The sequence below is a fragment of the Paenibacillus sp. 22594 genome (assembly GCF_052044425.1).
Classification (GTDB): domain Bacteria; phylum Bacillota; class Bacilli; order Paenibacillales; family Paenibacillaceae; genus Paenibacillus_AQ.
Genome location: NZ_JBQENA010000003.1, coordinates 57,672 through 115,342, shown reverse-complemented (window position 1 = coordinate 115,342; position 57,671 = coordinate 57,672). Strand labels below are relative to the sequence as shown.

Here is a 57,671-nt window from a genome sequence, read left to right as displayed (position 1 = left end):
CTGAAGGACGGCGCAGAGTATGAGCAATGGTATAAGCATCCGGCTCCGTCTGATTCCTATTTGCAGCAGGCTGTATACGGATTATGCGAAGTGTTCGGCGAACGTGCCGCCGGGGCAGACTTCATTTCCAATCCGGGCTGTTATTCCACCGCTTCGCTGCTGGGCTTGATTCCGGCGCTGCAGGCGGGCTGGATCAAGCATGACAGCATTATTATTGATGCGAAATCGGGTGTGTCCGGGGCAGGCCGGGGAACGAGTCTGATGGTTCATTACTCCGAAATCAACGAGAATTTCAAAGCTTATAAGGTGAACAAGCATCAGCACATTCCGGAGATTGAACAGACCCTGGCGGAGATATCCGGAGAGAAAGTGACGGTGACATTCACTACACATCTGGTGCCGATGACCCGCGGGATTATGAGCACGATGTACGCCGGGATGAACGGTGGGTACAACGAGCAGGATTTTGTGGACTTATATCGTAAATATTATGCAGGACGGCCGTTTGTGCGGGTTCGTGACGCTGGTGTGCTGCCGGCAACCAAAGAGGTCAGCGGTTCTAACTATTGTGATATCGGTTTTGCTACAGATGCCCGTACAGGTCGGGTGACCATTGTATCCGTCATTGACAATATCGTTAAGGGTGCGGCAGGGCAAGCGATTCAGAACCTGAATTTGATGATGGGATGGGAGGAAACCCGCGGCCTGGGCTACACACCTGTGTATCCTTAAGGTTCAGCGGTCAACAATATAATGATTGAGAAGCAAGTTTTTACCGTCTTGGAAGGCGGAAGTGTTACGACACCTAAGGGATTTAAGGCTGGAGGGCTGCACTGCGGCCTCAAAAAAACAGAGCGCAATGACCTGGCAGCCATCCTCTGCGAGGTTCCGGCGACAGCGGCTGCTGTGTATACAACGAATGTTTTCCAGGCTGCACCGCTTAAGGTAACGCGGGAGAGTCTGGTGAATGGTACGCTTCAGGCGGTTATCGTGAACAGCGGGAATGCGAATGCCTGTACAGGTGATCAAGGCGAAGCCGATGCCTATGAAATGCGTGCTGCCGCTGCCCGCCGCTTAGGCGTGAATGAACAGGATGTTGCGGTTGCTTCTACCGGCGTGATCGGAGAACTGCTGAAGATGGACTGTGTGCGAAGCGGGATTGCCGGGCTGCCTGAGAAGCTGGACGGAGGAGCCACCGGAGCAGAGGAGTTCTGCCAGGCGATCCTCACCACAGATCTGGTCAAAAAAGAATGCTGCGTGAAAGTAAGGGTCGGGGGTAAAGAAGTAACGATTGCCGGAGCGGCCAAAGGTTCGGGGATGATTCATCCCAATATGGCAACCATGCTGGGTTTCATGACTACGGATGTTGTAATTGACGGCGAGTCTCTACTCAGTCTGCTCCGCACTGCGACGAATACGACTTTTAATATGATTACGGTAGATGGGGATACAAGCACTAATGATATGCTGGTTACGATGGCGAGCGGGCTTGCGGGGAATGAAAAGCTGACACGTCTGCATGCGGACTGGGATGCTTTTGCCGCGGCATTTACGCATGTCTGCCAGAGTCTGGCCATGGCCATTGCCCGTGACGGTGAAGGGGCGACGAAGCTGATTGAGGTGCAGATCCGTGGTGCGGTGCACGATGAGGCTGCGGCTGCGATTGCCAAGACGGTGGTCGGCTCCAGTCTTGTGAAATCGGCGATTTTCGGCGCGGATGCCAACTGGGGGAGAGTGATTGCCGCAGTAGGACGCGCAGGGGTGCCGGTATCGCCGGAACAGGTGGATATTTCACTTGGCGGGATTGAGGTGCTCAAGCAGTCGCGGCCAGTGGCTTTTGATGAAGAGAAAGCCCTGCATTATTTGCAAAAAAGCGATACCGTGCTGATTACCGTAGCTTTGTCTGATGGAGACGGCAAGGCTACCGCCTGGGGCTGCGACCTGACGTATGATTATGTGCGCATTAATGCCGCATACCGTACCTGATTCATGGCTGGCACTCCACTTACGGGGGGGATAACGAAAAATGACTGTAGAACCTACTGAGGATCATAAAGCTGGCGGACTGTTCGTGATGAAATGTGGCGGCAGTACGCTGGCGGCGCTTCCGGATTCGTTTTTTGATGATTTGCGGGAGCTGCAGGAGAGTGGTGCCCAGCCCGTCATCGTGCACGGAGGTGGGCCGGCGATTTCCGGCAATCTGGAGAAGCTTGGCATTGAGAGCCGCTTCGTGAACGGCCTGCGGGTGACGACCGAGGAAGTGCTGGATGTGGTGGAGATGACGCTGGCCGGAAGCATTAACAAGGCAATTGTCCGAAGGATTCAGGGCAGCGGGGGGCAAGCGCTCGGCTTATCCGGTGTGGATGGACGGCTGATCACCGCCCGGCTGGTCGCGAACAGTGACGAAGTGGGGCTGGTTGGTGAAGTGACAGAGGTCAACGCGGAGATTGTGCGGGGTGTTCTGGCGATGGGCTATATCCCTGTAATCGCGCCGATTGGTGTAGATGCCGGAGGCCAGCGATACAACATTAATGCGGATACGGCGGCGGGGGCGGTAGCTTCTTTTATCGGGTCGCCCCAAATGATCGTCGTTACGGATGTTCCGGGCATAATGCGTACACTGGATGGCCTTAAAACCGTACTCCCGTCTGTGACGGTGGGACAGATTGAAGACTTGATCGAAAGCGGCGAAATTTATGGCGGGATGATTCCCAAAGTACGCGCGGCGATCGATTGTATTCAGGGCAGTGTGTTCGAAGTAGTGATTGTTGACGGCAAAGAGCCACGGGTGCTCAGCCGGGTGCTGCAGGGTGAAGAGCTGGGAACACGGATTATTCGTTCATAACTAATAACAAGCGCTGACGGGAATACCGGAAGCAGCATGGTGGGAGAGTGACTAAGAATGAGTGAGCTTACACAAGCGGAAAAAGATTCTTTGACAGGGGCACCGCAGGACCGTTCAGCAGAGACGGAGGTTCAGGAGGCTGCTCCTGCCAAGCTGAGTGCGGTATTCCCGTCCTACGCCAGATACGATATCAGTCTGGTCAAGGGCAAAGGCAGCTGGGTATGGGATGATCAGGGCAATAAGTATCTCGATTTCATGTGCGGCCTGGCTGTAACGAGTTTGGGCCATGCACCGGAGAAGGTTGGCGCGAAGCTGAAAGCGCAGATTGATACGCTGTGGCATGTCTCGAACCTGTTCCACATTCCGGGACAGGACCGGGTGGCGGCATTGCTGACGGCTAACAGCTGTGCGGATCAGGTGTTCTTTTGCAACAGCGGGGCCGAAGCGAATGAAGCAGCGATCAAGCTGGCGCGCCGTTATCACCAGAAGGTGAAGGGAACGGGCCGTTATGAAGTGATTACCTTCGAGCAATCCTTCCATGGACGTACCTTGGCGACGCTGACGGCTACCGGACAGCAGAAGGTAAAAGAAGGCTTCCTGCCGCTCCCGGCAGGCTTCAAGACCGTGCCTCTGCATGATCTTCCGGCGCTGAAGGCGGCTATTTCCGAGAATACGGCAGCCATTATGCTGGAAATGATTTTGGCTGAAGGCGGCGTGCTGGAGGTGCAGCAGGAGTTCCTGGATGCGGTGGTAGAACTGTGCAAGGAGCACGGATTGCTGCTGATCGTGGACGAGGTGCAGACCGGCATGGGACGCACAGGCAAGCTGTTTGCGCATCAGCACTACGGTATTGAGCCGGATATATTCACTCTGGCCAAAGGAGTCGCCAGCGGCTTCCCCGCAGGTGTGATGCTTGGCAAAGGCTATTTGCGTGAAGCTTTCAGCCCAGGCAGTCATGCGAGCACCTTCGGCGGAACGCCACTTGCGGCAGCAGTGATGGAAGCGACGATCGAAACGATGCTTGAAGACAATCTGGCGCAGCGAGCTGCCGAAATGGGCGAATATCTGAAAGGGCTGCTTAGAGAGAAGCTGGCAGATATACCTTTTGTGCAGGAGATCCGCGGCAAAGGCCTGCTCATCGGCATTGAATGTGCGGCACCTGTAGCGGATATCGTGTTGGCCGGACAGCAACGCGGGCTGCTGTTCGTACAGGCCGGACCGAATGTCATTCGGCTGCTGCCTAACCTGTATGTAAGCACTGAGGAGATCCACCAGGCGGTGGACATCCTTTCGGAACTCATTCATACTTATGCTAAATAAGATGAACTTAAGAATGAAGCAGGGAGTTGCCGTAAAGCCTTATACTTAAGGCTTTCTGGCAACTCCGTATATTACATTCTTAAGTTCACGTTCTATAACAATGGAAAATGGGAGGCAGGTTCATGAGCCAGGGAGTACACAGCGATACCGGAAAACTCGCGCAGCAGCTCAAAGGCCGTGATTTGCTGGAGCTGAACGACTACAGCCCGGAGGAAATCACGTATTTGATTGATTTGGCGATCGAGCTTAAGCGTAAGCAGAAGAGCGGTGAGGTCTACCAGCCGCTGAAGGGGAAGACGATTGGGCTTATTTTTGAGAAATCCTCGACCCGCACACGCGTATCATTCGAAGTGGGCATGTTCCAGCTTGGAGGTCATGCGCTGTTCTTGAGTAAAAATGATATCCAGCTCGGACGCGGAGAAACCGTGGGCGATACGGCACAGGTGATGTCGCGTTATCTGGACGGCATTATGATCCGTACCTTCGGCCATGATAAAGTGGAGGATCTGGCTCGATATGCTTCGGTTCCTGTCATCAACGGACTAAGCGATCTGGCGCATCCCTGCCAGGTGCTGGCCGATTACCAGACCGTCTATGAGCACAAGGGCAAGCTGAAGGGCTTGAAGCTGGCTTATATCGGCGATGGTAACAATATGGCGCATTCCCTGCTGATCGGCGGTGCTAAGCTGGGTGTGCATGTCTCCATTGCCGGACCCGAGGGCTATGAGCCGGATGCAGCTGTAGTGGCAGAGGCACGTGAGATTGCCAAGGAGACCGGCTCAGTGATTGTGGTTACCCGCAGCCCGCAGGAAGCCGTACAGGACGCGGATGTCATCTACACGGACGTATGGGCAAGCATGGGCTTCGAAGCCGAGCAGCTCGCGCGTGAGGCTGCCTTTAAGGACTATCAGGTCAACGAAGAACTGGTCAAAGGCGCGAAGAGCGACTATCTGTTCCTGCACTGCCTCCCGGCCCACCGTGAGGAAGAGGTCAGCACTGGCGTAATCGACGGCCCGAACTCGGTTATCTTCGACCAGGCGGAGAACCGTCTGCATGCTCAGAAAGCGCTGATGGCTGCATTGATGGGCTAAGTAGCGAATCTCCGGGCTAAACTAAAGCTCAGAGTTAGCAGCGATATGGATAAATGAAGGTTGATTATGCAAGTCAGGCAAGGGTTTTGCCTGGTCTTATGCTATATAAAACACGATATAGGATGAAATTAAGCTTTAAGGGTTGGAATTCGGGTGCATAGCAAACGGAGTGAAAGTTTGGAACTGTAGGAGCGTCAGCGTCCGCCTTTATAATCGGATTTCCCCCGCAGCCTGCGGGCTTGAAATCACAGAAATCCGATTATAACAGCGGCCGAAAGTCCAAACATTTCACGCAGTTGCGTCCAGGCACCGGAAGCTCCATACGCCAGGCTAAGTTCGGTCCTATACCCCCCACACGAAAGGAAGTTGCACCCCCATGGCTAAAGAAAAAATTGTGCTCGCCTATTCTGGCGGACTGGATACCTCGGTCATCCTGAAATGGCTGAAAGAAACGTATGACGCTGAGATTATTGCGTTTACAGCCGATATTGGCCAGAAGGAAGAGCTGGAAGGCTTGGAGGAAAAAGCCCTTGCTACCGGCGCATCGAAGGTCTATATCGATGACCTGCGCGACGAGTTCGCGAATGACTTCATCTACCCGATGTTCCAATCGGGCGCTTTGTATGAAGGCCAGTATCTGCTCGGTACCAGCATCGCCCGTCCGCTGATTGCGAAGCGTATGGTGGACATTGCCATTGCTGAAGGCGCGACGGCTATTGCCCATGGCGCAACCGGCAAAGGGAATGACCAGGTGCGCTTCGAGCTGAATGCGGCGGCTTTGTCGCCAAGCATCAAGGTGATTGCGCCTTGGCGGCTTGAAGAATTCCGCAACCAGTTCCCGGGCCGTGCGGAAATGATCGCTTATGCGGAAGCCAATGGAATTCCGGTTCAGGCCTCGGCGGCCAAGCCTTATTCCATGGACCGCAACCTGCTGCACATCAGCTATGAGAGCGGCGTGCTGGAAGATCCCTGGTTCGATCCAAGTGCACCGGAGAACAAAGGCATGTTCCTTCTCAGTAACGCACCGGAGGATGCTCCGGATGAAGCGGAATATCTGGAGCTGGACTTCCTCAAGGGCGACTGTATCGCGCTGAATGGCGAGCCGTTAACTCCGCTGCAAGTCATGGAGAAGCTGAACGAGCTGGGCGGCAAGCATGGGATTGGACGCGTCGACATGGTGGAGAACCGTTTTGTCGGCATGAAGAGCCGAGGTGTGTACGAAACGCCGGGTGGAACGATCCTGTTCACAGCCCACCGCAAAATGGAATCCATCACGATGGACCGTGAAGTGATGAACCTGCGCGACAGCCTGATTACCAAATACAGCACACTCGTGTACAACGGGTTCTGGTTCGCACCTGAACGCCTTGCACTGCAGGCGCTGGTGAAGGAAAGCCAGAAGAACGTTACGGGCACCGTGCGCGTCAAGCTGTACAAAGGCAATATCATCGGAGCCGGTGTGAAGTCTCCGGTCAGCCTGTACAATCCGGATATCGCCACCATGGAGGCTGATCCGACTCAGGCTTACGATCAAGGGGATGCAACAGGCTTTATCCGCCTGAATGCCCTGCGTTTGAAGGTTTCTGCGGGCGTGGCGGAATCGAATCAATAGATAAGCGTTAGGCATATAGATAAGGCAAACATAAGCAGACAGCCGAAGGCCGTTCCTCCCGTCAGGACAGGAGCGGCCCTTCTAACGTCAATAGAGGAGGATACAACAGGTGAGCAAGCTGTGGGGCGGACGTTTTACCAAAGGGACCAACAAGCTGGTGGAGGAATACACAGCCTCTATCGGATTCGATAAGCTACTTGCTGAAGAGGATGTGCAGGGCAGTCTGGCCCATGTCACGATGCTGGGCAAATGCGGCATCCTGCCGCTGGAGGATGTAGAAACCATCAAGAACGGATTGAACAAGGTGCTGCATAAGGTACGTGCGGGTGAGATTGTTTTTTCCGTAGCGGATGAAGACATTCACATGAATATCGAGAAGAATCTGATCGAGGAGATTGGCCCGGTCGGCGGCAAGCTGCACACCGGACGCAGCCGCAACGACCAGGTGGCTACGGATATGCACCTGTATCTGCGTAACCGCGTAGTGGAACTGGTAGCCCTGCTGCATGAGCTGCAGGAGTCGCTGATTGGGCAAGCCAAGGACAATGTGGAGACAATCGTTCCGGGCTACACGCATCTGCAGCGTGCCCAGCCGATCCTGTTCGCCCATCACCTGCTGGCATATGTGTCCATGTTCCGCCGCGATGCGGAGCGTCTGATGGACAGCTATAAACGGATCAACGTACTGCCGCTGGGAGCAGGGGCGCTTGCGGGAACCACCTTCCCGATTGACCGTCATTTTGTGGCGGAGCAGCTCGGATTTGACAGTGTCTATGAGAACAGCCTGGATGCCGTCAGTGACCGTGACTTCATTGTCGAGTTTCTGGCTAACGCCGCACTCGTGATGACTCACCTTTCCCGGCTCAGTGAGGAGCTGGTGCTGTGGAGCAGCACAGAGTTCAGCTTCGTAGAGTTGGATGATGCCTTCTGCACAGGCAGCAGCATTATGCCGCAGAAGAAAAATCCGGATGTACCAGAGCTGGTACGCGGCAAAACGGGCCGTGTCTACGGGAACCTGATCGGCCTGCTGACCGTGCTCAAGTCCCTGCCGCTCGCTTACAATAAGGATATGCAGGAAGACAAAGAGGGCATGTTCGACACCGTAGCTACCCTGACGGGTGCCTTGCAGCTGTTCGCGCCCATGATCTCCACCATGAAGGTGAACAAAGTCCGGATGCGTGAAGCCGTCAACACGGACTTCTCCAACGCGACCGATATCGCCGACTTCCTGGTGGGCAAAGGGCTGCCTTTCCGCCAGGCGCACGAGGTGATTGGCAAGACGGTGCTGTACTGCATTAACGAAGGCAAATTCCTGCTGGATCTGACATTGGAGGAGTTCAAGCAGTTCTCCCCGCTGTTCGATGAGCAGATCTACGCCGTGCTGCAGCCGGAGGCTGTTGTGAACGCACGCAACGTCTATGGCGGTACGGCAACTGTGCAAGTCATAGCAGCAACCCAGCGGGCAGAAGCAGCGCTGAACGACACCAGTGAGTGGATAGCGCAGCATGTGAATACTATAGGGTAAGAAGAGGCCAATTGACTGAAAATAGACTGCTGGAACCAAGGGACTGTCTTTCTGCCACATCACTGATGTGGGAAGACAGTCTCTTTTTGCTCTATAAAACTAGAGAATGAAGACAAGCAGACTGATGAATTCATTGTGAGCCCAGGGGCTTCACTTTACCATGACACCCATTTAGAATTTTAGCTTTATCGGAGTGATGTGGAATTAGTGAACTTAAATGGGCCTTTAATCATTTTTCTGAGAGGTTTGTGGGAAATAGTAGACTTAATCTGAGCAAATTCACCCGTGAGGGTGCAGGTCCAAGTGGAATAAGTTTACTTTTTCCACTTGGACCTGCAGAGGAGCCAAAGTGGTGAGAATTAAGTTTACTTTTTCCACTTGGCCCAGGTACAGGTCTTCATTCATTTACCTAGAGGCAGCCAGGCCAGCACGTCACGGATTTTGGTATCCCAATAACCCCACTCGTGTTCGCCGGGACCTTCCTCATAGGTTAAGGACAATGAAGTTTTGGAGCAAGCCTTGCGGAAGCTCTGGTTGTCCGTGTACAGGAAATCCTCCGTACCGCAGCATTGGTAGAGAAGCGGCTTCGGTCCCTTGGAGCGGTCGGCCTCTTTCAGCAGCCAGAGCAGATCGTCCGGGGTGTTTTCAATACTCTTTTTACCGAAAATCCGTTCATACTCCGGGGTCTTCTTAGTTGGATCCTCCCAGTTCAAGAAATTATGCGCCATATCGAGTGCTCCTGACAGGCTTGCCGCTGCCGCAAACGTTTCAGGCTTACGCAATCCCAGCTTCATCGCCCCATAGCCGCCCATCGAGAGCCCGGCCACAAAGGTATCCTCACGTTCCGGTGATAGCGGGAAAAAGGATCGGGCGAGTGCCGGCAGTTCCTCGCTGATAAAGGTCCAGTACCGGTCTCCCTCGGCCATATCCGTATAAAAGCTCCGGTGCACCTGCGGCATCACCACGGCGATCCCCATTTGGGCTACATAACGCTCAATGGAGGTGCGGCGGAGCCAGATGGAATCGTCATCCGACATGCCGTGCAGTAAATAGAGTGTGGGGTGAAGCTTGCCTTTAGTTACATTAGTCATGCCGATCTGTGTAGTGGTCTGCTGCGGCAGAATCACCGTCATAGAGGTGCTCAGTCCCAGTACATCCGAATAAAACCTGCATTCGATCAAAGCCATATTGTTGTCTCCTTTCCATTCAGCCCAAATGATAGCACAGCACAAATTAGATATAAATTGTAGAAATCTCTAGAATTATTACACACAAGGATTGCTGGTTCAGGAACAGAAAGAATATAATGGAAATAGGTATAAAGTTTCATGGATTTGAATCTGGATACAGGACTGAAGACACGGTATTCTTTTGAAATCACAAGTACATAGCTGGCCCACCGGCAGTGAAATTAAATGCAGGCTAGATCAAATCTGGCACAAGGAGCGGACTGAATGCAGCGGAAGGACAAGCATAGCCCTCTATGGAACAGACAGCAGGGCTTTACCTTGATTGAGGTTTTGGCAGCCATCGTTATTCTCTCGATTGTCTCATTGATGCTGACCTCCTATTTCACTAACGCCATGTCCTACTCCAAATCGAACCAGAACCGAACGATCATGGTCAACCTGGCGCGTAATGCGCTGTTTTATGCGGAGAAGCAGGATTTTGAGACGATGAGTTTATATTTTCAGGGGAAGCAGGCAGAGGGGGGGAATCCCGCTATACCGGGCCATTCCAGCATTAGGGCCTCAGACTGTGTACTCATTACAGAAGCCACGGCAAGCTGTGGGGCGTATCAAACCGTCGTTACGGACACCAATGCACTCGCCAGCGTACTGAATCCGGTAATCAATAATATCAGCTATCAGGTGAACATTGTCTACCAGGTGAATCTTCATCAGGACATGCTGGCTGGCAGAATCAGCGGCGGAGATGAGAGTCAAGTGGACGAACGCAAAAAGGAAATGGCACCCTATTTAATTCCGGTTAAAGTCACTGTCACGGGACCCGGCGGCCCTCAAGGCCGTTCTTCAAGTACGGTAGTGGAGGGTTATATCACGGATGAGAAAATACGCTGAGCGTTTGAAGTCCGAACGGGGTTTTACCTTGATCGAAGTGATTGCCGCTATGACGCTTTTCTCGTTGATTGTCGGCATGATTTCAGTGGTTACGATGTTTGGTATACGAAGTTATCACAAAATAACGATCGAAAATTCACTAAGAGATGAAGCAGACATCATTATGTCCTCTATTATGAATGAGCTATATACGTTTTCTCCCGAAACCGTGGAAAATACTGCTACTGGCATTCTACTGAAGAAAACAAGAGAAGGGGCCGCAGATGAGGTGGTCAAAGTTGCTTTTGCACAAGGGCAGCTTGTAATCGGTGCGCAAGCAGCGGCTCCTGACCCGGATAATCCGAGGACTGCAGTGCATTCGAGTCTCTCAGGTTCAAGCATTTCTTCTTCTGCGGCTGACGGGAGGGCTCCCCAGATCTCTTTTCCCTATGAGAGCGGACTGATCCATATCTCGCTGAAGCTGGCACAGGAATATGACGGCAGAACTTACAGTATGGAACTGAAAAGCAAATTCGGATTTTAGGAGGCCAAGGGCCGATGTCTGGACCATTAACGGGCAAAATGAATTTTAAGAGAAGGCTTGGAGATCCGCTCCGGCACCTTCATGGAGAACAGGGCTCCGCACTTGTGCTGGTCATGTTTATTGTTCTGCTGCTGACCATTCTGGGGATGGGGGTGCTTAGTGCAGCGGTTGGAGGAGCCCAGCGAACAGAGACGCGAAAGAACGATGTTCAGAGCCTTCACCTGGCGGAAAAGACATTGGACGAGGCGGTTGCCTACATTACGGCTGGTCTGAATGACGAAATTAATAAAGGTGTGGACGTAAGTCAAGCTGATCTGGATATCAAAATCAACAGCTTCCTGCAGAATCTGCCTGCCGGTCCGAACGGTTTTCTTACCAGTACCGATCTGCTGCAAGCCGATGGAGAAAAAGCAGTCGGTAAAATTACCAGCGTTCATTCCGAAAGAATGGGAACGGGTCAAGCCGGTCAAACTGTCAGCTACAGACTGACTCTGAACGCTGAGGCTGAGGTCAACGGGGTAAAGCACACGCTGTCCCAGACGGTGGTTATCGACACATCTCCTGATTTTCTCAAATACACATTAGGGTCAGAGAAGAATCTAACCATTAACGGCGCACCTTATATCCAAGGTAATATTTACGCCGGTGATACGCTGACTATTAGTGATACCGCTCAATACTCGTACAAAAATATTGACCATACTTTTACATCCCAACCCTTTGAACTGACGGGCGAAGCCCATGTTCAATCCTTGCGCAAACTGGTGTATAAGGAGCAGGGGATACCGGATATAACAGCAGATAAAATCACCCCTGCCACATCGATGATCGGCAAGATCCCACAGGAGAACGTCAAAATCAAAAATCACCGCAGCTTCGTTGAAGTGAATGTCGAATCCTCCTTCATTGATAAAGTCACCGAGGCCGTAGGCAGCGGAGCCAATACAACAGACATCTCAACCAACTTGAAGAACGGTACTTTGGCGGCCTACCTGAAAAGCATATCCTCCGGTCTGTTTGACCACCCGGTTCTTCCGCCGAAGCCTGATCCTAATGACGTCTCGGACCATGGGAAGCAGCTTCAACAAGAATATGCTGATGCGGTTCGGCGTCTGACTGTGCCTGAAGGATCAGTGATTTACAACGGGGACTTGACCTTGGATGGCACGGAGCTGAAGGGAATCACGTATTCGGAGAAGTCACCCCGCAACTGGTATATCATTGACGGCGATCTGAGGATCAATAATTACGGCAGCGCTACACCCATTCAGGTACGTGCCAATATTCTAGTGACAGGCAAAGTAGAGATCAGAGGGAAGGTGGAGTTTGATTCTACCCTCTTTGTGTATAAGAAGCCGCAAGTCATCAACGGGCAAGAAGAATATACGACCACCGTGGAGGATGCGTCGATTAAGGGCCTGAACGGCAAGGAGCTGGTGCTTATCTCGCAAGGCCCGATTCTGATCAACCGGCTGGCCGCTTTCACGAATGATGAACCGGCACCGCTCGATGCTTTTTTCTATACGGATTCCGCAGCGGAGCTGTATGGTGTAGGGTCGATCTTCTCACTGAGCGGGGGCTTCTTCGCCAAGGGCGATCTGACCATAAATGCGGTGCGCGGCAGTGCAGCCGGAGGCGCAAACGATATCGACGTTACCCCCGACAACCGCCTGATCCGGTTCAAAGCATCCTATAATGATCAGATTTTCAACGATCAACAGGCAGGTCTCCCCCGTGTCAAAGCGGTCAATATCCGTGTAGAAGGATTGAAGCTGAATTGAGCAGAATCCATAGTAGTTAATCATTGGCTTCAGCAGATACATGAACACCCCCCTGCTATCTATCAGCACAAGATGCTGTAGACAGCAGGGGGGTGTTTGGGTGTGGTTACTTAATACCGGTCTTCATTGGTGACTTTGACCAGAATGGTATCTTGAATGGAAGGATCGTCCTTATAGACAACAGTCACGGAGGCGGAGCCTTTGACGAGCCCGGTAATAAGGCCGTTCTTTACTGTCACTACAGCGGGGTTGCTGCTCGTCCATTCCAGTTTGCCCTGGATATCTGCCAGTGTCATGCTCTCAGGGAACAGGGTAAGATCATGGATATTGAATAAGTTGTGTGAGTTCTCACTCCCTACTCCAATGCTAATCGAATCCGGCAGGTTAAGGCCGGTTAATCTGGCACCTACGGTAATGGTTGCCGTGGCTGTTACCGGTTGTTCCGGCACCAGTCCCGGTGTAGTAACTTTAACGGTGATAGGGTGGTCCGTTGCGGTGACTCTTAATCCTTTTAGTTGAATGCTGCTGGTGTCCGTGCCGTTAATCATTTCTGCGTAGGTTCCACCTTCGCCTTCCAGACTCCAGGTGTAGACTGCAGGATCTGCATTGGCTGGTGTAATCACCCGTACCTGCAGCGGGATTTGCTGTCCGACGTTGACCAGTGACAATCCTTCAATCCTGATTTGGCGTACCGGATTCGTGAAGGTCACCGTAAGCTCTTTGGTGGCGGCCCCGGCAGGCGAGACGTTGGTATTGACCTGTGCCACGAGCGTAGCCTGACCGGAGTGATCAGCCACCAGAATAGCATGGTTCTTCAAAGGTGAATCGGGAGATACAACCAAATCTACCCCGGCGGTATCGCTTCCCGGTTTGATCTTCCATTCATACCCCGTAATCTCATCAGCGGTACTGTACAGAGCTTCAAAGTGGGCCTCTTCCCCCACATAAGCCGTGCTGTCACCGATAATGTTAAGGTCGGGAGAAATCACCTCCACAGAAGCGCTTGCCGTGATGCCGCTGCCGTCTCTGGCCCTAATTTGAATAGTAGCGGTACCCGCCTGAAGCCCTTTCACTACTCCCTCATCGGTTACTGTAGCAACTTCGGGATTGAGGGATAACCAGAAGACCTCCTTGTTGTCTGCATCGTCAGGGAGGACCGTGACCATGGGTTTCATCCCCAGTTCAGTGTCTACATTAATCCGTGCATTCTGCAGGGTGAGCCCTGTTACCTTAACAATCGCTTTGAAGCTTGCCGGATTAAAGTAGATCGTTTTCTGCGGATAGACAGGTTCCGGGTCCTTAACTACCTCTGGCAGAGTCCCGGTAAATGCCCCGAGTCGCAGATAACCTCCGTTATTGGTACGTAGCTCTTTGGCGATAAGGGTTCCGGTAAGCTGACCATTATCGAACTGCACACTTGCTACAGGAGCAAGCACGCTTGCTTGGACTCCAACACCGTTGATGGTTACGGATGTGGCTTCCGGAAAATTGAGAATAATATGACTGCTCTGTATATTCGTTAAATCAAACCCGCCCGAAATCGAGACGGATTCACCATGTACATTGATGATAACGGTCGAGCTTTGGGGAGCTTTGATTTTTATATTATTCAGTACATTCGTTTTGACCTCAAAAACATTCCGATTGTTATCTGTACCCGTGAAATTAAGATAGCTGTCCACACTGCCGTTTGCCGTTAAAGAGCCAAGGGCTTGGGACTGGCGCAGCAGGAGCTTCTGGCTGTCTGCGAAGTTGATGGGAGCCCCTTGGGTTACGGTACCCGTAACGGAATTGTTCGGCGTAATGGCCGAGGTGCCCCCATAGGTGACGTTCCCGCGGATGGCAGCGCCGTTTCCTCCGTTGAAGATAAAGTTCCCTCCGACGACCAATGCATTATTGCGGGTGCCCCCTTGTCCTTTCAGGCTATAGCTGGTGAACTCTGCATTGCCGGCCGCGGCGATACGCCCCTCCGTGCTGGTGCTCCTCAAATTCACATTTCCTAAGATGAACGCGTTATATTCATTGCTGAGTGTATTTATATTATCAAATACCTCGGAAGTATTTCCCCCCGTCTTCACGGAATGTACCTCATAGTACGTCAATTTTGAACTCCATTCAGCCAGATTATAAGAGCGCTTCTCACTTGGGATAGCGGTCAGATTGAACGTGACAGGCTGACTGGACTCGGGCTCAAAAGTTGTTCCATCCCTGGATAATCCATACCTGATATCAGCTAAGCTCCCCGTTAGCGTGTATCCCTCCGCAAGGCTGCCGCTCTTGGTGATTCCTGCCGGCAGAGGCTCCGTAAACTCCAGCATGGCTGGGAATTTCTCGGAATACCCGATATTTGAAATGACCAACTGGCTGCTGGCCTCGGCATTTGGCACAGTATAGGCCGGGATAGGGTTAGGAGTGATTGTATAGGCAAGGGTCACAGCTTTTCCCCGTTCCACCGTATCCGGCGAAACGGTCCGGCTGAGGGATAGTTTGGACTCCACGTATTCTACCGCCACATTCACTGTTTTGGTCGCCAGAGCTCCCTGGCTGTCCCTTGCCGTAATCTCAATTTGCAGAGCACCACCGGCGGGCAGCGGATTGTTGAAGGTCTGTGTTACCGTCTCCCCGGACTGCACAGTCTTATCGGCCATCGCATAATCAGTCAAGTATTCATTACCTGACTTGAACTTGATGCCGGTGATCAGATTCTTATCTTTGAGATCCCAGTCATTGACGGTATAGCTGACAACGAGCTTGTTCTGGTAGGACGGTTTGGTGCTGTGATCCTGCGGCATGGCCACTGTAATTTCGGGAGCGTGATTGGCTCCGGTGAAGGCACGGTACATTGTATTTACGAACAGCATCTGCTCCCATTGGGGAAAGTTCTTGTTGGTATGGCCCGTACCGGAAAAGGTGATGTTACCTACAGAATACGTATAGAAATGGTTGTAGCTGTCATCGGTATCCCGGTTCGATCCTGAAATGTTGTACCAGGGAATGACATCGGCCCGTTCCAGATTCAGCGGGAAAAACTGGTCATGAGTCGTAGCCACCGTGTATCGTCCCGTGCTTGAGCTTAAGGCAACCTTGCCGAGATCGAAAGGATACTGTGTCAAAAGCCCTTCGTTAACAGGCACTACCGAGGTGGAGGAATTGACCGCCTGGCCGCCCAGATAGGTCCGGGGTAAAGCTTGTCCCACCATGTCGTGGAAGTATGAGCTCCAGTAGTTGTAGTTCTTGACGCCATTGGTGGTACTCTCCACGTACGGGTCCAATACAGGCGTAGCTGGATTCGCATCAACCTCGCGGAAAATGGTATCATGCGTCAGCATCAGGCTTTGCCGGGTTTCTTCGGCAAAGGCCTTCACCGCATCGGCGGCGGCTTGGGATAGCATCGGTTTGGTTACGCGGTCGTACATATCCTGAAAGCCAAATACGATCATATCGTAGTTGCCGTTCAGACCAGAGGTCTGGTCCGTGGCGCTGATGTGCTGGGCGATGTAATTGTTGAACCCCTTCATGTCGAGCACAGTGATTTTCAGATCGTAATCGGTATTAGACAAGTAAGAGGCAGTCATGTTCTTGTTGGTCGTGCTCAGCAGGTTGCTGTCCGGCTTGTCAGCAGGCATAACCTGAAGAACTTTAATCTCCGGTTTAATCCCTCTGTACCGGATAACATCTGCGTCGAAATCCTTTAATCCGGTAAGGGTATCGCTGATTTCTATTTTCCAGTATAGCGGTCCTGAATAGGTTGACGGCAGTTTGTAGCGGATTGTGCCCGTCGAAGAGGTCATCATTTCGGTAGCGACGACATTGTTTTCGGTCATGGGCAGTGAAGAATCCACATTGATGAACAAGCGGACCCTTATGGGATGTAGCGTGAAGTCGGAAACATTGTCCAGCTTGACATCGAAGCTCAGAGTGTCCCCGGATACGTAGACATGATCAGGCTTATCGCGGTAGCTTACAATACTTGTCTTATTGGTCAGCGTGAGTCTTGGCCGTTGGGTCAGACCGGCCATATAGGGTGAGGAGGCGTCTATTATTTTATCAGTTAAGGTGTTCAGACCCGTCAGATTTGGAAGGAAAACGACATTGGATTTGGAGCCTGATGCTGTACGGTATGTATTGAAGGAGGAAAACAAATGGCCTTGTTTGGCAACGGATGATTCCTGCGCGTCGAAAGTCTCGTTTCTGAAAAACACATATAAGCCTTTGTTGATGTAATAATTGGTTATTTCCTTAGCCTTAAGGAGAGTGATGTCGTTCTCCACACTTGTGGTGTTATGGGCTTTGCTTCGAGCATCGTTGCTGCTGCTGTCTGTGCTGTTGACTTTTGCTGTGTTGAAATCGCCTTTGCCGATATAGAGAGCGTCATATTTGCCGTCCCAGTTCTCACGCAGCGAGACGAACTTCTTCATGGTCATGGTGTCGATCTGAACGTTGGGCTGATTGTGCAGAGCATCCAGCTCGCTAAGGGGGAATAGGTCAGTAGAACTCAGCTTCAGGCTTGGGCTGGTTGGATCGGTAATCTCCAGAATGCGGATTGAGTAATGATTGTCGGTAGCATTCACAGGCAATACATAACCTTGAATAAATGCGGCGATCAAAAGAATCGACAGTGCGATTCCAGGGATAAGGATCCATTTTCTCCGCCTTATGAATTCCATCTGACAATTCCCCCCGAATAATAGTTCGAAACATTTGCTATAAACTACGAATCTTGTATGAAATTAACCGGAAATGGAAATCGGAATTGTAAAAAAAACAGTTATATGCTATATATCATTCTAGGACAATTTACATGTATAGGCAATAATTATCTATGAAAAAATACCCTGAATTTTAAGTAATTGGAACTATTTTTCGGCAATTTATTCTTATTTTATGGACCGATTCCTACTGAATTACATATTTTCACCTGATATTTTAGAAGAGTAGTAGTTTAGAACTACCTTTCCATATGAAACTATGTTACCTTGCTTATCTGATTGGAAACTAAAACTAGATAATGTGGAGATGAGTGGACGTTGCCAATCATAAAAAAGAGACTTGGAGATCTGCTGGTAGAGAATGGGATCATCTCTCAGGAACAGCTGGTGGAGGCTCTCGGCGAACAGAGAAAGAGCAAACGCAAGCTCGGTGATCTGTTGATCTCACAAGGTTACATTACCGAACAACAGCTCATTGAAGTGTTGGAATTTCAGCTCGGCATTCCGCATGTCAGCTTGTTCAAATATCAGATTGATCCGGCGATTACGCAGATTATTCCGGAGAGCATGGCCAAACGATACCAGGTTCTTCCTTTTATGAAAGAGGGCGGCAAACTGATGGTTGCCATGGCTGATCCTCTGGATTACTTCGCTATTGAAGATCTGCGGATGAGTACCGGATTTCGGATAGAACCTGCTATTTCCACCCGGGATGAGCTGCAGCGGGCCATAGCCCGTCATTACGGCATGCGTGATTCGATGAGCCAGATGATGGTGGAGCTGCCGACCCAGGAAGAAATAGAAGAAACCGAAATCACGGACGAGGATTCACCGATTGTCAGGCTGGTCAACCAGATGATCCAGCAGGCTGTTGCACTGCGTGCTTCCGACATTCATGTTGATCCGGGGGAGAACCATCTTTCGATCCGTTACCGGATCGACGGATCGCTGCGGACAGAACGGGTGATTCCGAAGCAGATGCAGGGCTTTATTACAGCCAGGCTGAAGATCATGGCCAAGCTGAACATCGCAGAGCGGCGGCTGCCGCAGGACGGACGGATCAAGATGCAGTTCGACTACAAAATGGTCGATATCCGCGTATCCTCGCTGCCTACCATGCATGGGGAGAAAATCGTGCTCCGGCTGCTGGATTTAAGCTCAGGTATCAAAACGGTGGAAAATCTCGGCTTCAGCGAGCCGAATGCTGCAGCCTTCAGGGAAATGATCGCTAGGCCCTACGGCATTCTGCTGATTACCGGCCCCACCGGCAGCGGCAAAACGACGACCCTGTATTCTGCACTGAATCAGCTTAATGTGGAAAGCACCAATATTATTACCGTTGAAGATCCGGTGGAGTATCAGCTAGAAGGAGTCAATCAGGTTCATGTCAATCCTGCGGTCGGGTTGACCTTTGCGGCCGGGCTCAGGTCCATTCTGCGGCAGGATCCGAATATCGTCATGGTTGGGGAGATCCGTGACACGGAGACCGCCGAGATTGCGGTTCGAGCCTCGCTGACAGGTCACCTTGTGTTGTCGACGCTGCATACTAATGACGCCATCAGCACCATTTCCAGGCTTCGGGATATGGGGATCGAGCCGTATCTCATCGCATCCTCGCTGATCGGGGTAGTCGCCCAGCGGCTGGTCCGTAAGATCTGCAATGACTGCAAGGAAACGTATAAGCCGTCCGAACAGGAGGCAATAGTGCTCCGCAAGCATGGCCTGCCGGCAGAAAGTCTGCACCGCGGCCGGGGCTGCGGCAGCTGCAATACGACGGGCTACCGCGGACGTATCGCCATTCATGAAGTGCTTACGATTGATGACTCTATGCGGGAACTGATTACGAACATGGCCCCGGTCGAAGAATTGAAGGGGGCTGCCCGGAAGCTTGGGCTTGTGCAGTTAATGGATGACGGCTTCCTCAAGGTTGCGCAAGGCATGACTACGCTTCAAGAGGTTATGCGCGAAACGGTGTCCCACTAATTTGAACTTGAATGATTCATCGAGAGTGTTAAGGGAGGAGGAAGACCATGCCGACATCCACGAGAGACATAGTTCAACTGCTGCACACTGCATATTCTTCCAAAGCTTCTGATCTGCACATCTCCGTAGGCTCTCCGCCGGTGATACGGATCGACGGTACACTTCATCCTATTGAAGGCGAGCTTGTCACAACCGGGGAGTCAGCGGCTATGGCCGGAATACTGATGGGGGAGCGCCATGGCAAGGCCTTTGATGAGGCGGGTGAGATCGACTTCTCCTTTCCGTTGGAGAATGGGGTTAGGTACCGGGTGAATGTCTATAGGCAGCGCAGCGGCATCAGCATTGCTGCCCGGTCGATTCCGGCAGAGATTCCTTCTCTGGAACAATTGGGTATGCCTCCACTTTTGGCATCCCTGGCCACGAAACCCCAAGGCCTCATTCTGGTTACCGGCCCGACGGGCAGCGGGAAATCCTCGACGCTCGCCGCAATGATCCACTCTATTAATCAATCGGAGAGCAAACATATCGTTACCCTTGAAGATCCCATCGAGTTTCTTCACAGGCATGGCAAATGCCTGGTGGACCAGAGGGAAGTGGGCAGTGACACTGGAAGCTTCGCAAGCGGACTGCGTGCTGCGCTTCGGCAGGACCCTGATGTGATTCTTGTCGGGGAGATGCGTGATCTGGAGACGATGGCTGCGGCCATCACAGCCGCAGAAACAGGGCATCTGGTGCTTGCCACGCTGCACACAACAGATGCACCGCAGACGATTGACCGGATCATCGATGCTTTTCCGGGACAGCAGCAGGGGCAAATTCGCTCCCAGCTTGCATCCGTCATGCTCGCTGTCATCAGCCAGCGATTATTGCCAAGAGCCGGCGGCCGGGGGCGCTTGTGCGCAACGGAGATACTGGTGAATACTCCGGCTGTTGCCAATTTGATCCGCACCGACAAGACCCATCAGATCAAGAATGTCATGCAGACGAGCCGCACGCTGGGTATGCACACGCTGGAAATGAGCATACGTGACTATTTGGCACAGGGGCTTGTTCGCCCGGAAGTGGCCAAAGTATACATAAATGAGGTGAACGCCTGATGGCTCTGTTTGAATATCAGGTGAAAACAGCCGCAGGCAGGCCGATCAAAGGCAAGCTGACTGCTTCAGATAAGCCGGCCGCGATGGAGGAGCTGCGCAAGCGCGGCCTGACCGTATTTTCTCTGGTGGAGCGTAAGACCTCAATTCTGCAAATGGAGCTCTATATCGGAAAGCCGGTCAAGACGATCCATTTCATTATTTACTGCCGCCAGTTCGCCACGCTGATGCGTGCCGGGGTGTCCATCCTGGAGGGTACCCGGATTCTGGCGGAACAGACGGAGAGCAAACCGCTGCGTAAAGCGCTGCAGGATGTCGGCTCCAGCCTGATGCGGGGGATTTCATTCTCCCAGGCGGTGCAGGACCATAAAAAGATTTTCCCTCCGCTGTTCGTCAGCATGATTCGTGCAGGCGAGGAGTCCGGCAATATGGAAGGTACGCTTGAGCGGCTCGCGATGTTCTTTGAGAAGCAGCACACGACAACTGAAAAAATTAAATCCGCGCTAACCTACCCTATAACTGTCGGAGTGATGGCTATAGGGGCAGTTATATATCTCCTGTGGGCGATTGTGCCGCAGTTCGTCACCATGTTCGAGTCGATGAATGCGGAGCTGCCGGCGATCACCAAGCTTGTGCTGGCCCTCAGCAAAAGTATTCAGGGACAGTGGTATTTCTGGCTGCTTGGCGTGCTGCTGCTGGTAACTGCTTTCCAGGTGGCCAAACGGACGGAGCGGGGAGCTTATGCGATTGACTATGCCAAACTAAAGGTGCCGGTGTTCGGCAAGCTGAATCAGAAAGGCTCGATCGCCCAGTTCACCCGTACGTTCTCATCGCTCTATGCCAGCTCTGTCCCGATTCTGCAATCGCTGGCGATTGTGGAGGAGGTAGCGGGCAACAAAGTAATTGGACAATACATCCGCAGCGCGGGTGATTCCTTGCGTCAGGGCAATCCGCTCTCCGAGCCGCTGAAGAAGGCCTGGGTGTTTCCGCCGCTGGTTACACAGATGATTGCCATCGGAGAAGAGACCGGGGCACTCGACACGATGCTGTCCAAGGTGGCCGATTTCTACGAAATGGATGTAGAGAACACGGTCGACCGGCTGAAGTCACTGCTGGAGCCGCTGCTGATCGCTTTTCTGGCAGGTGTGGTAGGGGTTATTGTGGCAGCCATTATGCTGCCAATGTTCAGTCTATATAGCAATATGTGAACTTGCGCTTCGTTGTACATATGGAGAGGGGTGACGCCGGGGAGGGCGGCGCGTAGTCTCAAGAGCTTTCGCTGGTGCTCGAAGATGGGGGAATTGTTGCAACATACCACTACTAAATATCAAGGGGGAAATTAAATGTTGGCACAGGCAATAAAAAGAAGACTCAGCAAGGAAGAAAATCAAAAGGGGTTTACGCTGATTGAGCTTTTGGCGGTTATCGTTATTTTGGGGATTATTGCGGTGATTGCGATTCCTATGATTGGCGGAATTATAAATAATACTAGGGATGATGCCGATGCTGCAACAGCCCGTCAGATATATGATGCAGCACGATTATACATAACTAGTGAGAAGGATGGGATCTTTGATCCTAATCCAACCACCGCCAATGATACTGTAACGGTTTACATTAAGAACACTGCCACAGCTTCTCTTGGACTCATTGATAAGCATTACTTAGAAACCGATTTGGTACTTCCTAGTAATAAGGAAACAATTACAGGAGGATCTGTTGTCTTTATTGACGGTAAACTAAAAGACACTGGAGCAGTACTTATAGAAACAAAAACATATACAAATGCTAAACCCAAAACGTTCACCGCAAAAGAAGTTTTGAATGCCGAGAAGGAGTAAGTAAATCAATTCTCTAGTTTTTAAGGAATCGGACCCATTCCGGTTCCTTTTTCACAATCCCCGAAAGGGAACTACACTACTATGACTATAATAATCGCAAGCTATATTACGTTACTCGGGCTGGTACTCGGCTCGTTCTTTAATGTTGTGGGGCTGCGGGTACCGGTAGGTGACTCCTTGGTGCATCCGCCTTCGCGGTGTCCTAAGTGCAATACCAGGCTTGGCGCGCAGGATTTGATTCCGGTATTCAGCTATTTATTATCCGGCGGGAAATGCCGTCACTGCGGAGCGAAGGTATCTTCTGTATATCCGCTTGGAGAAGTGGCTACCGGGCTACTATTTCTGTGGATGTATCTGGAGCTGGGGCTTACGCTGAAAGGAATGGCAGGCCTGCTGCTGGCAAGCCTGTCGGTCATCATCACGGTAGCCGATCTGAAATACATGCTGATTCCCAACAAAGTGCTGCTCTTTTTTCTGCCTCTCTTTCTTGTGCTGGTGCCTTGGATGGGGGACGGGGGACTCTCGAATTATCTGCTTGGCGCTTTGTGCGGCGGTGGAATTCTTTTACTTTTGGCTCTGTTTGGCGGCATGGGAATGGGTGATGTCAAGCTGTTTGCGCTGCTGGGCTGGGTTGTCGGCTGGCAAGGTGTCATTGTAGCCTTTCTAATAGCCTGCGCACTCGGAGCTGCGGTGGGCGGATGCTTACAGCTAGTTGGCATTATCGGCAAAAAACAGCATGTGCCGTTTGGGCCTTTTCTGGTGACAGGCACCCTGCTTGCCTTTGTGTACGGTTCGGACATCATCGGCGCGTATCTCTCGTTTATCGGTTAGGAGGATCAATATCACATGCTTGTACCGGGTCATCGGGCGATCGGGATATCTATTGAGGAATCTGCGGTCCGCTATATCAGCTTAAAGCACAACAAGACATGGGAGGTCCGCAAAAAAGGGACTCTAACTCTGCCTCCAGGTATGATCGTTGAGAACCAGATCGCAGACAGCGAGGCGCTGCTGGGTGTCCTCAAACCTTGGGTAAAGCAGCAGGGGCTGCGGGGGGCCAAGGTGTCTTTGGCTATTCCTCCGGCGCAAATCATCATCCGCCAGATGGCCATTCCCAGCATCAATGAGAAGCAGCTGGATCAGCTTGTGAAGCTGGAGGTCGAGACAGGCCTTCATCTGCCTTTTGAGAATCCCGTCTATGATTATGTTACAACCGCAGTCGATGTCGACGAGGATCAGACGCATTTGCTTGTTTTTGCGGCGCCGCGGCTGCCGATTCAGCAGTATATTGATCTGCTGGAGAGCGCTGGCCTGCGGGTACGCACTATCGAAATATCGGCCACTGCCCTGGCCCGCAGTATTCATCTCGTTCACGGAGAGGCATTCACAGAAACGATGCTGATCCATCTGGAGCGGTCAATGCTGGACATATATATGTTCCGCGATGGTAACCCCGTGTTTATCCGAACGATTAATGTGGCTGATCTGCAACAGAGCAGAATAGAGACAGCCTTTATCCCGGATATGGCTGAGTATGAAGCTGAAGCGGCTGCGGCCATTGAAGAAATGGAAGAGAGTCTATCGCCGGAGCAAATGGTGGAGATTACGGCTGAAATCTCGCGGATGCTGAATTTCTATCAGTACAGTCTGCATGACGGCAGTACGCGAATTGGCAATATCGTGATTACAGGCACTTCAACAGTACGAAGACAGCTTCATGAAGAGCTGCGCCAATCTTTAAGTGAGCAGGAGATTGTTCCGGTCCATTTGGATCAACTGGAAGCGGGAGCGGCACAGGATGCTGAGCTGAACAGTTACCGGGTTGCTACTGGGGCCGCGCTCGGCAGCTCTATCCGGCATATTGATCTTTTCCCCAGAGAAGACCGCGAAGCGCAGCTTTTCCCTTATGTGGCTATGGCACTGGTGGGGATCTGGCTGCTGGGGGCCATTGGAACAGGGATCTATTTTGCCTCCAACAAGGGCCAAATCAGCGAACAGGCAGAGCAGCTTCAGGGGCTGCAAGACCGTAGTGCGATGATGCAATTGGAGCTTAGCAAGCTCAATAACAGCGGCTCCGTAAAGCTCGACCGTAAAGCAGCCATCGGTGAAATTTTGAAGTACAAGCTGAATATCGTTTCTGTGTTGAACGAGCTGGCCACAGGGCTGCCGCAGGGAAGTTCGCTCCGGACTATCAATTATATCTATCTGACATCCATTGATTTAACAGTGAACGTGCCTACAATGGAGGATGCCTCTCTCTATTTGGCGAACCTCCGGAAAATGTCTTTTAGCGTGGAGGCTTCTATACTGAAGTTAAGCGAAGGAGATTCGAAGGAGGGTTCACAAGCCTCTGCATCCCTGACCAAATCATACACAGCTGTGTATAAGGTGAACCTGGCGAAAGGGAATCCGAAGGAAGCCATTGAACAGAACAATCAAGGGGAGGCAGAGGATGATGGAACAGATCAATAAATATCGTTCGCCCATTGTGCTTGGCGTTCTTGTTCTCTTTCTGCTGCTGCTCGCGTTTTTTATCCTTGGAGTGCGTCCGACAAACCATACCATTGAGGAACAAAATTTGCAGATGTCCCAGCTTGTGCAGCAAAATGGACTTTTGCAAAATAAAATCAATGAGCTGAAGAGTTCCTCTGCGGATAATAAGGAGCAGGAATCACAGCTCGCACAGCTTCCACGCGGCGATAACAGTGAACAGCTTATTCTGGACCTGAGATCCATCGGTACGCTTACCAATACCAGGCTTAAGGATATCGGCTTTGCAGTGGGTGAGGGCAATCCGATACAGGAAATGACGGGCGCATCCGAGGCCGCCTTTCCTACCGTGAAGCAGTTGAAAATGACAGCGCTGGTGGAAGGAGATTACGCAAGTGTCCGCAACTGGATGACTGCGCTGCAGCTTCTGCCCCGCATTATAAATGTGGATTCCTTCAGCTTCCAGCAGTCATCTGGCAGTATCATATCCGCTAATATCGCCTTCACCGCCTATTACGAGGAAGCCCCCGAAGCCCCGGATACCGGGCAGCAAGTTGCGATAGGAGATCAAACTGAATAATTCACAATGTTCTTAGATGAACAGAAGCATATAGATTCTTATCTTTCCAAAAGACGGCCGGACCCTGAATGTCTGGACCGTCTTTTTACTGCAGGCAGGAGGGAGAGGCTTTCCTGCAGCAAGTCCTTCATGCACCATTCGCCCAATCACCCCCGAACCCCATCCTCTACCAGTGGCTGCTTGCGGGAATCAGGCTGGATGGACTTGCCCATGCCGCCCCGGTTGATGGCGATGATGCGTTTCTGCGCGTAGTAAGTGTCACGGGAGAGAAGCTTCCTCTCTACGGCTTTACCGTCCACGAGACGGGTGATGTGGGTTTCAACGATATAGCCGGTTTTTCCGTTCTGGAGAACCCGGGTGCCGCCGCGCGGGAGTGAAGGATCGCTCACGTATTTGTCAGTAGGCGCAAGCACCTCTATAGTCCGGGACTGGACAAGGAAGGTTACGTTCTTCGGGAACGTGCCGAACAGCTTCACGGTTAAGGTACGCCCTTGGACAGCGGCATGGATAATCAGGTATTTGCCGGTATTGTTGCGGAAGCGGAAGTTGATATTACCTTCGGAGAAGGTGGCATCCTGCCCTTTCGGCAGATAGCCCACCGGCAGGGAGTGATTGCGCCGCTCCACGATTTCGAGTCCTGAACGCAGTGCGGCGTTATACAGCGTGCTGGATACCTGGCAGATGCCCCCGCCTGTACCGGGCTGAAGCCTGCCGTTAACAATGACGGGCGCTTCGCGGAAGCCGGTATCTGCCTGGGCCTTCTGAATGGCTTTGCCGTAATCAAAGACAGCACCAGGAGGAAGCATGGTACCGTTGACCGCCTGAGCGGCAGCCTCGACATTGAAGCTGCGGCCGGGTCCGCTGGCGCCGAGGGAGGTACTGAACTGCGAAATTTTCCGCTCAATGCCCTGCTCCTTCAGTGCCCTGAGCGTGACCTCCGGCTGCTGTGTGCTAAGTGGAACTTCAAGCAGGATATGCTTGCCCGTAAGGCTGTCGGCACTACGGAATGACACTGGTGCTGCTGCTTGCAGGGTAAGCTCCAGCGCATGCCAATCCACCTCATAGGAGGTTTTTTCGGGCGTATACACCACGCGGTCATCTGCAGTGATGCGCCGTTCAGCGTTCACGGGAACGCCAAAGGTTTCTTTTTCCCAGGCCGGGCTCAGACTTTTCTGCAGCTCCGCAAGGTCCAAATGAACCCCGAGCTCCCAGCTGCGGGAAAAGCCCCAGCGGGCGCGTACCCGATCCAGCAGTCCTCCCCCGGTGAGCGTGTCCAGTCCATGGAGAAAATCCTCTGCCTCGTACGTTATACCAGCCTGCTGAAGCGTAACCGGCAGTTCGGTATTGGGCTCTGCTTTCAGCACGAGGGGGAGCGCCTCCAGCGCTTTCAGCCTGGCAGCAAGTCCGGTTCGCACCTCGCCAATCTCCATGCCTCCGACATCCCAGCCTGCCAAAATGGTCTTTTGGGGCAGTGTATGCGGATTACCATATAAATGAAGTCCTCCTGCTACAAGGGAGCCCGCCAGGAGCAGGCCAATTACCGCAATGAGGGCGGCGTGGATCGTTTTCATGAATGTTCTCCTTCTGCTGGGCGGATTTGCGCTAACGAAGGCGCAGGCCAGGGACAACAGGCTTAATGAATGGCTTGTATAGCCGATATATATGAATAGATAGAACCGGCGAAGGGACCTGTTTTATATTACAAAGAGATATATTTTTTCAGATGGGTATGGACTCTTTTTATGTATATGTGCGATATCCGAAAAACTTTCGGGTACTCAAGCAGTTACGGATTTGTTACAATAGATACGCCTGCGGTATTCATGCAGTTTATGGAAGCTTCTGCGGTTTGCAGCGGAATATGTCAGAATCGGGAAGTGATGAAGTGATCGAAATGCAGGATGTGTGGAAGACCTATCCGAACGGAACCCATGCGCTTCAAGGCGTATCCGTCAAGATCGACCGCAATGAGTTCGTATACGTCGTCGGGCCATCCGGGGCCGGTAAATCAACGTTTATGAAATTAATTTATAGAGAAGAAACGCCGACCAAAGGACAGATCTCGGTAGGCGGGTTCAATATAGGCAAGCTGAAGCCGCGCAAAATCCCTTATGTCCGCCGGAATATCGGGGTAGTCTTCCAGGATTTCCGTTTGCTGCCGAAGCTGACGGCCTATGAGAATGTTGCGTTTGCGATGGAGGTTATTGAAGCTCCGAAGAAGGTGATCCGCAAACGTGTCCCTGAAGTGCTCGAATTAGTCGGCCTGCGCAGCAAAGCGAACCGTGAGCCCTCGCAGCTGTCAGGCGGGGAACAGCAGCGGATTGCCATTGCCCGGGCGATTGTCAATAACCCTGCCGTCATTATTGCGGACGAGCCTACCGGCAACCTGGACCCCGAGACATCGTGGGGAATCATGCAGCTGCTGGACGAGATTAATTTTCGCGGGACAACCATTGTTATGGCGACACACAACAGAGATATCGTCAACAAAATGCGTAAGCGTGTACTGGCCATCGAGAACGGAACTATCGTTAGAGACCAAGTGAGAGGGGAATATGGTTATGAGTTTTAAAACCTTCTTGCGGCATGTGCGGGAAGGCTTCAAAAACGTATTCCGCAACGGCTGGATGTCGGTGGCTTCCATCACGTCCATTGTCGTCTCCCTATTCGTGCTTGGTGTCTTCATATTGCTGGTGCTTAATGTCAATGCTGTCGCCAACAAGGCGGACAGCCAGGTGCAGATCAACGTGCATCTCTCCCTGAATACCGACCAAAAAATGCGTGAAACGCTGGAAAATGAAATCGGCAGCATGCCGGAGGTCAGCAAGGTGGAGTTCGTCTCCAAGGAGCAGGGGCTGAAGGAATTCCGTGAGGATATGGGACCGGATGCCGCCGAGCTATTGGAAGGCTTTGATGAAGACAACAATCCGCTGCCGGATAAACTGCTCGTGGAGGTCATCCAGCCGACGACGGTTCCATTTGTGGCGGAGAAGATAGAAGCACTCAACAAAACTCATAAAGAACAGCCGATTTATAAGGTGAATTATGGTAAAGGCTCGGTAGAAACGCTTTTCAAAGTGACGAAGGCGGTGCGCAACATCGGGTTTATTTTTGTAGCAGGACTGGCGCTCATGTCGATGTTCCTGATCTCCAACACGATCCGGGTTACGATTCTCGCCCGCCGCAAGGAGATTGGGATTATGAAGCTGGTGGGTGCGACGAATTATTTTATCCGCTGGCCGTTCTTTATTGAAGGAGCACTGATTGGACTGATCGGTTCACTGGTCACCTCAGGAGCGCTTTATGTAGGCTACAGCAGTCTCGTGGCCTCCGTGGAGGGAGATCCAATGCTGGGGCTGCAGCTGATCCGGTTTGAAGATATTTGGGTTCTGCTCTGCGGGCTGCTCGTTGGCCTGGGCGTGCTGATCGGGGTGTGGGGAAGTACCGTATCGATCCGCAAGTTCCTGAAAGTATAGTGTCTGGCCCAACATATAGGTGAAAGCTGACTATCATACAAGACAAAGGACGGGGAGTGCGAGTTGAAGAAGATTGCCGCCGGATTGACTGCAGTGTTGCTGGCTGTCACACTATTCCAATCCTCTGACGGATATGCCAAAAAGACCACGGTCGCAGAAATCGACAAGCAGCTGAAGCAGCTGCAGCAAGAGGTGCAGGATGCCAAGGCCGCGCAGGATAAGGCGGCTTCACGCAACCAGGAAGCCAAGCATTATTTGAATAAGACGAATCTTAATCTCCAGTATGTGTTGGATCAAATTGCTCAGGTTAAAGGTGAGATGACGGATATTTCCGGCAAAATCACCAGCACGGAGAAATCGCTCACGGTGACAGCAAACGAACTGGACGAGGCGGAAGCACGTGTGGCATCTCGTGAGAAGCTGCTCGAATCACGGGTTCGTCTGATGTATACCGACGGTGCGGTCTCTTATTTGGATGTGCTGCTCTCTTCGACAAGCTTTTCCGATTTCGTGGACCGGGCGGATTCGCTCAAAATGATTGTGGATCAGGATCAGGATCTCCTGGTGCAGCACAAGCTGGACAAGCAGACGGTCATTGCCAAGAAACAGGAGCTCGAAGGGCAATACGCCCAGGCCAAGCAGCTGTACACGGATCTGGAGTCCCAGCGCAGTGTGTTGAAGGAGAAGGAGGCGGAGAAGCAGGAGCTTATCGCCTACTATGACAAGGAAATCCAGGAGTCAGACGGTCTTACGGAAGAGCAGGATGCGAAGCTGGTGCAGCTGGCCAGCGAGCGTTCACTGCTTGAGAGTAAGAAGGACCAGATCAAAGCCGAAGAAGCTGCACGCAAAGCAGCCGCTGCCAAAGCCGAAGCTGCTCGCAGAGCCGCAGCTGCAGCAGCCGCTGCCAAAGCCCGGGCTGCCAGCAGTAATTCAGGCTCAGGCTCAGGTTCAGATAGCAGCGGGGAGTCCTCCGAATATGCCGGTGGAGGCGGGCCGTTCCTGCTCCCTGTGGGATCTGCGCGGATTTCTTCACCATATGGGGTCCGCACACATCCGGTGACGGGTGAAGTAGGCAAAATGCATACTGGTACGGATTTTGCGGTTCCGCAAGGGACGGACATTCATGCTGCCGACTCCGGTACGGTCATTGTGGCTGAATGGTGGAGCGGCTATGGATATACCGTAGTGATCGACCATGGCGGCGGGGTATGGACACTTTACGGCCATATCCGCGAGGGTGGCATCAAGGTTAGTGTAGGCGACCGGGTGTCGCGCGGCCAGACTATCGCTGAGTCAGGCGCAACCGGCCGTGTCACCGGCCCGCATCTGCACTTTGAAGTGCGGATCGACGGCAAACCGGTGGATCCAATGCCTTACCTGTGATTTTAAGGACTAATAAATATTAATTAACTTTGCGGCATATACTGGAAGAGATACCGTTCTTTGCAGAACGGCTGTGTCTTGGGCTTCATAAGATGGACAAGAAGGGACGGTGGGAACATCATGTTGAAGAAAAGCACAGCGGCGTTTATGATCGTCGCCGCCCTGCTGTGCGGCAGCCTGCTGACCTTGGGCGTCACCGGCTATGCGGATATCTTCGGACAAGCCGCGGGTGAAAGTGCGGCAGCAGCAGTCGTGCCGTCTGGCGGCCTGCAGGAGAAAGAGTCGCAGAAGCTCGGAACCGCGATGAGCCTCATAGAGGGCTATTATTACCAGGACGTAGACCGGACGAAGCTGATCGACGGTGCCGTCAACGGAATGATGGAGGCACTGGGCGACCCGTATTCGAATTATATGGGCAAAGAAACGGCTGAGAAGTTCGAGGAGAGCATTGAAGGCTCGTTCTCTGGTATCGGAGCGGAGGTCTCCTCGGATAACGGTAAGGTCGTCATCGTATCCCCGATTAAGGGTTCTCCCGCCGAGAAAGCCGGACTCCAGGCCAAAGACGTGATTCTGTCGGTCAATGGGGAAACGCTCGAAGGCAAGGAGCTGAATGCTGCGGTAGCCAAAATCCGCGGGCCCAAGGGGAGCAAGGCTACCTTAAAGATTCAGCGTACCGGATCTGCGGAGCCGCTTGAATTCGTCCTTACCCGCGACGATGTGAAGCTGGAAACGGTATACGCCAAGCTAGGCAAAGATGGCGTAGGTATCATCGAGGTGACTCAGTTCTCCATGAATACGGCTGAACGTTTTGAGGAAGAGCTTGGCAAGCTGGAGAAACAGGGCATGAAGGGACTCGTTATTGATGTCCGTAATGATCCGGGCGGTGTACTCCCGGTGGTGATTGAGATGGCGGAGCAATTCGTTCCCAAGGGCAAAGCGATTGTTCAAGTGGAGCAGAAAGGCAAGTCCACTGAAGTTAGCAAGTCTGCGGGCTCAAGCAAAGATTATCCGGTTGTCGTGCTGATGAACAAGGGCAGCGCAAGTGCCTCGGAGATTCTGGCCGGAGCTCTGCAGCAATCTGCAGGAGCCAAGCTGATCGGAGAAAACTCCTTTGGCAAAGGCACAGTCCAGACCAGCTTCGACAAGCAGCTTGGTGACGGCAGCCTGCTGAAGATTACCATTGCCAAATGGCTGACGCCAAACGGCACATGGATTCACGGCAAGGGCATCAAGCCGGATATTGCGGTGGCTCAGCCGGATTACTTCTCGGTAGCGCCGATTAATAAAAGCTTAACCCTGCAATACAATATGAACAGCGCGGATGTTAAGAACGCGCAAACGATGCTGGACGGTCTGGGCTACAAGCCAGGACGGAAGGACGGATATTTCGATGCCGCAACGAAGGATGCGGTGAAGAAATTCCAGAGTGCATCCAAGCTGAAGGTGACCGGCAGCATTGATGCCAAGACCGCCGAAGCACTGGAGCTCGCGCTAATCAAAGTGATTCAAGACCCGGTGAATGACAATCAGCTGAACAAGGGAATTGCCGAGGTTCAGAAGGAAATTCAGGCTTCGTCGTCGAAAAAGTAAGAAGGCTGATTCCAGCCTTCTTTTTTTAAAACCTTATTAGGCTGAGCGCTAAACGCTGCAGATCATCACCACCCGGACGTAAAGGAGTGTGACGAACGGTTTGAATGAAATGCCGGAACTGCTTACAAGCTGGGGCACAGCAGTGATACATCTGCTGATACAGCCCTATTACTATATTGCGATCCTTTTTATTGCTGTTTATTACCGCAGACAGATAGCGCTTGAACGGAAGTTGATCCATGTGAAGCTGCATAGCTGGGGGCAGGAAACCTGGCGCACGGTATGGAGTGGCCTGGTCATGGGTCTTGTCGTTTCTCTTGCAGCTGTGGCCCTGGGGATTTCGCTCACGGGTACAGCAGTGGCCTGTATTTGGGTCGTCAGTCTGGTGCTTATGCTCTTTCGTGTCCGTTATTTGTGTTTTGCCTATTCCATAGGCTTGCTTGGAATCATTCAATTTATTCTGTCGTTCTTTCCAGGTATCCTGCAGAGCGGACCGGCAGGTACCATCGCCACCGCGTTGCGTGAGATGGATATCCCCGCACTGCTGGTGCTGGCCGCACTGCTGCATCTGGCCGAAGCGCTGCTGGCGCGGTGGCAAGGCGCAAGGCTGGCCACGCCGCTCTTTCTCAAAGGCAAGCGCGGCAAGGTGGTTGGCGGCTATCAGCTGCAGGCCTTCTGGCCGCTGCCGCTATTCCTGCTGATGCCTTCGGGCGCAGGAATCGGGGATCTGCCCTGGCACCCGCTGCTGGGCGGCGGGCTGGGCCTGGTGTCCCTGCCGGTCATCATCGGCTTCAGCGAGATGACCCAGGGCATGCTGCCCGGGCGTAAAAGCGCCCGCACAGCAGGACGTCTGCTGTTGTACAGCATCGTCCTGCTAGCCTTAAGCGGGCTTGCCGCCTGGTGGAGCCCGCTGACCGTGCTCGCGGCGCTCGCGGCGGTCCTGCTGCACGAAGCTCTGGGCTGGTACAGCGCTCTGGAGGAGCGCAGTCTAAGCCCCATCTTCGTGCACCCCGCAGCCGGCCGCAAGGTGCTGGCCGTGCTGCCGGACAGCCCGGCGCAGGAGCTGGGCATCCTGCCGGGCGAGATCCTGCTGAAGGTCAACGGGGTCCTGTTGACCGATGCTGCGCAGCTGCATGAGGCGCTGCGCATGAATCCCGCGTTCTGCAAGCTGGAGGTGCAGAACCGCGAAGGCGAGAGCAAATACCTCCAGCGCGCAATCTATGATGGCGATCATCATCAGCTTGGCATCATACTGGTGCCGGAGCCAGACGGTTCGGTCACCGCAGAGGCTAAGCCTTCTAGCATCTTCAGTATCATCGGGATGAAGACTGGAGAGAGCCGGAGCCGGCTGATGGACAAGCGGCTATAGACAGGAGCGTCTGCATGGGAAGCTTGCACAATTATTAGTGCTGAAGCAGCAGTGTCTGTATTAGGACGGTGAAGCTGCTTCCACTTGCTGCCTCCCGGTACGGAATGTCCTGAAACACTAAATGCCCTTTCGAATTCCCACTTGGGAATCGAAAGGGCATTTATGTTTGCTGCTGATGTTCTCGGCCATATTAAGCTTGACGTATCCCTTGATGTGGGCAGTAATGTACATGGTGGAAGAAGTCGGGGGCTTCCCGCCCCCTTCAACTAGCCCTTAACGAATGATTAATTGGTCAGCCATTCTTTGCCGTTATCTATGCGGTAGGTGTGATCTTTGCTTGCTTCTTCAATATCGGCAAATGCCCAGTGGCTGGCGGGAACATCCGCCCAATCAGGAGATGACACACCGTTAAGCGGCCCTCTGTCAAACAGACGGTTCATTACGGTGACCGCCTCCGCACGTGTCAATGCTTTGCCTGGTGCAAAAGCTCCATTTGCATACGGCTGCATGATACCTGCTGCACGATCTGCATCAATAGCTCCGGCAGCCCAGTGAGTGCCTACATCAGGGATGGAGGAGACCGCAGTGCCATCTTCGGTGAAGGTCAGCTGTTTGAAACGTGCGCTTAGCAGCGCCATCTCGGCACGGGTTACTGCTTGATCCGGATGGAATTGACCATCAGGGAAGCCCTTCATAATTCCTGCGGCAACTACTTGTGCGATGTAACCGGCAGCCCAGTGGCTGTTGCTGACATCTGCAAAGCTGCTTGCAGTGGCGTGAGCTGAAGCGTCCTGATTCAGATTGCGGGCAATCAAGGCTGCAAGCTCTGCTCTCGTAATGGCACGGTCCGGTTTGAATGTACCATCGGTATACCCCGTGATATACGCATTGTGAGAGCTGGTGCCCTTATTCCATACCTGGGACAGGTTGGTATTTGGCCACTGAAGTACAGTATATTTACCGCCGACATTGCCCTTAACTTCCAGGCCGTAATTTCCGCCGCCAAGATCAACAAGGCTTCCACGGACGAGGCTGATAGTTCCTTTGGCATCGACTGCATATACAGCGAGGGAATTGAGGAATGCCTCACGTTCCTGCGCGTTGGCCGGTACTGCTACTCCTTGGAGTGGAATAATGACTTTGATGGTTTGTCCTGTTATGGCTGCACTGCCGCTTACTTGCAGGGCAGGAGTGAGTCGTACAGGCTGTACCTGATTGGAAACTGCTGATACGATTTTGTTCTGAAGCAGCTCTTGGGTTTGGTCATTGCTGTATTTTACAGTACTAATTACTAGCTTGGCAGTGTCTTCAATACCTTGAAGAGCGGCTGCAGGTATGCTAACGATCCCTTGACTGGTGATAATCTCCAGTGTGAGCTTGGAAGCAGCCAATTGTTTAGCCGCGCCGCTGTCCAGTTGCAGAGAGGTCTGGGTAACCTCATGCTTAACATCCGGAATCGTGATCTGAATCGTGTCACGTTTGCCATCCTTGGCTTTGGCGATCGCCTCTTCTGCCTTTGCCGCCGACATGACTAGCTCATCATTCTTCGTTCCATCGGTGTTCATATTTCGCTTAATGCTGATGTCTGCAGAAGATGTAGAGTCTGAGCCTACAATTGCTTTAACAGTCTCTTCGGTTGTGGTGGCTGGGCCTGATGTATCGGCTTTAGCCAATTGCACAATGGTAAAGGTACTGAATTTACTTACCCGGAATGAAATTCCGGTAGCCTTTTTGTTGTTATCCAGCACCAGGGTTCCTTGCTGCATTACCTTTTCACCGTCGCTGTGGATTACATAAACGCGGAGGGAGTCTAGGTTGGACGTATCCGGTGTGATGCCATTTTTAGTGAATGGAACGTATACCTCGGTATCATAGCCGCTGTAGTTCGTTTCAATTTCAAGTGATCTTCCCAAAATATTGACCGTCTGAGAATTATACTGAACAGGAATTTCTCCATTAATTTGGGTTTGCAAGGCTGTACTTCTCAGTGGAACAAGGTGGAAGAATAAATCCAGGTTATTGTTCTGCATCGACTGTAAAGTTGCGGCCTCAAGCGTGACGGTGGCATATTCGCTTTGAAGATTTAACTGGTATGAGCTTCCTGCCAGGGCATTCAGGGAAGCGGCAGGAACTTCGACAGCTAGTTCATCGGGTACGTCGCCGGCTACCTCGTCGATAACAACCGTTGCTGAGCTTCCATTCTTACCGTTTGCGACGATTTCTTCTGCTTTGGATGGCGAGAATACAACTTTATCAATAGTGGAGGACTCACCTGTAGAACTCAACACATTGATACGTGAAATCGGGATGTTCGCAGAAGCATTGGCTGGGTCTTTTACAATAACATTACGGGTATAGCCTGTGTCTACGGTTCTTGTGGAGCCTTTCGATTTAACAATGACCAGGAAGGTACGTGTTTTTTCGATCTTTCCCTTGCGTACCGTAGCTGTCAGAATAACACTTTCATCTTCGGTTTGTGGATTAACTTTACCAGTAATTAAATTATTAGCTGATGTGGACAATGCAATGACTTCCGGCTTGCTTGATTTCCATTCAACGTCTGTACCGAAATTACCGGTTGAAACAACATACACAGGGCTAGTAACACTTTCCCAGGTGTCTCCCTCTGTGAACCGTACCTTAAGTAGCTTGGCGGCCGCATTGACTGACTGTTCATCCGAGGAAGCTACAGCTACTGTCGTAGCAGGGCTTTCGGACTTCTGCGACTCGGTCAAGGTAACCTTAACCGATTTGAGACCTTCCAGATCAAGTCCGTCAATTGTTACTGGACCTGCAGCATTTCCGGTATTCGTTTTACTTCCAATAACGACACCTTTATCATTATAGAGCTTAACGGTGGCGCCAGCCGGAACTTCGGTTACTATAAGGGTTCCTTCTGTTTCTTCTACAATAATGTTTGCGGTGCCTGGTTGAACAGACTGTGCATCTTTGACGGTCACTTCAACCTTGGCACTCTCCGACTTGTTAGCTTCTGTGAAGCTAACTTTGATGATCTGTCCGTCCGTTAGTCCCCCGTCTTGGGCAGGAAGGATCAGGTCAGCAGGACCTTCACCGGTGTTAGTGACGGTACCAATAAGGGTAACTCCATCCTCTTGATACACAGAGACTGTCACACCAGGCCGCACATTTGTCACTGTAACAGTATCGGTTGTGGCATTGGCTGTAATTGCAGCCACACTTGGCGCCTCTGAAGGGTCAGTGGCAGCAGGGATCTCAATCTGCGGACTACCAGACTTGTTCTCTTCACTTAAACTGACTTTCACGATTTGCCCTTCAAGTAGACCTTCATCTTGAATTGTAACTGTCAGATCAGCGGGTGCAGTTCCTGTGTTGATCGCTGTTCCAAGCAGCGTTACTCCGTCAACGGCATACACGTTGACGGTAACACCAGCTGGAACGTTCTTCACAGTTACAGTATCTGTTGTTGCGTTCGCTGTAATGTCGGAAGCTTGTGGTGCAGCACTAACTTCCTTGGCTGCAGTGACTACAGTCAGCGGGCTCTCGGCTTTGTCAGTCTCGATGAGACTGACCTTGAGGGCTTGATTATCATCAAGGCCAGCGGCGATTGCTACGTTAACATCGCCCGCAGCGGTTCCATTGTTGGTGGCTGTGCCAATGACAGTGACGCCATCAGCGGCATACACCTTAACGGTAGCGCCAGCCGGAACGTTCTTCACGGTTACGCTATCGGTTGTTGCGTTCGCTGTAATGTCGGAAGTTTGTGGTGCAGCACTAACTTCCTTGGCTGCAGTGACTGCGGTCAGCAGGCTTCCGGCTTTGTCAGTCTCGATGAGACTAACCTTGATGGCTTGATTATCGTCAAGGCCAGCGGCGATTGCTACGTTAACATCGCCCGCAGCGGTTCCATTGTTGGTGGCTGTGCCAATGACAGTGATGCCATCAGCGGCATATACCTTAACGGCAGCGCCAGCCGGAACGTTCTTCACAGTTACGCTATCGGTGGTTGCGTTCGCTGTAATGTCGGAAGCTTGTGGTGCAGCACTAACTTCCTTGGCTGCAGTGACTGCGGTCAGCAGGCTCTCGGCTTTGTCAGTCTCGATGAGACTGACCTTGAGGGCTTGATTATCATCAAGGCCAGCGGCGATTGCAACGTTAACATCGCCCGCAGCGGTTCCATTGTTGGTGGCTGTGCCAATGACAGTGATGCCATCAGCGGCATACACCTTAACGGTAGCGCCAGCCGGAACGTTCTTCACGGTTACGCTATCGGTTGTTGCGTTCGCTGTAATGTCGGAATCTTTCGGGGAATCCGAAGTCTGAACAAGGGTACTGGCTGTTCCGTTCAGCTTGATTACCCGGTCAGGCTCATCGGGTATTTGAATAACGACTTCACCCGTGGAATCGCCAAGAGTTTTCGGTACAAAGCGGATTGTGATTTCTCCGCTCTCCCCTGGCTGCAGTACCTCGGTCGTCGTGTTCTCCACAATTTCAAAATCACCGGTAATCTTCACATCATCAATAGCCAAAGGCGTGTCCGATGTGTTGGTAACGGTGATGACAGCCTCTTTGGTTCCGCCATCTGGAAAGAAGACGCTGGTATTGGAGATATAGAGCTTATATCCAGTCAGCAGCTTTTTGTATACTTTCAAATAGATTTTTCCGGTGTTCTCATACAAGAACATCACATCGCCATTGGTAGAGTTGATTGCCGCGTTAGCGACAGATGTATTCGCAACCTCAACGGCAGCAGCAAAGTTAATACCTAGATTCTGGCTCACTTCAAAATAAACCTTGCCTGCATCGCTGAAGCCGGTGGCCACATTTCCATACCGGTCAGCACTCAAGGAGCGTGCAGTGCTGCTTGTGTTGTTGCTGACTTGAAGGTTGCTGACCGTATTGTTGGTCAGATTCATACGGGTCAATACAGTGCCTTGACCGGCGACAAACAAGTATTTGCCCATTTGTCCCGACGATAAGGAGCCTACTGAATAGAACACACTCGCCCCAGGAACAACACCTGTTCCGAAGCTTACCCCATGATTGGTGCTGATGTAGTACTTCAAGGAAGGATTGTCCTTTTGCACGATAACATTTCCGGTTTCAGGATCAATATGGATATCGGTAAATGCATAGGACTCGTTAAACTGATACATATTGAAGGAATCGCCTTGATCGCTACTGTAATAGAATAGACTCCCGGCTCTATCTGTCACATAGACATAATTTCCGTCCACAGCCAAGTGAATAGCTGCAGCCCCTGCCGACACAGCCCCGATCTCAATAGGGGCAGAAAAGGTTTGACCGCTGTCTGTGCTCTTGGAGAGATAGGATTTGCCGCTCTTTACCCATCCTACATAAACGGTACCAGCTGCAGAGACTGCAACCTCCGGCTCGAAGCTTGCATTCGTTACGAGCACACTCGGGAGGAAGGTTTGACCTCCTGTGATACTTTTGGCTACACGGATTTCGTTGTTGCCGTTATAGACGGCATAGATGGAACCATCCGGTGCCACAGCAAGGTTTCTGGAGGTGTTGCCCGGCGCGATGGTCCAGCCTGTATTCTGATCGCTTACAAGAACCTCCCCATAAGCACTTGTGTCTGCAGAAGCATGTACACGTCCCAGCGGGGCTAGCAAACCAGCCAGCATACTTAGGACAACAACAAGGGACATTGTTCTAAATGATATCATTTTGTTCATTCCGACAATCCTTTCTACCTAAGATGTTTGGGTCTATAGTAGCAGGTTGCACTGAACAAACACTGAACAAATTGTTGGACGATGTCGAACTATTGAATTATTTTAGGGCTTTATGGGCTCACGGGAATGAATTCTTAAGTTCATTCTACATAGCCACCATTCTTTAAATAAAAAATGGCGATTTGGGTCCGGTCACGGAGGCCCAGCTTGCTTAGAATATCGGTGATGTAATTTTTGACCGTACCTTCACTTAAAAAAAGCTCTGAGGCGATCTCCTTGTTGGTATGGCCTTCTGCGATCGAGGATACCACAGCCAGCTCGGCCTTGGTCAGTCCGTACGATGCCAGTGTCCGGGCCGGAGCCTCTTTCGGACGTGCAGCCGGCTGCAGAAAACCCGCCAGCTTGCGGGCGATGTCGGGATGGATGAGCAGGTTGCCTTCATGCACAGTTTTGATACCCTGGATGATCCGGTCCGGCGGAATATTCTTCAGTAAATACCCGCTCGCACCGTTACGCAGCGCTTCTATTATGTATTCGTCATCGTCAAAGGTCGTCAGCATCAGCACGGAAACCGCCGGGAAGGCTGCTTTGATCAATTTTGTACCTTCGACACCGTCGCAGTGGGGCATCCGGATATCCATCAGTACCACATCGGCATGAGGCAGCTGCTTCAGCAAAGCGAGGGCTTCATGTCCATCGCCGGCAGCGCCTGCTACCTCAATGTCCGGGTCCAGCGCAACGAGCACCTTGAGACTTTCGCGGATAAATGAATCGTCGTCAACAATAACTACTTTGATCATAAGAGGCCTGTCTCCTTTAGGCAGAATGGTCTGTGAAAAGTTTACTGGGGAAGCTTTTCGGGCGGCCTGTGCATTGGAACTCTGGTAATTACAGCAAATTCCGGTTCGAGCTGAAACTCCAGCGTTCCGCGCACCAGACGGGTCCGCTCCATCATTCCCTGCAGGCCCATGCCACCCGTGCCTCTGAGTTTCGCAAGAGGGTTGTCTTGCGGGCGCTCTCCGTTATTGCCCACCACCATTACCACTTCGTGTCCGCTGTACGATACTTTGATCCATACTGCAGTAGCTTGGCCATGGCGAAGAGCGTTGGTAAGAGCTTCCTGGGCATTTTTGTAGAGTGTAACCTGAACGCTGGGATACAGCGGATAAGGCATGCCCTGCACCTGGTAGGAGGTTTCAATGGCCGTGTGACGGCCAAGCTCCTCCAGCAGCCGGTCCAGTGCGTAAGCCCCTTCAAGCTGAGAACCATAGTTAATCCGACGGACAGCGGCGCGCATATCGTCCATACTTCCCGAGAGCTGGTCACGAATCTGATTCATCATTTCCATCCCCGTCTCCGCAGAATGCGGCAGGGTGTGGATGGCCGCCTCGGTCATCATTTTGACCCGGATCAGGCGGTGGCCGATGTCGTCATGCAGTTGACGTGCGATCCGTACCCGTTCCTCCGCTTGCGCGGCCACTTCGATCTGGGAGTTGAACTGCAGCAGCCGGCTGCGGGCTTCTTCCAGCTGGAAATGTTTTTTTCGCAGCTCATCATAGAGGAATAGGGTCTCGTCGCGCCCCCTTCCCGATCTCAGCAATAACCTGTTCAAGGTGGCAGATAGCAGAAAGGTGAGGTTCGTATAGACCAACACCCGTGGATCGGATCCGCTAAGTGCTGTATTAAGTGCCACCAGATGAAGAGCGAAGAAGACAAGCACTACCGGCCTGCGCTCCAGTCGGGAGTAATAGAGCAGTGCCGAAATAGCCGGAAAAATCATCAGCGCCCCGTAATGCTGGCACAGCCAGGCCGTATAGAGTAATTCAACACCGGCGGCTAGCGCGGTAAGGAGACCCGGGAGCCGCTTGCCCAGAGTCACGATCAGCAGGAGCAGCAGAAAATGAAGGGTGAACAGCTCATAGTCGGCATAGTCATACAGATAGATGGCAATCAGTGCAGGGATGATAATAAGCGCATAACGCAGAACGTTCAATTCTCTGTTCAAAGGGAGGTCATCCTTTATAGGGTTGGTCTATTTATCTTAACATAAGAATCCGCTGGTTCAGGAGATGACTTTAGTCACCTCCAAAGAATGACCTTTCGTACCTTCGGCCGCGGTTTTCTTACGCTACAATGAAGACATAGAAGCAATAAGGAACAGGAGAGATGAAGAATGGCATTTGCGGTACTAACCGATGTGGTGAAACGGTACGATCAGAAGTTAACGGTGGATCACGTGAATTTCAGCATTCAGGAGGGGGAAATCTTCGGCCTCCTCGGCCCGAACGGAGCAGGGAAAAGCACCACGATCAGCATGATCTGCGGGTTGCTCAAGGTGGATGGCGGCGATATCGTGATTGACGGACTGTCCGTAATGAACCAGCCACTAGAGGTCAAAAAGCGAATCGGCCTCGTCCCCCAGGATCTCGCTTTATATGAAAATATGACAGCGGCGGAAAATGTGAGCTTTTTCGGCAAGCTGTACGGTCTTCGCGGCAAGCTGCTGAAGGAACGGGTCGAGGAGGCGCTGGCCTTCACCGGACTCAGCGACCGGGCTAAGGATAAACCGTCCACCTTCTCCGGCGGTATGAAAAGACGGCTGAACATCGCCTGCTCGATCATGCACCGCCCCAAGCTGATCATTATGGATGAACCGACCGTAGGCATTGATCCCCAGTCGCGCAATCATATCCTCGAATCCGTCAAGGCGCTGAATAAGCTCGGCTCAACGGTGATCTATACGAGCCATTATATGGAGGAGGTAGCCGCCATTTGTGACCGGGTAGCGATAATGGACAAAGGTCATATCATTGCCTGTGGAACCGAAAGCGAGCTGCGGGAACGGGTAGCCCATGAAGAAAAGATTGTCATAAAAGCTTCTCAAATCACACCTGCCCTGATCCAGGAGCTGGGCCAGCATCCAGGGATAAGCCGCGTTGAACTCAGCGGAGATACGGTAGAGCTGTATTTGCCTTCCTCGCAAAGCCAATTGCAGGATATTTTATTTATCTTTGCTAAGCATGAAGGAATCATTGCTTCCCTGAATATAGAAGAGCCGGATCTGGAGACTCTGTTTCTTAACCTGACCGGACGGACCCTGCGGGATTAGAGGAAGGAGGAGGGCTTACATGAACACGTGGACCATTATGATCTATGAGCTGCGCAGACTATTCCGCTCACGCTCTATGCTGTTAAATATGTTTTTGCTGCCATTGGTACTGATCTTTCTCCTGGGTGCTTCACTGTCCGGGGTGGTTGGTGTCAAAGGCGCGGCCAAAATCGACCCTGTACGGGTGGCGGTAGTTAATCCCTCAGGTGAAGGGGCAGGGCCATCGGCTATGATTGCAGCTTTTCTGAAGTTGCCGGAGGTGCAGGAGGTCATTATCCCGCAAGAAGCAGAGAGCCGCCAGGCGGCAGAGAGCGGACTCCGCACCGGAAAGTACGGCTATGCAGTAATCGTTCCGGACGGCTTCGACAGTGAAGTGCAAAGCGGCAAAAAAGCACAGCTGGAGTTTATTCTTGGTAAGAACCGTACGGACAATATGGTGGCGGGAACGGCTTTTGATAATTTTCTGAGCAAGATGAATTACAAGCAGGCGGCGGTGGCGACACTGGGGCCAGAGGCGCTGACGGTGTCGGCTTCCTTACCGGCTGACCATGAAGCGGTCAAGCTGGGCGATCTGAATAATGGGGGCAGAACCTATACGGCTTCCCAATTCTACGCGGCATCCATGCTGCTTATGTTTCTGCTCTACAGCGGAATCACGGTGACCAGTTCTCTTTTCAGTGAAAAGGATAACCATACGCTCCACCGTATCAACTCTATGCCGGTCAAGGGCTCAGAGCTGTTTATCGGTAAAATTCTCGGAGTAGGCATCGTGTCCATTGTGCAATGTCTGGCGATCATTCTGCTCAGCAACCGGCTGTTTGGCGTGTACTGGGGCAATCGCCCGGGTCTTCTGCTGCTGTTCTGTCTGCTGATGATTATCGCTTCCATGACGCTGTCCATTGTAATCTGCTTATTCAGTAAAACCGCGGCAAGCGCAAGCAGTATCATTAGTGTAATCACGGTATGTATGACATTCCTGAGTGGGGGGATGGCTCCGCTGCCAGACGCCTGGGTGAATACTATCGGTGCTGTTACTATTAATCATTGGGTGCTGCAGGCGGTGATCCGAATGATGCTGCATTCAGAATTGTCACAGATTTTACCGAATCTGCTCATTATATCGATAATCTGTCTCGTGATGTTCAGCGCAGCGATTTTTTCATACCGGAAGGTGGGTTACCATGAATAAAATATTCACAATCGCCTGGAATATGGTTAAGCGGACCATCGGCTCCCGCAAAGGGTTCCTCACGTACATCCTGCTGCCAAGTATCGTGGTTGCCGCGATTATATCGGTTACCGGAGGCATGGAAAACCATTCGGCAACCGTGCTATATACCAATATGGATACAGGAGCAGCAGGGCAGCATTTGCTTGCCGAACTGGAGAATACCGGGGACTATAAGCTTGTTCCGCGAAGGGATGAGGCAGCGCTCAAAGAGGGCGTTATCGGTCAGGAGGGTGGTGTGGGAATATGGATTCCGGCAGAGTATACCGCACAGCTTGCACATGGAGAGCAGCCGCAGCTGAATATCTATGAGCTTAGAACGACAGAAACCTCGATCATGTTCAAAATGAAAGTGAATACGATCGCAAATGAAATGCTCCAGACCGCACAAACCGTACATGCGGTCAGCGGAGGAACGGGGGATGCTGAAGCCGGGCTTGGTGCAATTCTGAAGCAGGCCGGGCAGCATCATGTGGGAAGTATACGTACGGATTATGACCTGTATCCCCGGGAAACCCTCGGAGTCATTACAGGGATGACCTTAATGTTCCTCATGGGTTTGGTGACGAGCACAGTATCCCTGATTATGGATGACCGCAGGGGCCGGACCATGATGCGGATGTTCAGCGCACCGGTCCGTTCTTATGAGATTGCACTGGGGAACTTCCTGGGCAGCTTTATGGTCGGAGTCATCCAGATTGTGGTTGTGCTGATCCTGGGAAAATGGGTGCTGCGCTATGACTATGAGGTTCCCGCATATCTGTATTTCATGGTGCTTGCCGCATTTATGCTCGTATCCATGGGTATTGCCAGCACCGTTGCGGGACTGGTCCGCAATCCGCGCAACGCAGGCATGCTGAACGCGCTTATTCTTACACCGACCTGCATGTTGGGCGGCTGCTTCTGGCCACTCTCAGTGATGCCGGACTATATGCAAAAAGCAGCCAACTTCATGCCGCAGAAATGGGCGATCCAGGCAGTGGATATCGCCGCAACCGGCGGCGGCTGGAATGAGCTGTGGCTGCCGTTTGCCATCCTGGGCCTTATGGCCGCGGTTCTGCTGGCGATTGGCTCAGCCATTCTCCGTCCGAACGAGACGGGAATCAGTGCGTAGGCCAGTATTTGATGCCTAAGGTATAATAGATCAGCCTGCTGTATCCGGCCATTCACCGGAGCGGCAGGCTGATTTCTTTGAATCATGGATTGAGGACTACTTTCGGCTCCATAAACCAAAAGAGAAACTTTCCCATCGTGAATATTAATAGTTTACGATATTCTTCTTTCTCTATGGTCCCACCTGAAATCAGCATATCATAGGTTTCGCCTTTATCTTCAACGGAAAGTCCTGCTTCTGTATAACCGTTATTTAGATAGAATAACTTCCTTTTCATGCGTTGTTCTTGATTTTGCCCATTTTGTTTTGTGGTTTCAATATTTAGAATAATACGTTTGTTAATATAGGTTTCCCTTATTATTTGTAACGCTCTTCCACCATACCCTTTTCCACGAATTTGATTATTTATCGCGAAATATAGTATGAAAATTATATCTTGATAGTGAATTAAAAGAGTGAATCCGACAAACTCATTATTATCCGTAAATATCAGCAAAGCAGCCTTATCTTTCTCGCATAATTTTAAAATATTTCTGAATGGTATTTGTTCTATTTTGGGGAAAGAACTATGATAAAGCTCTTTTACTGCTGAAATATATTTGTTATTTTTATCAGCGTTGATAGTCATCAATGGCATGGCCGGTTCTCCCTCTATTCTTTGTCTTTTGCAACCTGTTACTGTTCATACCGCTAATCCCCTTCTTCGTAGTTATTGTAATGCAAATGAAGCCAGTCATGTAATAGTACTTGCAGAGCTCACCAGAAATGTGTTGCATAAAAAATATGTAAGCGGTACCATATTATTGGCAGTTACGAAGTAGACGTGATCCAAAGTAAGAGAAGCTTCCGACGCAAGCTGTATTACGAAGAACAGTCAGGAAGTAATACTTCATAGAACTAAGTTTATGCTTACGAATGGAATCTGGTACGTTCACAAAATGTGTAGGAGGCTGAGATCATGGGCAGCAACAAATTGGCTTGGACCTGGCGGGTGAAAGAGGAGTGCTTGGAGGAGTATGTGCAGATGCACCTGAATCCCTGGCCGGAAATCCTGGAGGAGCATTCTAAAGCCGGAATTACGAATTATTCAATTTTTCAGAATGGCAATCAGTTTTTCTATTGCTTTGAATGCAAGGATGCAGAAGCGGCTTTTGCCTACATAGCCCAGAGTGATGCCTGCAACAGATGGAACGCCATTACGTCGAAGATGGTCGAAGGCTCCTTTGATTTCAATGAGGAAAACCCGATGGTTCCGCTGCGTGAAGTGTTTTATCTGGAGTAAGGCTATCTTTTCTGTATATGAACTATACGCGGGAAATGCGCTCTCCTTCGAAGGAAGGGGGGCTTTTTTGTCTGACTCCGGGAGGGGAGAACTCCGCCTTGAGACTGAGAGAGAAACCCTTCGCCGGGAGGTTTTGGAGATCACCTGCAGGCTCTACACTTAGCTAAGACAGCAATACATAAGGATCAGGCACACAGAAACCAATTCATACAGATGTGGAAGGGGATAAGAGAAATGACATGGTTAACAAAGTGGTCGTTCGGCAATAAGGGGGCGGTAGGCCTCCTGGTTGTCATGGCGCTGGTGGTGGGGATACTCAGCTATACCTCGCTGCCCATGGAGTTTATGCCGGAGGCCGATAATCCTCAGGTTACCGTTACGGCGCTTGGGCCAGGCCAGGATGCGCATTCCATGGAGATGAATGTGACAAAGCCGATTGAGGCGGCAACCTCAGTCGTGAAGGGCAAAACCGAGCAGATGTCTACTTCCGGCGATGGCTACGCGAAGGTGGATATTTACTTTGACGGCAAAACCAATATGAAGGATGCGGCGCAGGAGGTTGAAAAGGCTGTCCGCGCATTGCATTTCCCGGAAGGCGTCATGGACCCGTTCGTTGTACAGCTGAACACCTCAATGATTCCGATCTCTGAGCTTACGATGTCCTTCGACGAAGGGATGACCAAGGACAATCTGAAGCTTGCTGAAGATAAGATCATTCCTGAACTGCAAAAAATCGATGGGGTAGCGAACGTAGCCCTATACGGAAAAACGGCTCCGCAGGTCCATGTGAAGCTTGATCCAAAGGCGATGGCTGCAAAGGGCGTTGCCACATCCCAGGTGTTGGGACTGCTTCAGGGACGCAGCGTATCGGCTTCGATTGGGGAGCAGACCCTTGGCGGACAGACGGGGAATGTAAATGTGGTTTCCTCCATAGACAGCATTGACACACTGAAAAAGCTGCCGGTCGCCTCAGGTGTAACCCTGCAGGATATAGCTGCTGTTCAAGCGGTGACCGACCAGGAAAGTGTCAGCCGCTCGAACGGGAAGGATGTATTATTCGCCATCATTACCAAGGAAGCGAATGCCAATGCAGTCGATGTGGGCGACAAGGTGCGCGAGGTTGCGAAAGACCTGACCCAATCGAACAAAAATGCTGAGGTCGCCGTCATTTTCAGCACCGCGGATATGGTTGTCACCTCTGTCAACAGTATGATGCGTGAAGTGCTGCTCGGTGCATTATTTGCGACGATTGTCATTCTGATCTTCCTGCGCAATGTGCGCGCTACCTTGATCACGGCGGTATCCATTCCGCTGTCGCTGGCGGTTACTCTGTACTTACTGGACGTTTCCGGCATTACCTTGAACATTGTGACGCTGGGTGGTGTGGCTGTCGCCGTCGGGCGGCTGGTAGATGACAGTATTGTCGTCATTGAGAATATTCACCGCAGGATGCAGAAAGAGCCGTTCTCCATGGACATGATTATCAGCGCTACCCGCGAGGTCGCAAGGGCAATCACTACATCGACTATAGCTACGGTTGCTGTATTCCTGCCCATGGGTCTGCTGAACGGAACCCTGCAAGCCTTCCTGCTGCCGTTCGCACTGACTGTAACCTATTCCCTGCTTACTTCACTGGTAGTGGCTCTGACAGTAGTTCCACTGTTAAGCTCCTGGCTGCTGCGCAGCTCTTCCCTGAAGGAGCACAAGCCGTCGAGAGGTTTTGGCCGTTTTCTCGAATGGAACCTGCGCCACAAATGGATTACCCTGACTCTCGGTCTGGTGCTGCTGGTGGGTTCCGTTGCCGCTTATGTTACTATGCCCAAGGGGGCGCTGGATGCATCCGATGCCAGCAATGTAACCATACAATTGGTCTATCCGAATGATGTCCCAGTGAAGGAAGTGCTGGAGAAGGGCAAACAGCTGGAAGCGGAACTGATGAAGCAGCCGCAGACGGAGACCGTGATCATGATGACCGGCAATAGCGCAGACTCGGCACAATGGGGCGCAGTGAAATCACTGACCCAGGTGGATTACACTGTGATGATGAAGAAGGATGCGGATGCGCAGGTGTTCCTGGACCATATCCGGGGCCTGCAGAAGTCCTATGCGGGAGCAACCCTGACTGCAAATGAGTCCAGCATGATTGGTGGAGGCTCGACCAGCGAGTATGTCGATATCGTTGGAGACGATCTGGCATCCATTACTGCAGTCGCCCAGTCCGTAGCTGCCAAAGTAAAAACGGTAGATGGCGTACAAAAGGTCACCAGCAACATGGAGGATACCAAGCCGGTGTTCGCGTTCAAGGTGAATCCGACTGCAGCAAATGCGCAGGAAATTTCCATGCAGCTGTCGGCGATGCTGAATCCGGTGCCGATGGGACAAATGGAGCTGGATGGTTCCCCTGCCGGAGTGGTATTGGAGCCTGTGCTGCAGCCGAAGTCGCAGCAGGATTTGCAAAATATTACGATCATGACCGCCGAAGGGCCGCAGGCGCTCTCGAAATTGGCTACCCTTGAGGTCACGGATCAACCAGCCATGCTCTACCATAAAGACGGTAAGCCCTATGTGCGCATTACAGCTGAGGTCGATCCGAAGAAAGTGTCGGCTATTGGAGCGGATATCAAAAAACAAACGGACAGTATTACACTCCCCGAAGGAGTAACACTGTTCGCAGGCGGTGCTTCGGCGGATCAGGCCGGAGACTTCAGCGATCTTGGCATGACGGCACTGATCTCCATCGGTCTGGTGTATCTGATCATGGTCTTGACGTTCAAGACCCTGCGAGCACCGCTGGCTATTATGTTCTCCCTGCCGCTCGCGGCCATCGGAGCCGTTGTTGCCTTGATTATTTCCGGTGTGACCCCTGACTTCACCGCCTTGTTCGGAGCTTTGATGCTGATCGGTATCGTCGTCACGAATGCGATTGTGCTGATCGACCGGATTAAGCAGAATGAAGAGCATATGACTGTGCGCGAGGCCATCATTGAAGCAGCCGGAACACGGATGCGTCCGATACTAATGACAGCTATCGCAACCGTATGTGCCATGCTTCCGCTGCTGTTCGGTCATACCGAGCAGGGTAGCATCGTCTCGCAGAGTCTGGCCATCGTCGTTATCGGCGGCTTGATTGCAGCAACTCTGCTGACGCTAGTAGTGGTACCGGCCATCTACGAGCTGCTGTACTTCCGCAAATCAGCAAAGGAACGGAAGAAGCAAAAGGCTGCAACTGCGGCATAAATAAGTCTGGCAGGTTAGCAAATGCACCTTATCCAAGAAGGAAGCTATACAAAGAGCAGTGCGGGATTTCCGCACTGCTCTTTGGCATATATTCGCATGGGCGATATGAAATGATGCGGGGGAATCCGGAATGTCTGCCGAAGAGGCGGCGGGTCTCCTTGGAGGCCCCTAGTTACCGGTGCTCTCATATTTCGAAAGCCCGTACCGGAAGATGCCATAAGCTGCTGCCACACTGCCCGCTGCCACAACTGGAGCCAGCATCCACCAGCCGGTCCACCCGCTTTTGCCGAAAATGTAAGTCGCCGGATAGAAGCTGATGAAGGCATATGGCAGCACGGTAGAAATAAATACCCGTACCGCTTGCGGAAACAGAGTGACCGGATACTTGGCCAAATCGGCCAAATTATGCACCATCAGCGGAAAGGCGTTCCCGGCATTGCGAATCCAGAAGGCCGCCGAGTTTCCGGCCAGATTGATCGATACACGAATGATAACCGCAGTCAAAAGCAGCAGAATAAGGATAACCACTTTGGCCAAGCTCCACTGAATATGGCTGTGAACCAGCGATTGCCAGATAATCACTCCGCCGATGAGCAGATTGCCAAGGCCATTAATGCCGATCCCCGTACAGAAGACCTGAAGCACAACAGGCACCGGCCGCAGCAGATAACGGTCCAGTTCGCCTTGATTGACCAATCTTCCCAAACGCCAAGTGCCCTCAAAGAATAAAGAGCCAATGCCTTCCGTCAGAAAGATCATCGCATACATGAAAGTAACCTCCCAGAATTGCCAGCCGTTAATATCGGGAATCCGGTCATAGATCACCCACAGGAACACAAACCCAAGTACCTGGGTCAGAGCGGCAGAACACATTAAGATGTAAAAGTCCTTGTTGTATTCCAGGATAGCTTTTAGCTGCTGAATATAGAGTCTTTTATATAGATAGAACATTCGTGACAACGTCATTGGTTCTCCTCCTTCCGCCTAACCTCCATGAATAGTCACCTGGCGGACCGCCCAGTTCCACATGAACTTCCCGGCGACCCAGAGCGCTGCTCCCCAGAAGCATTGAATGCCGATCAGCTTCAGACTCTCCAAGGTTCCGGCCTGCTCCAGAAAAATCATAGTCGGCGTGTGGATAATACTCTGAAACGGTAGCAGCAATGCAGTCTTTTCCAGCCAGCCGGGGAAAAAGGCCAGAGGCACCAAAGCCCCGGACAGCAGATTGGTAAGAGCAATCCGGGTCCAGACAATGCCCATGGAGCCGGTGGACCAAAAGCACAGCAAGGCTGCCAGATACACCACGCCGAATTTTACCGCAATGGCCCCCAGCAGACTGAGCGCGAACAGCACATAGACGAGCGCAGAATGGGGGAGGGCCAGGCCGGAAATGAAGAAGGAGAAAATCACCAGAATAATCGTACTTATGCCGCCTTCCAGCAGGCTTGTGCCCAGCGTTTCGGAGAAACGGGCCGTTTGAAAATCAATGGGCTTCAGCAAGTCTACGGCAACGCTGCCATCGAGGATTTTTCCGGAAATCGCGGTTTCCGAATACCAGGAGAGCACAGAGTTGGCCAGGAAAGTGACTAGCAGATAGGTTTTCATCTGATCCCAGGTGTATCCGCCCACTATCTCGCGGCCTCCATAAATGCCTGCCCACAAAAAATAGACCGCCAGCAGATTGATCGCATTGGACAAAAAAGTGACGACGTAGGAGAAACGGTAGGATAGAACATTTTGCAAGGACCGGTTGGCAATACTGCGGTACTTCTTGAGCTTGACTACGGGCATGGCTGCCGTCACACCTCCTCATTCCCCTTTTTGATTAAGGTCCAGGTTTCCGTCGTACACTGCTTTGATCACCTGCTCAATGTTGGCATCCTCCATGCGGAAGTCAATCACTTCGCCATGCTTCATCACCCGGCTGACCACTTCACTGGCCGTATATTCATAGCGGTCGAAGGAGACGGAGAATTCTTGTTCATTTTGCCGGTCCAGCTTCATTCCGGGCGTTTGTGAGAGCAGCTTGTACAGCTCCGGCATCGGCGCGCCCACTTGGAAGAAAATCACACGGTTTCTGGCAAAACGGGATTTGACCTCGCTAAGACTCCCGTCATAGATGATGGAGCCGTGGTCGATGATAATCAGCCGTTTGCACAGATCCTCAATGTCGCCGAGATCGTGGGTGGTGAGCATGACGGTCGTTTGCTGCTCCTGATTGATTTTTTTGATAAACTCGCGGATTTTTTGCTTCACGGAAACGTCCAGTCCAATCGTGGGTTCATCCAGATAGAGAATCGGCGGGTTATGTAATAAGGCGGCTGCCAGGTCCGCACGCATGCGTTGACCCAGAGAGAGCTTGCGCGCAGACAGATGGATGAACTCATCCATGCCCAGCATCTCCGTGAACTGATCCAGATTTGCCTTATAGACAGGCTCCGGGATCTGATAGATATCCTTCAGCAGCGAAAAGGATTCGACAATCGGAATATCCCACCACAGCTGCGTACGTTGTCCGAACACGGCTCCGATCTGCGCGGCATTTTCCATTCTTTTCTTATAAGGATTGATACCGTTTACAGAAATGCTGCCTGCAGAGGGCATGAGGATGCCGGTCAGCATTTTGATCGTGGTGGATTTACCTGCACCGTTCGGCCCCACATAGGCCACCGTCTCGCCGGCTTCCACACTCAGATTCAGCGGCTGCACCGCAATCTTCTCGATATGCTTTGGGATGAACAGATGCTTGACGGCTCCCGCCAGGCCTGGCTCTTTCACCGCCTGCATGAACGATTTGGACAGCCCGCGGGCTTCAATAATACTCAAGTATAGACCTCCTTCATTCCTAACTTCCAAAGACGTATAAACAAATATAGCACCGGGCTGATGTCGAAAACTATCGGTTTAGGTCGGACGGTAAAAAAATTTATAAGATTATGACGAATGATGAAAAAAAGGCTAGCCGCAGGCTGGATTACAGACCCGGGTTAGCCGCTTTAATATTTTTCGTATACCTCTGGATCGCTCATTTAGGCTGCTTTTTTTGAAGGGAATAGATGAATATGAAAGAGAGAATATTTTTCAACGTTCATTCGTAAGAATGGCCCCTGTCAATTGTCTCTTAAATATCCTATGATATATTTACTGCTATTCTAGGCCATGCTGTCTTGTGAGTTTATAATAGAAATAGGAAATATTGCTATAGCAAATATAGATTTATTATTAGTGAATATATTCACAATCGTTCTGAGTTAATTAATGACAATAACCGAGGAGGCGTTTGTGTTGACTACCTTCAATTCCAAGATGAAAATGTGGTGTTCGCCGGATGATCTTCCAGCAGATCAAGCTGCGTCTTTTCACTCTAGTAATTCATCTAATACATATAGTCCGTTGCAGTCTCCAGGGGTCTCTTGCGTGAAAGAGAACAAAGCGATATATAGTGAAGCCATGGTTTCTTCCATGCGGGCAGAGATGGTGGCGATCAGCCAGTTCATTCCGATTCCTTATGTTGTGTTTCTGGCGGATGAAGAGGGTTGGATTCTCGATCTGATCTGCTCTTCACGAAGCCTTCAGGAGAACATGGACCGTGCAGGTATGAGTGCGGGCATCAATCTCTCCAAACGGTATTCGGGCCTGAATGCAGTCTCGCTGGCTATGGAGATGAACCTTATAGGGGTAGTGCGGGGAGAGGAGCATACAGACGCTGCTTTCCAGAGCTGGAATTGTGTATGCGCACCTTTGATTCTGGACGGTGGTACGCATGGCTATGTGGATATTTCTTTTGATTCCAAGCAGCAGATAGATTTTGCGATTCCGTTCGTGCAGCAATTGGCTGATAATGTGGCGTATAAACGGATGGTTAATAATGAAAGCCTACAAAAGTTCAGACGGGACACGGTGTTTGGCGAATATAGGCTGACTGCGAGAGAGAAGGAAGTAGCTGCGCTGTGGCTGGCGGACAAAAGTGCGCTGCATATCTCGAGCGCGCTGGGGATCAGTGAGGGCTCTGTACGGAATGTAGTGAAGAGCATTTATATCAAAATGAATGTAAATGACCGCTCCCATTTTGCCAAAAAGCTTATATGAACGTAAAAAAGCGGCTAATCTGCGAAGCCAGGAATGACTTCGGGATTAGCCGCCTTGCGTTCACAGAGTTTGCTAGAGCGCAGCTTTAGCCGCAGGAACAATTCAATACCGGTTTCCGCGCAGCCTGTGTTTCGTCGAGACGGCTGATCTCCGTAGTATGCGGAGCATTAATCACGATTTCCGGTGTTTCCTGGGCTTCCTTGACGATCTGGATCATCGTTTCGATGAATCCGTCGAGCGTTTCCTTGCTTTCGGTTTCGGTTGGCTCGATCATCATGCATTCCTCTACCGTCAGCGGGAAATACACAGTTGGCGGGTGGTAGCCGAAGTCGAGAAGCCGCTTAGCCACATCCAGTGTGCGCACCCCGTACTGCTTAAGGTTTCGGCCGGACATGACAAATTCATGCTTGCAGATGCCTGGATACGGGATTTCAAAATACGGCGCGAGCCGGTGCATCATATAGTTGGCGTTCAGCACGGCGTTCTCGGAAACCTCGCGCAGACCGTCCGGTCCGTAGGTGCGGATATAAGCATACGCACGGACCAGGATGCCGAAGTTGCCGTAAAAGGCTTTGACGCGTCCGATGGATTCCGGACCGCCGTAGCTCAACGAGTAACTGCTGTCTTCGTTTTGGATCACCGTCGGCTGTGGCAGGAACGGAATCAGCTTCGCCTTCACGCCGACCGGTCCGGCTCCCGGACCGCCGCCACCGTGCGGGGTGCTCATCGTTTTGTGCAGATTCAAATGCACCACGTCGAAGCCCATGTCGCCTGGGCGGGCAATACCCATAATCGCATTGGAGTTCGCTCCGTCGTAATAGAGCAGGCCGCCTGCTTCGTGTACGATCTGAGCGATTTCAATGATCTGCGTTTCGAACAATCCGAGTGTACTGGGGTTGGTCAGCATCAGGGCGGCGGTGTCGCTGCCGACAGCCGCTTTCAGGGCTTCAAGGTCAACCATTCCTTTGTCATTGGAAGGGATTGTTACGGTTTCCAGTCCGGCTGCAGAGGCGCTGGCCGGGTTGGTGCCGTGCGAGGAATCGGGCACGATGACCTTGGAGCGGGTTTCGCCGCGGCTCTCATGATAGGCGCGGATCATCATCAGGCCGGTCCATTCACCATGGGCACCGGCGGCTGGCTGCAGAGACACGGCATCCATGCCGGTCAGGGCGGCCAGATCCTTTTGAAGAGTATGCATCAGTTCAAGTGCACCCTGAATGCTCTCTTCCGGCTGGTAAGGGTGAATCTTGGCCAGACCCGGGAAACGGGCGACGTCTTCGTTAATCTTCGGATTGTATTTCATCGTACAGGAGCCGAGCGGATAAAAGCCGTTGTCCACACCAAAGTTGCGGCGGGACAGGGCGGTATAGTGGCGGATGACATCCACTTCCGATACTTCCGGCAAGACTACAGGCTCGCTTCTCAGCAGTCCGGCGGGAATCAGGGCATCGATGCTCTCTTCCTGCGGAACATCGCACACGGGCAGGGAATAGGCCGTGCGGCCGGGACGGCTAAGCTCAAAGATCAGACTTTGTTCCGGTTTCATATACAGCCCTCCAGTGCCACTTTGAATTGGTCAATTTCCGTTTTGCTTCTTTTCTCGGTGACGGCAACCAGCATATGTCCGTTCAATTCAGGATAATCCCGGCCCAGATCATAGCCGCCGAGGTAGCCTTCCTTCAATAGTCTGGAATTGATCTCGCTGACGCAGGAGCCTTCCGGCAGTTTCAGAACAAATTCATTGAAGAATGGTGCCGTGAACGCTGGGGCTGCGCCGGTTAATTCGCCAAGCTTGCCGGCTGCATAATGGCTCTTGCGGATGTTGAGCTCCCCAACCTCGCGCATGCCTTCTTTGCCCATGACGGACAGGTAGACGGAAGCGCATAACGCGAGGAGCGCCTGGTTGGAGCAAATGTTGGAAGTCGCCTTTTCGCGGCGGATATGCTGTTCGCGTGCCTGCAGTGTCAGTACGAAACCGCGTTTGCCGTTACGGTCAACTGTCTGGCCGACGATCCGGCCCGGCATGCGGCGCATGAGGGGTTCGGCTACGGCGAAGAAGCCGCAGGTTGGACCACCGAGTGAAGCCGGGATGCCAAGCGGCTGGGCGTCACCGACTACAATGTCGGCCCCAAGCTTGCCCGGCGTTTCGAGAATGCCCAGTGCCAGCGGATTGGCACTGACCACGAGCAGGCCTTTCACGGCATGGATCAGCGGCTCCATCGCACCAAGGTCCTCAATGGCGCCGAAGAAGTTCGGTGACTGTACCAGCACGGCTGCTGTGTCGCCGTCAATTGCGGCGGCTAGCTTGGCCTGATCCGTTACTCCGTTTGTGTAGTCAATCTCCACAACATCCAGCCCCCATGCACCCGCTGAGGTACGCAGTACCTGGCGTACTTCGGGGTGAACGGTGCGGGAGACGATCAGCTTTTTGCGTTTTGTCGCACCGGCGGCAAGCACCGCAGCTTCCGAGAAGGCGGTCGCGCCGTCGTACATGCTGGCATTTGCTACTTTCATGCCGGTCAGCTCGCAGATATAGGACTGGAATTCGAAGATCGCCTGCAGCTCGCCTTGGCTGATCTCCGGCTGGTAAGGGGTATAGGCGGTATAGAATTCCGAGCGGGAAATCACATGGTTAATGACAACGGGGATATGATGGTCATAGAGCCCTGCACCGAGGAAGCTGGCATGGGTGTCGAAGCTGGCATTGCGGTCGGACAGCTCTTTCATATGGCGCAGCAGCGCGTATTCATCAAGTGCTTCTGACATCGGCATCGTTCCCTGATAACGGACAGCTTGCGGGATGTCGGCGAACAGCTCCTCCACGGACTGAATCCCTACAGCCTCCATCATCTCCTTGCGGTCTTGCTCAGTCATCGGCAGATAACGGTGCTTCATTGCGGCTTCACTCCTTGGCTCTTTTTATAGAATGGCGCTTTGACCACGGCCGCCTTAAGCTGTTTGCCGCGGATCTCCACGTATACCTCTGTTCCAAGCTCCGAATAGGCGGCGTCCAGCAGGGCCAGACCCAAATTGCGTTTCAGCGTTGGCGACTGTGTGCCTGTGGTGACCTCACCGATCTTTACACCATCCGCATAGACCGGATAATGCGAGCGCGGAATCCCGCGGTCAATCATTTCAAGGCCCACGAGGCGGCGGGGCAGTCCGGCTTCCTTCTGCTTCACCAGTGCGTTCTTGCCGATGAAGCTGACTTTGTCCAGCTTCACGAAGAACTGGACTCCCGCTTCCAGCGGTGTAATGTCCGCCGACAGCTCTTGGCCGTACAGCGGCAGCTTCGCTTCGAAACGAAGCGTATCGCGTGCACCGAGTCCGGCGGGAGTCAGACCGTGCGGAGCGCCTGCCGCAAGCAGGCCGTTCCACAGCACAGCTGCCGTATCCAGTGGCGCGTACAGTTCAAAACCGTCCTCACCGGTATATCCGGTCCGGGAGAGCAGAACCTCTACGCCGCAGACTACAGCGCGCTCGATGAAATGGAACGGTGCAAGCTCCGCAAGGGGAGCTGAGGTAACTTCAGCCAGAATCGTCTCAGCCAGAGGGCCTTGCAGTGCGAGCAGCAGCGTCTCATCGGAGACATTGTTCAGCGTCACACCGCTGAATTCATCTGTGAGATGCTCCTGCAACCACTGGAAGTCCTTGTCGATATTGGAGGCATTGACGACCAGCATGTAACGCTCTTCGCCCAGTCGGTAGACCAGAAGATCATCGACTACACCACCGCTTGGGTAGAGCATCAGGGTGTACTGCGCACCACCATCCTGAAGACGGCTGACGTCATTCGTGGTCATCTGTTGCAGAAAGGCTTCCGAGCCGTTGCCGGTGACGATGAATTCGCCCATATGCGATACATCGAACAGTCCGGCCTGCCGGCGGACCGCCTCATGCTCCTTCACGATTCCTGTGAATTGCACCGGCAGCTCCCAGCCGCCGAAATCAATACATCTGGACTCCGCATAGGCGGAGTAAAGGTCGTAAAAAGGTGTTCTTTTCAAAGCATCCATCGGCTCACTCCCTTGTCTGATTACATGCGAAAAAGGACAGGCAAAAGACGAATATGCACAACCCGCATATAAGCCTTTCGCTCTGTCCTTTGTACCTGAGAGTTACCCTGCTGACCAGCGCGCAGGTTTCCCCGTTGGTGATCCGAATCCCTGCCGGGCAGGTTTCAGATAGCTCTCCAGAGATGCGTCCGGCAAAGGTCCTTTTGCCTGAGAGATTCACCCTCCCGGGCTTACTCCTTCGGCGCTGTCTTCTCGGAGACAGTCTCTCCCTATGCCATCATTCGCAAACCGTATTGTTTTCTACTGACTCCATTAAAGCGGGTATACAACTCCGATGTCAACAAAAAAACGTCAAAAAGATGACAAATTTTATTTTCCTGTCAGTTATATTGACATTGAGCGGCGCAATAACTTAGTCTATAACTAATTTTACAACTCCAAATTTGGAAAAGAGGCGGCTTAAGAATGAGTGAAGTGCTAGACAACCTGTTGTACAGCGAAGAGCATGAATGGGCACAGCAGGGTGAAGGGCGCATAGTACGTGTCGGAATTACGGATCATGCCCAGCATCTGCTCGGCGATATCGTATTCGTGGAGTTTCCTGAAGTGGGTGCAGCCATCT

Annotated in this window: 42 protein-coding genes and 1 riboswitch (2 of these 43 cut by a window edge); of the genes, 29 read left to right on the top strand and 13 right to left on the bottom strand. The window is 52.0% G+C overall.

All coding sequences use genetic code 11. The features are described from left to right. The 7 genes from argC to argH all read left to right on the top strand — a co-directional run. A protein-coding gene (gene argC / locus ACTJKB_RS11280; RefSeq protein WP_440834013.1) for an N-acetyl-gamma-glutamyl-phosphate reductase crosses the window boundary here: on the top strand, window positions 1–732 show its 3' portion. Its footprint begins 324 nt before the window's first position; 732 of the gene's 1,056 nt are visible here — the last part of the coding sequence; its start codon lies beyond the left edge, outside the window; the stop codon is at window positions 730–732. 21 nt (window positions 733–753) lie between these two features. Further along, window positions 754–1,986 carry a bifunctional ornithine acetyltransferase/N-acetylglutamate synthase gene (gene argJ, locus ACTJKB_RS11275; protein ID WP_440834012.1) on the top strand — a complete coding sequence of 411 codons (1,233 nt, stop codon included), beginning with the start codon at window positions 754–756 and terminating at the stop codon, window positions 1,984–1,986. Between the two features lie 40 nt (window positions 1,987–2,026). Further along, window positions 2,027–2,845, top strand: coding sequence for an acetylglutamate kinase (gene argB / locus ACTJKB_RS11270; protein WP_440834011.1), 819 nt, complete (start codon window positions 2,027–2,029; stop codon window positions 2,843–2,845). Window positions 2,846–2,902: 57 nt separating this feature from the next. Then, complete coding sequence (locus ACTJKB_RS11265) at window positions 2,903–4,165, top strand: aspartate aminotransferase family protein (protein ID WP_440834009.1); 1,263 nt, start codon at window positions 2,903–2,905, stop codon at window positions 4,163–4,165. A gap of 122 nt (window positions 4,166–4,287) precedes the next feature. Further along, window positions 4,288–5,256 carry an ornithine carbamoyltransferase gene (gene argF, locus ACTJKB_RS11260; protein ID WP_074111256.1) on the top strand — a complete coding sequence of 323 codons (969 nt, stop codon included), beginning with the start codon at window positions 4,288–4,290 and terminating at the stop codon, window positions 5,254–5,256. 376 nt (window positions 5,257–5,632) lie between these two features. Continuing rightward, window positions 5,633–6,868 (top strand): argininosuccinate synthase, encoded by a 1,236-nt coding sequence (locus tag ACTJKB_RS11255; protein ID WP_440834008.1) that lies wholly within the window; start codon window positions 5,633–5,635, stop codon window positions 6,866–6,868. Between the two features lie 109 nt (window positions 6,869–6,977). Beyond that, window positions 6,978–8,393: an argininosuccinate lyase gene (argH, locus tag ACTJKB_RS11250; RefSeq protein WP_440834007.1), complete on the top strand. Its 1,416-nt coding sequence runs from the start codon at window positions 6,978–6,980 to the stop codon at window positions 8,391–8,393. 401 nt (window positions 8,394–8,794) lie between these two features. Here argH and ACTJKB_RS11245 read toward each other — a convergent pair whose 3' ends face one another. After that, window positions 8,795–9,580 (bottom strand): alpha/beta hydrolase, encoded by a 786-nt coding sequence (locus ACTJKB_RS11245; RefSeq protein WP_440834006.1) that lies wholly within the window; start codon window positions 9,578–9,580, stop codon window positions 8,795–8,797. A 267-nt stretch (window positions 9,581–9,847) separates the two neighbouring features. On the opposite strand from ACTJKB_RS11245, the gene ACTJKB_RS11240 reads away from it, so the two are divergent. Genes ACTJKB_RS11240 through ACTJKB_RS11230 form a run of 3 tightly spaced genes read left to right on the top strand, consistent with a single transcriptional unit; the run spans window position 9,848 to window position 12,778 of the window. Then, entirely contained in the window at window positions 9,848–10,474 is a 627-nt protein-coding gene (locus ACTJKB_RS11240; RefSeq protein WP_440834004.1) for a type IV pilus modification PilV family protein, read from the top strand. Further along, window positions 10,458–10,997: a type IV pilus modification PilV family protein gene (locus ACTJKB_RS11235; RefSeq protein ID WP_440834003.1), complete on the top strand. Its 540-nt coding sequence runs from the start codon at window positions 10,458–10,460 to the stop codon at window positions 10,995–10,997. Before ACTJKB_RS11240 ends, ACTJKB_RS11235 begins: the two co-directional genes overlap by 17 nt. 14 nt (window positions 10,998–11,011) lie before the next feature. Then, on the top strand, window positions 11,012–12,778 hold the full coding sequence (locus ACTJKB_RS11230; protein WP_440834001.1) for a hypothetical protein: 1,767 nt from the start codon (window positions 11,012–11,014) through the stop codon (window positions 12,776–12,778). A gap of 110 nt (window positions 12,779–12,888) precedes the next feature. Here the strand turns inward: ACTJKB_RS11230 and ACTJKB_RS11225 are convergent, their stop codons facing one another. Next, window positions 12,889–17,445: a DUF5057 domain-containing protein gene (locus tag ACTJKB_RS11225; RefSeq protein WP_440834000.1), complete on the bottom strand. Its 4,557-nt coding sequence runs from the start codon at window positions 17,443–17,445 to the stop codon at window positions 12,889–12,891. A gap of 360 nt (window positions 17,446–17,805) precedes the next feature. Between ACTJKB_RS11225 and ACTJKB_RS11220 the strand changes: the two genes are divergently transcribed. From ACTJKB_RS11220 to pilO, 7 genes are all read left to right on the top strand, one after another. After that, window positions 17,806–19,470 (top strand): GspE/PulE family protein, encoded by a 1,665-nt coding sequence (locus ACTJKB_RS11220; RefSeq protein WP_440833998.1) that lies wholly within the window; start codon window positions 17,806–17,808, stop codon window positions 19,468–19,470. 47 nt (window positions 19,471–19,517) lie between these two features. Further along, the gene (locus tag ACTJKB_RS11215; protein WP_440833997.1) at window positions 19,518–20,567 is read left to right on the top strand and encodes a type IV pilus twitching motility protein PilT; all 1,050 of its coding nucleotides are present in this window, start codon (window positions 19,518–19,520) and stop codon (window positions 20,565–20,567) included. Next, window positions 20,567–21,772: a type II secretion system F family protein gene (locus ACTJKB_RS11210; protein ID WP_440833995.1), complete on the top strand. Its 1,206-nt coding sequence runs from the start codon at window positions 20,567–20,569 to the stop codon at window positions 21,770–21,772. Before ACTJKB_RS11215 ends, ACTJKB_RS11210 begins: the two co-directional genes overlap by 1 nt. Before the next feature lie 135 nt (window positions 21,773–21,907). Beyond that, window positions 21,908–22,405: a type II secretion system protein gene (locus tag ACTJKB_RS11205; RefSeq protein ID WP_440833994.1), complete on the top strand. Its 498-nt coding sequence runs from the start codon at window positions 21,908–21,910 to the stop codon at window positions 22,403–22,405. Window positions 22,406–22,486: 81 nt separating this feature from the next. Further along, on the top strand, window positions 22,487–23,236 hold the full coding sequence (locus ACTJKB_RS11200) for a prepilin peptidase (protein WP_440833992.1): 750 nt from the start codon (window positions 22,487–22,489) through the stop codon (window positions 23,234–23,236). Window positions 23,237–23,251: 15 nt separating this feature from the next. Next, window positions 23,252–24,877, top strand: a complete 1,626-nt coding sequence (gene pilM, locus ACTJKB_RS11195) for a pilus assembly protein PilM (protein ID WP_440833990.1) — start codon at window positions 23,252–23,254, stop codon at window positions 24,875–24,877. Next, window positions 24,861–25,475 (top strand): type 4a pilus biogenesis protein PilO, encoded by a 615-nt coding sequence (gene pilO / locus ACTJKB_RS11190; protein ID WP_440833989.1) that lies wholly within the window; start codon window positions 24,861–24,863, stop codon window positions 25,473–25,475. The genes pilM and pilO overlap by 17 nt, the downstream gene beginning before the upstream one ends. A 146-nt stretch (window positions 25,476–25,621) precedes the next feature. Here pilO and ACTJKB_RS11185 read toward each other — a convergent pair whose 3' ends face one another. Continuing rightward, on the bottom strand, window positions 25,622–27,046 hold the full coding sequence (locus ACTJKB_RS11185) for a VanW family protein (protein ID WP_440833988.1): 1,425 nt from the start codon (window positions 27,044–27,046) through the stop codon (window positions 25,622–25,624). 314 nt (window positions 27,047–27,360) lie between these two features. Between ACTJKB_RS11185 and ftsE the strand changes: the two genes are divergently transcribed. From ftsE to ACTJKB_RS11160, 5 genes are all read left to right on the top strand, one after another. After that, window positions 27,361–28,047, top strand: a complete 687-nt coding sequence (gene ftsE / locus ACTJKB_RS11180) for a cell division ATP-binding protein FtsE (protein WP_440834736.1) — start codon at window positions 27,361–27,363, stop codon at window positions 28,045–28,047. After that, entirely contained in the window at window positions 28,037–28,951 is a 915-nt protein-coding gene (gene ftsX / locus ACTJKB_RS11175; RefSeq protein ID WP_440833986.1) for a permease-like cell division protein FtsX, read from the top strand. The genes ftsE and ftsX overlap by 11 nt, the downstream gene beginning before the upstream one ends. A 63-nt stretch (window positions 28,952–29,014) precedes the next feature. After that, window positions 29,015–30,334 carry a murein hydrolase activator EnvC family protein gene (locus ACTJKB_RS11170; protein ID WP_440833985.1) on the top strand — a complete coding sequence of 440 codons (1,320 nt, stop codon included), beginning with the start codon at window positions 29,015–29,017 and terminating at the stop codon, window positions 30,332–30,334. A 120-nt stretch (window positions 30,335–30,454) separates the two neighbouring features. Beyond that, window positions 30,455–31,924: a S41 family peptidase gene (locus tag ACTJKB_RS11165; protein WP_440833984.1), complete on the top strand. Its 1,470-nt coding sequence runs from the start codon at window positions 30,455–30,457 to the stop codon at window positions 31,922–31,924. Between the two features lie 109 nt (window positions 31,925–32,033). Beyond that, window positions 32,034–33,293 carry a PDZ domain-containing protein gene (locus tag ACTJKB_RS11160; RefSeq protein ID WP_440834735.1) on the top strand — a complete coding sequence of 420 codons (1,260 nt, stop codon included), beginning with the start codon at window positions 32,034–32,036 and terminating at the stop codon, window positions 33,291–33,293. Window positions 33,294–33,577: 284 nt separating this feature from the next. On the opposite strand, the gene ACTJKB_RS11155 is transcribed toward ACTJKB_RS11160, so the two are convergent. The 3 genes from ACTJKB_RS11155 to ACTJKB_RS11145 form a co-directional block, all read right to left on the bottom strand. Continuing rightward, complete coding sequence (locus ACTJKB_RS11155; protein WP_440833983.1) at window positions 33,578–38,965, bottom strand: S-layer homology domain-containing protein; 5,388 nt, start codon at window positions 38,963–38,965, stop codon at window positions 33,578–33,580. A 149-nt stretch (window positions 38,966–39,114) separates the two neighbouring features. Further along, complete coding sequence (locus tag ACTJKB_RS11150; protein ID WP_440833982.1) at window positions 39,115–39,774, bottom strand: response regulator; 660 nt, start codon at window positions 39,772–39,774, stop codon at window positions 39,115–39,117. Between the two features lie 41 nt (window positions 39,775–39,815). Beyond that, a complete protein-coding gene (locus ACTJKB_RS11145; RefSeq protein WP_440833980.1) occupies window positions 39,816–40,979 on the bottom strand; it encodes a sensor histidine kinase in 1,164 nt (387 codons plus the stop codon). A 168-nt stretch (window positions 40,980–41,147) separates the two neighbouring features. Between ACTJKB_RS11145 and ACTJKB_RS11140 the strand changes: the two genes are divergently transcribed. The 3 genes from ACTJKB_RS11140 to ACTJKB_RS11130 are packed head-to-tail and all read left to right on the top strand — an operon-like array spanning window position 41,148 to window position 44,425. Continuing rightward, the gene (locus ACTJKB_RS11140) at window positions 41,148–42,083 is read left to right on the top strand and encodes an ABC transporter ATP-binding protein (RefSeq protein WP_440833979.1); all 936 of its coding nucleotides are present in this window, start codon (window positions 41,148–41,150) and stop codon (window positions 42,081–42,083) included. A 19-nt stretch (window positions 42,084–42,102) separates the two neighbouring features. Continuing rightward, entirely contained in the window at window positions 42,103–43,272 is a 1,170-nt protein-coding gene (locus tag ACTJKB_RS11135; protein ID WP_440833977.1) for an ABC transporter permease, read from the top strand. Next, window positions 43,265–44,425 (top strand): ABC transporter permease, encoded by a 1,161-nt coding sequence (locus ACTJKB_RS11130; protein ID WP_440833976.1) that lies wholly within the window; start codon window positions 43,265–43,267, stop codon window positions 44,423–44,425. Before ACTJKB_RS11135 ends, ACTJKB_RS11130 begins: the two co-directional genes overlap by 8 nt. Before the next feature lie 82 nt (window positions 44,426–44,507). Here ACTJKB_RS11130 and ACTJKB_RS11125 read toward each other — a convergent pair whose 3' ends face one another. Further along, on the bottom strand, window positions 44,508–45,062 hold the full coding sequence (locus ACTJKB_RS11125) for a GNAT family N-acetyltransferase (RefSeq protein ID WP_440833974.1): 555 nt from the start codon (window positions 45,060–45,062) through the stop codon (window positions 44,508–44,510). Between the two features lie 321 nt (window positions 45,063–45,383). Here ACTJKB_RS11125 and ACTJKB_RS11120 point away from each other — a divergent pair, with 321 nt between their 5' ends. Both ACTJKB_RS11120 and ACTJKB_RS11115 read left to right on the top strand, forming a co-directional pair. Beyond that, window positions 45,384–45,707, top strand: coding sequence for an L-rhamnose mutarotase (locus ACTJKB_RS11120; RefSeq protein ID WP_440833973.1), 324 nt, complete (start codon window positions 45,384–45,386; stop codon window positions 45,705–45,707). A 234-nt stretch (window positions 45,708–45,941) separates the two neighbouring features. After that, window positions 45,942–48,944: an efflux RND transporter permease subunit gene (locus ACTJKB_RS11115; protein WP_440833972.1), complete on the top strand. Its 3,003-nt coding sequence runs from the start codon at window positions 45,942–45,944 to the stop codon at window positions 48,942–48,944. Window positions 48,945–49,112: 168 nt separating this feature from the next. Here ACTJKB_RS11115 and ACTJKB_RS11110 read toward each other — a convergent pair whose 3' ends face one another. From ACTJKB_RS11110 to ACTJKB_RS11100, 3 genes are read right to left on the bottom strand one after another with little or no spacing between them, the layout of a single operon-like run. Further along, window positions 49,113–49,910 (bottom strand): ABC transporter permease, encoded by a 798-nt coding sequence (locus tag ACTJKB_RS11110; protein WP_440833971.1) that lies wholly within the window; start codon window positions 49,908–49,910, stop codon window positions 49,113–49,115. An 18-nt stretch (window positions 49,911–49,928) separates the two neighbouring features. Further along, the gene (locus ACTJKB_RS11105) at window positions 49,929–50,735 is read right to left on the bottom strand and encodes an ABC transporter permease (RefSeq protein ID WP_440833969.1); all 807 of its coding nucleotides are present in this window, start codon (window positions 50,733–50,735) and stop codon (window positions 49,929–49,931) included. An 18-nt stretch (window positions 50,736–50,753) separates the two neighbouring features. After that, entirely contained in the window at window positions 50,754–51,770 is a 1,017-nt protein-coding gene (locus ACTJKB_RS11100; RefSeq protein ID WP_440833967.1) for an ABC transporter ATP-binding protein, read from the bottom strand. A gap of 591 nt (window positions 51,771–52,361) precedes the next feature. On the opposite strand from ACTJKB_RS11100, the gene ACTJKB_RS11095 reads away from it, so the two are divergent. Then, entirely contained in the window at window positions 52,362–53,033 is a 672-nt protein-coding gene (locus tag ACTJKB_RS11095) for a LuxR C-terminal-related transcriptional regulator (RefSeq protein ID WP_440833966.1), read from the top strand. 85 nt (window positions 53,034–53,118) lie between these two features. Here ACTJKB_RS11095 and gcvPB read toward each other — a convergent pair whose 3' ends face one another. From gcvPB to gcvT, 3 genes are read right to left on the bottom strand one after another with little or no spacing between them, the layout of a single operon-like run. Continuing rightward, entirely contained in the window at window positions 53,119–54,579 is a 1,461-nt protein-coding gene (gcvPB, locus tag ACTJKB_RS11090) for an aminomethyl-transferring glycine dehydrogenase subunit GcvPB (RefSeq protein WP_440833965.1), read from the bottom strand. Further along, window positions 54,576–55,928: an aminomethyl-transferring glycine dehydrogenase subunit GcvPA gene (gene gcvPA / locus ACTJKB_RS11085; protein WP_440833964.1), complete on the bottom strand. Its 1,353-nt coding sequence runs from the start codon at window positions 55,926–55,928 to the stop codon at window positions 54,576–54,578. The genes gcvPB and gcvPA overlap by 4 nt, the downstream gene beginning before the upstream one ends. Next, window positions 55,925–57,049 (bottom strand): glycine cleavage system aminomethyltransferase GcvT, encoded by a 1,125-nt coding sequence (gene gcvT / locus ACTJKB_RS11080; protein ID WP_440833963.1) that lies wholly within the window; start codon window positions 57,047–57,049, stop codon window positions 55,925–55,927. Before gcvT ends, gcvPA begins: the two co-directional genes overlap by 4 nt. Window positions 57,050–57,234: 185 nt before the next feature. Next, window positions 57,235–57,330, bottom strand: a riboswitch (glycine riboswitch). A gap of 184 nt (window positions 57,331–57,514) precedes the next feature. Here gcvT and gcvH point away from each other — a divergent pair. Next, window positions 57,515–57,671: the 5' end (the start) of a glycine cleavage system protein GcvH gene (gene gcvH / locus ACTJKB_RS11075; protein WP_440833962.1), read on the top strand. Its footprint extends 236 nt past the window's final position; 157 of the gene's 393 nt are visible here — the first part of the coding sequence; its start codon is at window positions 57,515–57,517; its stop codon lies beyond the right edge, outside the window.

Excerpts from the sequence above, each read along its gene's own strand:
- argJ (WP_440834012.1), top strand. The coding sequence starts at position 754 with ATGATTGAGAAGCAAGTTTTTACCGTCTTGGAAGGCGGAAGTGTTACG.
- argB (WP_440834011.1), top strand. The coding sequence starts at position 2,027 with ATGACTGTAGAACCTACTGAGGATCATAAAGCTGGCGGACTGTTCGTG.
- ACTJKB_RS11265 (WP_440834009.1), top strand. The coding sequence starts at position 2,903 with ATGAGTGAGCTTACACAAGCGGAAAAAGATTCTTTGACAGGGGCACCG.
- argF (WP_074111256.1), top strand. The coding sequence starts at position 4,288 with ATGAGCCAGGGAGTACACAGCGATACCGGAAAACTCGCGCAGCAGCTC.
- ACTJKB_RS11255 (WP_440834008.1), top strand. The coding sequence starts at position 5,633 with ATGGCTAAAGAAAAAATTGTGCTCGCCTATTCTGGCGGACTGGATACC.
- ACTJKB_RS11245 (WP_440834006.1), bottom strand. The coding sequence starts at position 9,580 with ATGGCTTTGATCGAATGCAGGTTTTATTCGGATGTACTGGGACTGAGC.
- ACTJKB_RS11240 (WP_440834004.1), top strand. The coding sequence starts at position 9,848 with ATGCAGCGGAAGGACAAGCATAGCCCTCTATGGAACAGACAGCAGGGC.
- ACTJKB_RS11235 (WP_440834003.1), top strand. The coding sequence starts at position 10,458 with ATGAGAAAATACGCTGAGCGTTTGAAGTCCGAACGGGGTTTTACCTTG.
- ACTJKB_RS11230 (WP_440834001.1), top strand. The coding sequence starts at position 11,012 with ATGTCTGGACCATTAACGGGCAAAATGAATTTTAAGAGAAGGCTTGGA.
- ACTJKB_RS11225 (WP_440834000.1), bottom strand. The coding sequence starts at position 17,445 with ATGGAATTCATAAGGCGGAGAAAATGGATCCTTATCCCTGGAATCGCA.
- ACTJKB_RS11215 (WP_440833997.1), top strand. The coding sequence starts at position 19,518 with ATGCCGACATCCACGAGAGACATAGTTCAACTGCTGCACACTGCATAT.
- ACTJKB_RS11210 (WP_440833995.1), top strand. The coding sequence starts at position 20,567 with ATGGCTCTGTTTGAATATCAGGTGAAAACAGCCGCAGGCAGGCCGATC.
- ACTJKB_RS11205 (WP_440833994.1), top strand. The coding sequence starts at position 21,908 with ATGTTGGCACAGGCAATAAAAAGAAGACTCAGCAAGGAAGAAAATCAA.
- ACTJKB_RS11200 (WP_440833992.1), top strand. The coding sequence starts at position 22,487 with ATGACTATAATAATCGCAAGCTATATTACGTTACTCGGGCTGGTACTC.
- pilM (WP_440833990.1), top strand. The coding sequence starts at position 23,252 with ATGCTTGTACCGGGTCATCGGGCGATCGGGATATCTATTGAGGAATCT.
- pilO (WP_440833989.1), top strand. The coding sequence starts at position 24,861 with ATGGAACAGATCAATAAATATCGTTCGCCCATTGTGCTTGGCGTTCTT.
- ACTJKB_RS11185 (WP_440833988.1), bottom strand. The coding sequence starts at position 27,046 with ATGAAAACGATCCACGCCGCCCTCATTGCGGTAATTGGCCTGCTCCTG.
- ftsX (WP_440833986.1), top strand. The coding sequence starts at position 28,037 with ATGAGTTTTAAAACCTTCTTGCGGCATGTGCGGGAAGGCTTCAAAAAC.
- ACTJKB_RS11165 (WP_440833984.1), top strand. The coding sequence starts at position 30,455 with ATGTTGAAGAAAAGCACAGCGGCGTTTATGATCGTCGCCGCCCTGCTG.
- ACTJKB_RS11160 (WP_440834735.1), top strand. The coding sequence starts at position 32,034 with ATGCCGGAACTGCTTACAAGCTGGGGCACAGCAGTGATACATCTGCTG.
- ACTJKB_RS11155 (WP_440833983.1), bottom strand. The coding sequence starts at position 38,965 with ATGATATCATTTAGAACAATGTCCCTTGTTGTTGTCCTAAGTATGCTG.
- ACTJKB_RS11150 (WP_440833982.1), bottom strand. The coding sequence starts at position 39,774 with ATGATCAAAGTAGTTATTGTTGACGACGATTCATTTATCCGCGAAAGT.
- ACTJKB_RS11140 (WP_440833979.1), top strand. The coding sequence starts at position 41,148 with ATGGCATTTGCGGTACTAACCGATGTGGTGAAACGGTACGATCAGAAG.
- ACTJKB_RS11135 (WP_440833977.1), top strand. The coding sequence starts at position 42,103 with ATGAACACGTGGACCATTATGATCTATGAGCTGCGCAGACTATTCCGC.
- ACTJKB_RS11130 (WP_440833976.1), top strand. The coding sequence starts at position 43,265 with ATGAATAAAATATTCACAATCGCCTGGAATATGGTTAAGCGGACCATC.
- ACTJKB_RS11125 (WP_440833974.1), bottom strand. The coding sequence starts at position 45,062 with ATGCCATTGATGACTATCAACGCTGATAAAAATAACAAATATATTTCA.
- ACTJKB_RS11120 (WP_440833973.1), top strand. The coding sequence starts at position 45,384 with ATGGGCAGCAACAAATTGGCTTGGACCTGGCGGGTGAAAGAGGAGTGC.
- ACTJKB_RS11115 (WP_440833972.1), top strand. The coding sequence starts at position 45,942 with ATGACATGGTTAACAAAGTGGTCGTTCGGCAATAAGGGGGCGGTAGGC.
- ACTJKB_RS11110 (WP_440833971.1), bottom strand. The coding sequence starts at position 49,910 with ATGACGTTGTCACGAATGTTCTATCTATATAAAAGACTCTATATTCAG.
- ACTJKB_RS11105 (WP_440833969.1), bottom strand. The coding sequence starts at position 50,735 with ATGCCCGTAGTCAAGCTCAAGAAGTACCGCAGTATTGCCAACCGGTCC.
- gcvPB (WP_440833965.1), bottom strand. The coding sequence starts at position 54,579 with ATGAAACCGGAACAAAGTCTGATCTTTGAGCTTAGCCGTCCCGGCCGC.
- gcvPA (WP_440833964.1), bottom strand. The coding sequence starts at position 55,928 with ATGAAGCACCGTTATCTGCCGATGACTGAGCAAGACCGCAAGGAGATG.
- gcvT (WP_440833963.1), bottom strand. The coding sequence starts at position 57,049 with ATGGATGCTTTGAAAAGAACACCTTTTTACGACCTTTACTCCGCCTAT.